The 57025-nt window shown below is 70.7% G+C and carries 54 protein-coding genes and 1 pseudogene (2 of these 55 running past the window's edge); 41 read left to right on the top strand and 14 right to left on the bottom strand.

The window, feature by feature from the left end; all coding sequences use genetic code 11:
* The 8 genes from ACIA8L_RS40580 to ACIA8L_RS40545 all read left to right on the top strand — a co-directional run.
* A protein-coding gene (locus tag ACIA8L_RS40580) for a hypothetical protein (protein WP_395913083.1) crosses the window boundary here: on the top strand, window positions 1–680 show its 3' portion. Its footprint begins 484 nt before the window's first position; the window shows 680 of its 1164 coding nt (coding positions 485–1164); its start codon lies off the left edge, out of view; its stop codon occupies window positions 678–680.
* Between the two features lie 92 nt (window positions 681–772).
* On the top strand, window positions 773–3367 hold the full coding sequence (clpB, locus tag ACIA8L_RS40575; RefSeq protein WP_395913081.1) for an ATP-dependent chaperone ClpB: 2595 nt from the start codon (window positions 773–775) through the stop codon (window positions 3365–3367).
* A gap of 40 nt (window positions 3368–3407) precedes the next feature.
* Window positions 3408–3773 carry a hypothetical protein gene (locus ACIA8L_RS40570; RefSeq protein ID WP_395913079.1) on the top strand — a complete coding sequence of 122 codons (366 nt, stop codon included), beginning with the start codon at window positions 3408–3410 and terminating at the stop codon, window positions 3771–3773.
* A 90-nt stretch (window positions 3774–3863) separates the two neighbouring features.
* The gene (locus ACIA8L_RS40565) at window positions 3864–4571 is read left to right on the top strand and encodes a hypothetical protein (RefSeq protein ID WP_395913078.1); all 708 of its coding nucleotides are present in this window, start codon (window positions 3864–3866) and stop codon (window positions 4569–4571) included.
* 28 nt (window positions 4572–4599) lie between these two features.
* Window positions 4600–5376 (top strand): SDR family NAD(P)-dependent oxidoreductase, encoded by a 777-nt coding sequence (locus ACIA8L_RS40560; RefSeq protein ID WP_395913076.1) that lies wholly within the window; start codon window positions 4600–4602, stop codon window positions 5374–5376.
* Between the two features lie 394 nt (window positions 5377–5770).
* Window positions 5771–6313 (top strand): orotate phosphoribosyltransferase, encoded by a 543-nt coding sequence (pyrE, locus tag ACIA8L_RS40555; protein WP_395913074.1) that lies wholly within the window; start codon window positions 5771–5773, stop codon window positions 6311–6313.
* 57 nt (window positions 6314–6370) lie between these two features.
* On the top strand, window positions 6371–6751 hold the full coding sequence (locus ACIA8L_RS40550; protein ID WP_033359976.1) for a helix-turn-helix transcriptional regulator: 381 nt from the start codon (window positions 6371–6373) through the stop codon (window positions 6749–6751).
* Window positions 6655–7416, top strand: a complete 762-nt coding sequence (locus ACIA8L_RS40545; protein WP_395913071.1) for a class II aldolase/adducin family protein — start codon at window positions 6655–6657, stop codon at window positions 7414–7416. Before ACIA8L_RS40550 ends, ACIA8L_RS40545 begins: the two co-directional genes overlap by 97 nt.
* A gap of 166 nt (window positions 7417–7582) precedes the next feature.
* Here ACIA8L_RS40545 and ACIA8L_RS40540 read toward each other — a convergent pair whose 3' ends face one another.
* Window positions 7583–8356, bottom strand: a complete 774-nt coding sequence (locus ACIA8L_RS40540) for a DedA family protein (protein ID WP_395913069.1) — start codon at window positions 8354–8356, stop codon at window positions 7583–7585.
* A gap of 46 nt (window positions 8357–8402) precedes the next feature.
* On the opposite strand from ACIA8L_RS40540, the gene amrS reads away from it, so the two are divergent.
* The 5 genes from amrS to ACIA8L_RS40515 all read left to right on the top strand — a co-directional run bounded on the left by amrS (window position 8403) and on the right by ACIA8L_RS40515 (window position 12739).
* On the top strand, window positions 8403–9467 hold the full coding sequence (amrS, locus tag ACIA8L_RS40535) for an AmmeMemoRadiSam system radical SAM enzyme (protein ID WP_395913067.1): 1065 nt from the start codon (window positions 8403–8405) through the stop codon (window positions 9465–9467).
* Entirely contained in the window at window positions 9464–10231 is a 768-nt protein-coding gene (gene amrB / locus ACIA8L_RS40530) for an AmmeMemoRadiSam system protein B (protein ID WP_395913065.1), read from the top strand. Before amrS ends, amrB begins: the two co-directional genes overlap by 4 nt.
* A gap of 165 nt (window positions 10232–10396) precedes the next feature.
* Window positions 10397–11284: a phytanoyl-CoA dioxygenase family protein gene (locus ACIA8L_RS40525; RefSeq protein ID WP_395913063.1), complete on the top strand. Its 888-nt coding sequence runs from the start codon at window positions 10397–10399 to the stop codon at window positions 11282–11284.
* Between the two features lie 67 nt (window positions 11285–11351).
* Window positions 11352–11846: a SigE family RNA polymerase sigma factor gene (locus tag ACIA8L_RS40520; protein ID WP_395913061.1), complete on the top strand. Its 495-nt coding sequence runs from the start codon at window positions 11352–11354 to the stop codon at window positions 11844–11846.
* Window positions 11843–12739 (top strand): LCP family protein, encoded by an 897-nt coding sequence (locus ACIA8L_RS40515; protein ID WP_395913059.1) that lies wholly within the window; start codon window positions 11843–11845, stop codon window positions 12737–12739. The genes ACIA8L_RS40520 and ACIA8L_RS40515 overlap by 4 nt, the downstream gene beginning before the upstream one ends.
* Here ACIA8L_RS40515 and ACIA8L_RS40510 read toward each other — a convergent pair.
* Entirely contained in the window at window positions 12723–12935 is a 213-nt protein-coding gene (locus ACIA8L_RS40510) for a hypothetical protein (RefSeq protein WP_395913057.1), read from the bottom strand. The genes ACIA8L_RS40515 and ACIA8L_RS40510 overlap by 17 nt on opposite strands.
* Window positions 12936–13160: 225 nt before the next feature.
* On the opposite strand from ACIA8L_RS40510, the gene fbaA reads away from it, so the two are divergent.
* Complete coding sequence (gene fbaA / locus ACIA8L_RS40505; RefSeq protein WP_395913056.1) at window positions 13161–14186, top strand: class II fructose-bisphosphate aldolase; 1026 nt, start codon at window positions 13161–13163, stop codon at window positions 14184–14186.
* Between the two features lie 66 nt (window positions 14187–14252).
* On the opposite strand, the gene ACIA8L_RS40500 is transcribed toward fbaA, so the two are convergent.
* On the bottom strand, window positions 14253–15407 hold the full coding sequence (locus ACIA8L_RS40500; RefSeq protein ID WP_395913054.1) for a hypothetical protein: 1155 nt from the start codon (window positions 15405–15407) through the stop codon (window positions 14253–14255).
* Between the two features lie 82 nt (window positions 15408–15489).
* Window positions 15490–16710: an LOG family protein gene (locus ACIA8L_RS40495; RefSeq protein WP_395913052.1), complete on the bottom strand. Its 1221-nt coding sequence runs from the start codon at window positions 16708–16710 to the stop codon at window positions 15490–15492.
* Window positions 16711–16896: 186 nt separating this feature from the next.
* Here ACIA8L_RS40495 and ACIA8L_RS40490 point away from each other — a divergent pair, with 186 nt between their 5' ends.
* Window positions 16897–17310, top strand: a complete 414-nt coding sequence (locus ACIA8L_RS40490) for a DUF3151 domain-containing protein (protein WP_395913051.1) — start codon at window positions 16897–16899, stop codon at window positions 17308–17310.
* 43 nt (window positions 17311–17353) lie between these two features.
* Here ACIA8L_RS40490 and ACIA8L_RS40485 read toward each other — a convergent pair whose 3' ends face one another.
* Window positions 17354–19303 (bottom strand): chromosome partitioning protein, encoded by a 1950-nt coding sequence (locus ACIA8L_RS40485; protein ID WP_395913357.1) that lies wholly within the window; start codon window positions 19301–19303, stop codon window positions 17354–17356.
* 1017 nt (window positions 19304–20320) lie between these two features.
* The gene (locus ACIA8L_RS40480; protein WP_395913049.1) at window positions 20321–21217 is read right to left on the bottom strand and encodes a diacylglycerol kinase family protein; all 897 of its coding nucleotides are present in this window, start codon (window positions 21215–21217) and stop codon (window positions 20321–20323) included.
* An 83-nt stretch (window positions 21218–21300) separates the two neighbouring features.
* Between ACIA8L_RS40480 and ACIA8L_RS40475 the strand changes: the two genes are divergently transcribed.
* Window positions 21301–22587: an adenylosuccinate synthase gene (locus ACIA8L_RS40475; RefSeq protein WP_395913047.1), complete on the top strand. Its 1287-nt coding sequence runs from the start codon at window positions 21301–21303 to the stop codon at window positions 22585–22587.
* Window positions 22588–22596: 9 nt separating this feature from the next.
* Entirely contained in the window at window positions 22597–23856 is a 1260-nt protein-coding gene (gene purD / locus ACIA8L_RS40470; protein WP_395913045.1) for a phosphoribosylamine--glycine ligase, read from the top strand.
* Here the strand turns inward: purD and ACIA8L_RS40465 are convergent.
* Window positions 23830–24450 carry a TetR/AcrR family transcriptional regulator gene (locus ACIA8L_RS40465; RefSeq protein WP_395913043.1) on the bottom strand — a complete coding sequence of 207 codons (621 nt, stop codon included), beginning with the start codon at window positions 24448–24450 and terminating at the stop codon, window positions 23830–23832. The two genes, purD and ACIA8L_RS40465, sit on opposite strands and share 27 nt — an antisense overlap.
* A gap of 67 nt (window positions 24451–24517) precedes the next feature.
* Between ACIA8L_RS40465 and ACIA8L_RS40460 the strand changes: the two genes are divergently transcribed.
* Genes ACIA8L_RS40460 through ACIA8L_RS40445 form a run of 4 tightly spaced genes read left to right on the top strand, consistent with a single transcriptional unit; the run spans window position 24518 to window position 29094 of the window.
* Window positions 24518–24973 (top strand): SCP2 sterol-binding domain-containing protein, encoded by a 456-nt coding sequence (locus ACIA8L_RS40460; RefSeq protein ID WP_395913041.1) that lies wholly within the window; start codon window positions 24518–24520, stop codon window positions 24971–24973.
* Window positions 24974–24978: 5 nt separating this feature from the next.
* Window positions 24979–26193 carry an acyl-CoA dehydrogenase family protein gene (locus ACIA8L_RS40455; protein ID WP_395913039.1) on the top strand — a complete coding sequence of 405 codons (1215 nt, stop codon included), beginning with the start codon at window positions 24979–24981 and terminating at the stop codon, window positions 26191–26193.
* 38 nt (window positions 26194–26231) lie between these two features.
* Entirely contained in the window at window positions 26232–27782 is a 1551-nt protein-coding gene (locus tag ACIA8L_RS40450) for an AMP-binding protein (RefSeq protein WP_395913037.1), read from the top strand.
* A gap of 22 nt (window positions 27783–27804) precedes the next feature.
* Window positions 27805–29094 carry a hemolysin family protein gene (locus ACIA8L_RS40445; protein ID WP_395913035.1) on the top strand — a complete coding sequence of 430 codons (1290 nt, stop codon included), beginning with the start codon at window positions 27805–27807 and terminating at the stop codon, window positions 29092–29094.
* Here ACIA8L_RS40445 and ACIA8L_RS40440 read toward each other — a convergent pair.
* From ACIA8L_RS40440 to ACIA8L_RS40425, 4 genes are all read right to left on the bottom strand, one after another.
* Window positions 29076–29861: a hypothetical protein gene (locus ACIA8L_RS40440; RefSeq protein ID WP_395913033.1), complete on the bottom strand. Its 786-nt coding sequence runs from the start codon at window positions 29859–29861 to the stop codon at window positions 29076–29078. The two genes, ACIA8L_RS40445 and ACIA8L_RS40440, sit on opposite strands and share 19 nt — an antisense overlap.
* Complete coding sequence (locus ACIA8L_RS40435) at window positions 29852–30346, bottom strand: SigE family RNA polymerase sigma factor (RefSeq protein ID WP_395913031.1); 495 nt, start codon at window positions 30344–30346, stop codon at window positions 29852–29854. Before ACIA8L_RS40435 ends, ACIA8L_RS40440 begins: the two co-directional genes overlap by 10 nt.
* Before the next feature lie 71 nt (window positions 30347–30417).
* Window positions 30418–31365 carry a rhomboid family intramembrane serine protease gene (locus tag ACIA8L_RS40430; protein WP_395913030.1) on the bottom strand — a complete coding sequence of 316 codons (948 nt, stop codon included), beginning with the start codon at window positions 31363–31365 and terminating at the stop codon, window positions 30418–30420.
* A gap of 85 nt (window positions 31366–31450) precedes the next feature.
* The gene (locus ACIA8L_RS40425; RefSeq protein ID WP_395913028.1) at window positions 31451–31993 is read right to left on the bottom strand and encodes a peptidylprolyl isomerase; all 543 of its coding nucleotides are present in this window, start codon (window positions 31991–31993) and stop codon (window positions 31451–31453) included.
* Between the two features lie 201 nt (window positions 31994–32194).
* Between ACIA8L_RS40425 and ACIA8L_RS40420 the strand changes: the two genes are divergently transcribed.
* Window positions 32195–32848 carry a hypothetical protein gene (locus ACIA8L_RS40420; protein ID WP_395913026.1) on the top strand — a complete coding sequence of 218 codons (654 nt, stop codon included), beginning with the start codon at window positions 32195–32197 and terminating at the stop codon, window positions 32846–32848.
* 61 nt (window positions 32849–32909) lie between these two features.
* Here the strand turns inward: ACIA8L_RS40420 and ACIA8L_RS40415 are convergent, their stop codons facing one another.
* The 3 genes from ACIA8L_RS40415 to ACIA8L_RS40405 form a co-directional block, all read right to left on the bottom strand.
* Window positions 32910–34055: a magnesium and cobalt transport protein CorA gene (locus tag ACIA8L_RS40415; protein ID WP_395913024.1), complete on the bottom strand. Its 1146-nt coding sequence runs from the start codon at window positions 34053–34055 to the stop codon at window positions 32910–32912.
* A gap of 262 nt (window positions 34056–34317) precedes the next feature.
* Window positions 34318–35412, bottom strand: a complete 1095-nt coding sequence (locus ACIA8L_RS40410) for a PLP-dependent aminotransferase family protein (RefSeq protein WP_395913022.1) — start codon at window positions 35410–35412, stop codon at window positions 34318–34320.
* Window positions 35413–35530: 118 nt separating this feature from the next.
* Window positions 35531–35917: a cyclic nucleotide-binding/CBS domain-containing protein gene (locus tag ACIA8L_RS40405; protein WP_395913020.1), complete on the bottom strand. Its 387-nt coding sequence runs from the start codon at window positions 35915–35917 to the stop codon at window positions 35531–35533.
* Between the two features lie 106 nt (window positions 35918–36023).
* Here ACIA8L_RS40405 and ACIA8L_RS40400 point away from each other — a divergent pair, with 106 nt between their 5' ends.
* The 19 genes and pseudogenes from ACIA8L_RS40400 to ACIA8L_RS40310 form a co-directional block, all read left to right on the top strand.
* Window positions 36024–37460, top strand: a complete 1437-nt coding sequence (locus ACIA8L_RS40400) for a GuaB1 family IMP dehydrogenase-related protein (RefSeq protein WP_395913018.1) — start codon at window positions 36024–36026, stop codon at window positions 37458–37460.
* A 109-nt stretch (window positions 37461–37569) separates the two neighbouring features.
* Window positions 37570–38907 carry a hypothetical protein gene (locus ACIA8L_RS40395; protein ID WP_395913016.1) on the top strand — a complete coding sequence of 446 codons (1338 nt, stop codon included), beginning with the start codon at window positions 37570–37572 and terminating at the stop codon, window positions 38905–38907.
* 21 nt (window positions 38908–38928) lie between these two features.
* Window positions 38929–40089, top strand: coding sequence for a glycosyltransferase family 4 protein (locus tag ACIA8L_RS40390; protein WP_395913014.1), 1161 nt, complete (start codon window positions 38929–38931; stop codon window positions 40087–40089).
* Window positions 40090–40210: 121 nt separating this feature from the next.
* Window positions 40211–41134 carry a hypothetical protein gene (locus ACIA8L_RS40385; protein ID WP_395913012.1) on the top strand — a complete coding sequence of 308 codons (924 nt, stop codon included), beginning with the start codon at window positions 40211–40213 and terminating at the stop codon, window positions 41132–41134.
* A gap of 128 nt (window positions 41135–41262) precedes the next feature.
* Window positions 41263–42123, top strand: a complete 861-nt coding sequence (locus tag ACIA8L_RS40380; protein ID WP_395913010.1) for an Fpg/Nei family DNA glycosylase — start codon at window positions 41263–41265, stop codon at window positions 42121–42123.
* Between the two features lie 5 nt (window positions 42124–42128).
* Entirely contained in the window at window positions 42129–43568 is a 1440-nt protein-coding gene (locus ACIA8L_RS40375) for a DUF2142 domain-containing protein (protein ID WP_395913009.1), read from the top strand.
* A gap of 162 nt (window positions 43569–43730) precedes the next feature.
* Complete coding sequence (locus ACIA8L_RS40370) at window positions 43731–45239, top strand: sugar transferase (protein WP_395913007.1); 1509 nt, start codon at window positions 43731–43733, stop codon at window positions 45237–45239.
* Between the two features lie 14 nt (window positions 45240–45253).
* A complete protein-coding gene (locus ACIA8L_RS40365; protein WP_395913005.1) occupies window positions 45254–46438 on the top strand; it encodes a sensor histidine kinase in 1185 nt (394 codons plus the stop codon).
* On the top strand, window positions 46435–47208 hold the full coding sequence (locus ACIA8L_RS40360; RefSeq protein WP_395913003.1) for a LytR/AlgR family response regulator transcription factor: 774 nt from the start codon (window positions 46435–46437) through the stop codon (window positions 47206–47208). Before ACIA8L_RS40365 ends, ACIA8L_RS40360 begins: the two co-directional genes overlap by 4 nt.
* A gap of 66 nt (window positions 47209–47274) precedes the next feature.
* Window positions 47275–47973: a response regulator gene (locus tag ACIA8L_RS40355; protein ID WP_395913001.1), complete on the top strand. Its 699-nt coding sequence runs from the start codon at window positions 47275–47277 to the stop codon at window positions 47971–47973.
* The gene (locus ACIA8L_RS40350; RefSeq protein WP_395913000.1) at window positions 47970–49004 is read left to right on the top strand and encodes an ATP-binding protein; all 1035 of its coding nucleotides are present in this window, start codon (window positions 47970–47972) and stop codon (window positions 49002–49004) included. Before ACIA8L_RS40355 ends, ACIA8L_RS40350 begins: the two co-directional genes overlap by 4 nt.
* A 127-nt stretch (window positions 49005–49131) precedes the next feature.
* Window positions 49132–50814, top strand: a complete 1683-nt coding sequence (locus ACIA8L_RS40345) for a DUF4153 domain-containing protein (RefSeq protein ID WP_395912998.1) — start codon at window positions 49132–49134, stop codon at window positions 50812–50814.
* Window positions 50815–50889: 75 nt separating this feature from the next.
* Entirely contained in the window at window positions 50890–51270 is a 381-nt protein-coding gene (locus tag ACIA8L_RS40340; RefSeq protein ID WP_395912996.1) for a hypothetical protein, read from the top strand.
* On the top strand, window positions 51267–52964 hold the full coding sequence (locus tag ACIA8L_RS40335; RefSeq protein WP_395912994.1) for a cation acetate symporter: 1698 nt from the start codon (window positions 51267–51269) through the stop codon (window positions 52962–52964). The genes ACIA8L_RS40340 and ACIA8L_RS40335 overlap by 4 nt, the downstream gene beginning before the upstream one ends.
* 23 nt (window positions 52965–52987) lie before the next feature.
* Window positions 52988–53767: an ABC transporter ATP-binding protein gene (locus ACIA8L_RS40330; protein WP_395912992.1), complete on the top strand. Its 780-nt coding sequence runs from the start codon at window positions 52988–52990 to the stop codon at window positions 53765–53767.
* Window positions 53758–55497 carry an ABC transporter permease gene (locus tag ACIA8L_RS40325; protein ID WP_395912990.1) on the top strand — a complete coding sequence of 580 codons (1740 nt, stop codon included), beginning with the start codon at window positions 53758–53760 and terminating at the stop codon, window positions 55495–55497. The genes ACIA8L_RS40330 and ACIA8L_RS40325 overlap by 10 nt, the downstream gene beginning before the upstream one ends.
* Window positions 55498–55504: 7 nt before the next feature.
* Window positions 55505–56011, top strand: coding sequence for a flavin reductase family protein (locus ACIA8L_RS40320; protein ID WP_395913355.1), 507 nt, complete (start codon window positions 55505–55507; stop codon window positions 56009–56011).
* A gap of 166 nt (window positions 56012–56177) precedes the next feature.
* Window positions 56178–56552 carry a DUF485 domain-containing protein gene (locus ACIA8L_RS40315; RefSeq protein WP_395912988.1) on the top strand — a complete coding sequence of 125 codons (375 nt, stop codon included), beginning with the start codon at window positions 56178–56180 and terminating at the stop codon, window positions 56550–56552.
* A pseudogene (locus ACIA8L_RS40310) lies at window positions 56545–57025 on the top strand (cation acetate symporter); its annotated part runs 999 nt beyond the window's last position; the annotation flags it as partial. The gene ACIA8L_RS40315 and the pseudogene ACIA8L_RS40310, both read left to right, overlap by 8 nt.

Raw genomic sequence — 57025 nt, 5'->3', positions numbered from 1 at the left:
ACCTGGCCGACCAGCAGTACTCCGTCGGCTGCCAGGACACCGCCGCGACCGGCTGCCCCGACGCCCAGCCCTGGATCGTCGGCGCCGACGGCAACCGCGGCGCGCTGCCGTCGCGGCCGGCCGGGCCGATCGAGTGGACCGGGCTGACCGCGGCCGGGGACGGCACGCTGTGGCTGGCCGGGCGGCCCAAGACCGACACCACCTCCCCCGCGGGCGGCACCGCGATCTTCGTGTGGAGCAGCTCCGACAAGGGCCGCACCTGGAAGGCCCAGGCCAACACCCATACTCCGCAGGCCGGCGCGACGGTCCGCCCGGTGGTGGCCCCCGACGGGTCTGATGTGTGGCTGGTCGGGCCGCAGTTCGCCGCCGAGGCCGTCTTCAACAAGGACGGCTCGGTCGGGGGCTGGACCGAGGCGACCTCGATGCGTGAGGTCTCTCAGGTCTACAACGCCGAGGTGCTGATGAACCGCCGGCTCCTGGTCGCCAGCGGGCAGGGCGTCTGGGTCGTCGACGCGCAGCAGCGGGTCCGCGACACCGGGGCCCGGTTGATCTTCCGGCTCCGGCGGCTCGATGCCACGACGATTCTGGGGTATCCCGCCCAGCAGTCCGGTGACGTGTGGCTCTGCACCGTCGACATGAACGGGTGTGACTGGGCGCACGTGGGAGTCTCAGCGCGATAGTCCGATCACCGTGGGCATTTCTAACTTGAGTGGAATAGACTCAACCTCGTGGGTGTCGTACCTCCTGAAGGACGCACTGGAACGAGGAGTCAATGAACGCCGAACGCCTGACCACCAAGAGTCGCGAGGTCATCAAGGCCGCCGTGGACGCGGCGAGCCAGCGCGGACACGCGACTGTTGAGCCTTGGCACCTGCTGCTGGCGCTGCTGGACACGGGCGGCTCGACCGCCGCCGGCCTGCTGCGCGCCGTGGGTGCCAACCCCGCCGACGTGCGCCGCGCCGCCCTGCACGCCGTGGAGCGGCTGCCCAGTGCCCGCGGCTCGAGCATCGCGGAGCCCAACGTGGCCCGCGAGTTCGCCAACGCGATCGCGGCCGCCGAGCAGATCGCCCGCCCGCTGGGCGACGAATACACCTCGACCGAGCACCTGCTGGCCGGCCTGGCCCGGGTCGGCGGGGCGGTGGCGACGCTGCTGAAGGAGGCCGGTGCCACCGAGGAGACCCTGGTCGCCGCGTTCCCGCAGGTGCGCGGGGGCGACCGCAAGGTGACCACCGCGGACCCGGAGCAGACGTTCCAGGCGCTGGAGAAGTACGGCGTCGACCTGACCCAGTCCGCCCGCGACGGCAAGATCGACCCGGTGATCGGCCGGGACGCCGAGATCCGGCGGGTGATCCAGGTGCTGTCCCGCCGCACCAAGAACAACCCCGTGCTGATCGGTGAGCCCGGCGTCGGCAAGACCGCGATCGTCGAGGGCCTGGCCCAGCGGATCGTGGCCGGTGACGTGCCGGAGTCGCTGCGCGACAAGCGCCTGGTCAGCCTCGACCTCGGGGCGATGGTGGCCGGCGCGCAGTACCGGGGCCAGTTCGAGGAGCGCCTCAAGTCCGTGCTCGAGGAGATCAAGGGCTCCAACGGGCAGGTCATCACGTTCCTCGACGAGCTGCACACGGTCGTCGGCGCCGGCAAGGGCGAGGGCTCGATGGACGCCGGCAACATGCTCAAGCCGATGCTGGCCCGCGGCGAGCTGCGCATGGTCGGCGCGACCACGCTCGACGAATACCGCGAGCACATCGAGAAGGACCCGGCGCTGGAGCGGCGGTTCCAGCCGGTCGTGGTCGGCGAGCCGTCGACCGAGGACACCATCGGCATCCTGCGCGGGCTCAAGGAGCGCTACGAGGTCCACCACGGCGTGCGGATCACCGACGCGGCCCTGGTCGCCGCGGCCGCGCTGTCGGACCGCTACATCACCGACCGCTTCCTGCCGGACAAGGCCATCGACCTCGTCGACGAGGCCGCCTCCCGGCTGCGCATGGAGATCGACTCCCGCCCGACCGAGGTGGACGAGGTCGAGCGCAGCGTCCGCCGCCTCGAGATCGAGGAGATGGCGCTGGCCAAGGAGCCCGACGCGGCCTCGGCCGAGCGCCTGCAGCGGCTGCGGGCCGAGCTGGCCGACCGGCGGGAGCAGCTGACCGCGCTCACCGACCGCTGGCAGAACGAGAAGGCCCACATCCAGAAGATCTCCAACACCAAGGAGCAGCTGGAGCAGCTGCGCGGCGAGGCCGAGCGGGCCGAGCGCGACGGCGACCTGCTGAAGGTCTCGGAGCTGCGCTACGGCGTGATCCCGGGCCTGCAGAAGGAGCTGGAGCAGGCCGAGCACGAGCTCACCACCCTGCAGATCGCGGGCGCGATGCTCAAGGAGGAGGTCTCGGCCGACGACATCGCCGCCGTGGTCGCCTCCTGGACGGGCATCCCGGCCGGCCGCCTCATGGAGGGCGAGACGACCAAGCTGCTGCGCATGGAGGACTCGCTGCGCAGCCGGGTGATCGGGCAGGACGCGGCGATCCAGGCGGTCTCCGACGCGGTGCGCCGGGCCCGGGCCGGCATCGCCGACCCCGACCGGCCGACCGGCAGCTTCCTGTTCCTCGGCCCGACCGGGGTCGGCAAGACCGAGCTGGCCAAGGCCCTCGCGGGGTTCCTGTTCGACGACGAGCGGGCCATGGTCCGCATCGACATGAGTGAGTACAGCGAGAAGCACACCGTCGCCCGGCTGGTCGGTGCGCCGCCCGGCTACGTCGGCTACGAGGAGGGCGGCCAGCTCACCGAGGCGGTGCGGCGCCGGCCCTACACGGTGGTGCTGCTCGACGAGGTCGAGAAGGCCCACCCGGACGTCTTCGACGTGCTGCTGGCGGTCCTCGACGACGGCCGGCTCACCGACGGGCAGGGCCGCACGGTCGACTTCCGCAACGCGATCCTGATCCTCACCTCCAACCTCGGCTCGGACGTGCTCGCCGACGACCCGACGCTCACCGCCGAGCAGCGCCGTGACGCGGTCATCGCCGCCGTGCGGGGCCACTTCAAGCCGGAGTTCGTCAACCGGCTCGACGACATGGTGGTGTTCGACGCGCTGTCGCCGTCCGACCTGCGCTCGATCGTGGAGATCCAGCTCGCCGCGCTGGGCCGCCGCCTGGCCGACCGCCGGCTCACGCTGGAGGTTTCCGAGCCGGCACGTGACTGGCTCGCCAGTCTTGGGTATGACTCGGTATACGGCGCCCGCCCCCTGCGCCGCCTCGTGCAGACGTCCATCGGCGACCAGCTCGCCCGGGCCCTGCTCTCCGGCGGGATCAGGGACGGGGACCGCGTGCTGGTGGACCTGTCCGACGATCAGAAGTCACTACGCGTTCGCGCGGGCTAGAAGCTTTCGGCTGGTTGAGAGCGCCAAGGAGGGTGCCGCGATGTTGTGGAAGAAGCAGGCCTACGACGATGAGTTGCGACTGCTGGCCGATGCCGACACGCTGGCCTTCGGCGGTGTGGGCATCGCCGGCACTCTCCTGCCCGCCACCAAGGCCTACTTCGCCGTCGAGGAGGGTCTCCGATTGCACGGCCGCGACCTGCGGCCGCGGCTGGAGGCTCTGCTCGACAAGGCCACGCCGGCCGGCCGGGTCTACGCGGCCGAGCTGCTCACCCACGCCGACGCGGCGGCCGGCCGCGCGGCCTGGCAGAAGCTCAGTGGCCAGCGCGGCGAGGTCAAGACGTTCACCGGCTGCATCATGGGCAGCACGACCCTGGCGCGATACGCCGAGGAGCGCCTGCACGGTTAGTTTCGGTTTGACAGGATTCGGCAGCGGCTGCGGGATTAGCGTGGCCTCGATACGGTGAGGCCCAGGATTTTCCTGGGAGGAGAGCCACCCGTGTCATTCGCTGTCCCGGCCGGGCCGCGCGCCCGGCCGTCCACCGTCAACCTCGCCTCGATGCTGCTCTTCGCGGCGGCGGCGCTCGAAGTGATCAACGTCGTACTGTCGCTCCTCTACGCGGGCAAGATCGCCTCGGCGACGCAGAAGATCTACGACGATGCCGGTGTGCAGAGCAGCGCCAACGCGACCACCAGCATCGGCTCGACGATCGGGGTCGTGTTCGGCTTCGTCATCATCGTGATCCTGGTCCTGCTCGGCTACTTCGTGAGCCGCGGCAACCAGGTCGCCCGGGTGCTGACCTGGGTCGTCGGCGGTATCGCGCTCTGCTGCGGCATCTTCAGCATCGGCGCGACGCTGTTCACGAAGAGCATCTGGGAGTCGGCCCGCAGCACCAACCCGCAGCTGCCCGACTACAACACCTACCAGGACCGGATCTACGCCGACGTCCCCGGCTGGTATCAGCCCGTCACCACGGTGATCGGCATCCTGATCATCATCGCGGTCGCGGTGCCGATCATCCTGCTGGCGCTGCCGGCCTCGCACCCGTTCTTCCGCAAGCAGGAGCAGCAGTGGGAGCCCCCGGTGCCCGGCGCCGGTGGCTCCGGCGGCTACCCCGGCCAGCCCGGATACGGCCAGCCCGGTCAGCCCGGCCAGCCTGGACACCCGGGTCAGCCCGGTCAGCCCGGCTACGGCCCGCCGCAGTAGCGCACCCGAGTACGGCTAGCCTGCGGCGGTGCCCACTGCACTCATAACCGGCGCCACCGCAGGCATCGGCGCCGCCTTCGCCCGTCAACTCGCCGCGGAGGGCTTCGAGCTCGTGCTCGTCGCCCGCCGCGGCGAACGGCTCTCCGCCCTCGCCGCCGAGCTGTCCGTGCCCGTCGAGGTCATCGTGGCCGACCTGGCCACCGCCGCGGGGTGCGATGCCGCGGCGGCCCGGCTCACGGACCCGGCCCGCCCCGTCGACCTGCTCGTGAACAACGCCGGGCGGTCGCTCAACCGCTCCTTCCTCCGATCCACCGCCGAGTTGGAGGAGGAGCTGCTGCGCCTCAACGTCCACGCCGTGCTGCGCCTGACGCTGGCCGCCCTGCCCGGGATGGTGGAGCGGCGCCGGGGCGAGATCGTGAACGTCTCCTCCGTGTCGGGCTTCGCGGCGACGATGCCGGGCTCGACCTACCCGGCGACCAAAGCCTGGGTCACGAACTTCAGCGAGTCGCAGGCGCAACTCGTGCGCGAGCACGGCGTGCGGGTCATGGCGCTGTGCCCGGGGTACACCCGGACCGAGTTTCATGAAGTGGCCGGCATCGACATGTCGCACTCGCCCGGGTGGGTCTGGCTCGACGCCGGGACCGTGGTGCGGACGGCGCTGCGGGACCTGCGGCGGGGCCGGCTGGTGAGTGTTCCCGGCTGGATCAACCGGCTCGCGGTCTTCGGCATGCGCCACGCGCCGCGCCGGCTGCTCCACCGCATTGCCCGGAGCGCGAGGGGACGCATCGGGCATGAAGAGCAATAACGCCCGTTGAGCCGGTGTAGGCCGTCGATGTGTGCACTCCGACAAGCATTGAATTTGCTGTGTATCGAACATGATTGTGGTCACGTACGTTCGGCTGATGGGCCGAATGGCAACGCTCCCAACGGCTTCCGGGCGGCGAAGACCTGTACGTTCGGCTATATTCGCAGCTCAGAGCCGTGCATCGAACATTGCAACGATCTAATCAGAGCAAGATTCGGGTTAATCGACGGGTGCTCTGGGTGTTGGCATCGTCCGTCACGAGTACCTCTCGCGTCACTCGTGGTGATCGCTGCGATCACCTTCGTATTCACCCTTGTCCCCTTGACGGCCTTAAATTTGGCCGAGAGTGCGGGTCATCGATTCACCGCGGAGGTTTAGCGCGTACGCTTCGGACATGACCGACCGTGACGACCTGCTGAAACTCGTACGTGACCTCGCTGTGGTCAACGGACGGGTCACGCTGTCGTCCGGACAAGTTGCCGACTGGTACGTGGACCTCCGTCGCTTGACGTTGCACCATGCTGGTGCGCCGTTGGTCGGCCGGGTGCTCCTCGATCTGGTCGACGACTGGGAGTTCGACGCCGTGGGAGGGCTGACCCTCGGCGCGGACCCGGTGGCCGCAGCGATGCTGCATGCGGCGGCTGCCCGAGGCGGACGACACCTGGATGCATTCGTCGTCCGTAAGAGTGACAAGGCTCATGGCCTGCAACGCCGGGTCGAAGGACCCGATGTGGCCGGCCGCCGTGTCCTGGCCGTCGAGGACACCTCCACTACAGGTGGAAGTGTGCTCACTGCGGTCGACGCGTTGCGAGAGGCGGGCGCCGATGTAGTCGGTGTAGCCGTTATCGTCGATAGAGGCGCGGAAAAGGCGGTTCGCGCCGCAGGGCTGAGTTATCGCTCAGCATTTTCGTTGGCCGACCTCGGCCGACAGGGCTGAAAAATTGTCGATTCGGACCTGCGCATATGCAGGCGGGTCGATGGTGTTGGTGGAAGGATGGAATACGTGGGAACTGCGCTGGCTGAGATGACCCTGCCCCAGATCTCGCCGCTTGCCGGCGAGCCGATTGACCGTGCCGATGCCGAGCGTCTCGCCGGCGTCCTGAAGGCACTTGCCGACCCGGCCCGACTCCGGCTCCTGAGCCTGATTCAGTCGGCTCCGGACGGCGAGGCCTGTGTTTGTGACCTGACGGCCCCCCTTGGGCTCTCGCAGCCCACGGTGAGCCACCACCTGCGAATCCTGACCGAGGCCGGTCTGCTGGAGCGCGAGAAGCGGGGTGTGTGGGCGTTCTACCGCCTCGTTCCCTCCGCCATCGGCACCATCGCCGATCTTCTGACGCCGCCGCGCAAGCGCGCGACCAAGAAGGCGCCTCGCTAGCAGTGTCAGGTGGCGCCCCTGGGCACTACCTGACCGGGGACCTTCGCGACCAACTCGTCCACGCCGGGCGGGCGGTCGTGCGGGCCGGACTCGTCGTGGGCTCGGGTGGCAACTTTTCCGCCCGGGCGCCAGGCGCCGACGAATGCTGGGTAACCGCGGCCGGAACTTGGCTCGACCGGCTCGACCGCGGTTCATTCGTTCGGGTCCGAATCAGCGACGGCGCGACTCTTGACAACTCTGTCGGGGTCGCGCCGTCATCGGAGCTTGGACTCCACCTGGCGCTGTACCGGGCTCGCCCCGACGCCGGCGCCGTCATGCACCTGCATCCGCAGTCCGTGCTGCTGCTGGACGCACTGGCCGAGCCGATCCGGCTGGCCACCACCGACCACGCCTTCTACGTGCGCGAGGTCGCGACCACACCATTCGTGCCGCCGGGCCGCCCCGAAGTGGGAGAGCTGGCGGCATCGGCATGTGCGGACGGGGTCAACTGCGTCGTGCTGGCCCGGCACGGCTGCGCGGTCATCGCCGACTCGGTCGAACTGGCCCACAAGCGGGCGGTCAATCTGGAAGAGGCGGCGCGGCTGACATACAGCGCGCTGGCCCTGGGCCGCCCATTGCCGGCACTGCCGACGGACTGGCTCCAGGGCCCTGGCGCGACTGCTTAGCCTTAGGTCCTGTTTCAGAAATGAGGCAGGGCTGCGGCGGGCCCAGATCCCGCCTGCGCACACATCGCGAAAGGCCGGATACAACCCCGGTATCCGGCCTTCCACGCTGCGCACGCAGACGAAATCTGGACTCCGCCTCGCTCCTACCCCACTTCTGAAACAGGACCTAGTCCCGCACGCGGTGGTTGCCCGGCGGGATCGTCGGGAACACCTCGGTCGGCGCATTCGCCGGGTCCACCGCCGGACCGGCCTTCTTGCCGCGGCGGCGCTCCTGGAGGCCCTTGAAGATCTCAATGAAGATCGGGATCGCGGAGATCAGCACGATCAGCAGGATCGCCGGCAGCAGGTAGGTGTCGATCTTCTCCGGCGGGATCAGCTTGCGGATCCGGTCGGCCAGCGCCCACCCGGCGAAGATGATGCCGTCGGTCCACAGGATGCCGCCGACCACGTTCCACAGGAAGAACTGGCCCGCGGGCATGCCGACGACCCCGGCCACCGGGTTGAGGAACGTGCGCACGATCGGGATGAAGCGGGCCAGCACGACCGCCCGGGCCGGGCCGAACTTCGCGAAGTAGTGCTCGGCCTTCTCGACGTACTCCCGCTTGAAGATGCGCGAGTTGGGCCGGTCGAACATCCGCCGCCCGTAGCGCGCCCCCAGGTAGTGCCCGAGCTGCGCACCGGCGATGGCGCAGATGGGCGCCCCGATCAGCAGCTGCGTGAGGCTCAGCCGGGTGCCGAGCAGGTCGGTCGCGGCCGACGAGGAGGCGACCCCGGCCAGGAACAGCAGCGAGTCGCCGGGGAAGAAGAAGCCGACCAGCAGCCCGGTCTCGACGAACATGATGATCCAGACGCCGATCACGCCGAACGTGCTCAGCAGCCCCTTCGCGTCGAGAGGGTTGAAGGCGAGCAGATCGCCCACGGCGCGCGTCTTTTCTTCCACGGGTCACCAGGGTACGTGAGGTTTCCGGCCGGACTAAGCTCGGACCATGGCGGTGGTCGCGACCGCACACTGGCACCGGCTCGACGACGGGCGGGTGCAGTGCGACGTGTGCCCGCGCAACTGCCGGCTGCACGAGGGCCAGCGCGGCTTCTGCTTCGTGCGCGAGCGGCAGGACGACCGGATTGTCCTGACCACGTACGGGAAATCCTCGGGTTTCTGCGTCGACCCCATCGAGAAGAAGCCGCTGAACCACTTCCTGCCCGGGTCCGCGGTGCTTTCGTTCGGCACGGCCGGTTGCAACCTCGGATGCCGGTTCTGCCAAAACTGGGACATCTCAAAAAGTCGCGAGATCGACACATTGGGCGCCGCCGCCGGGCCCGAGGAGCTGGCGGCCGCGGCCGAGCGGCTGGGGTGCCGGTCGATCGCGTTCACCTACAACGACCCGGTGATCTTCATGGAATACGCCATGGACGTCGCCGACGCCTGCCGGGCGCGGGGGATCAAGGCGGTCGCGGTGTCGGCCGGCTACATGAACGCGGCGCCGCGGGAGGAGTTCTACCGGCACATCGACGCGGCGAACATCGACCTCAAGGCGTTCAGCGAGCGGTTCTACGAGAAGGTCACGTTCGCGCGCCTGGACAAGGTGCTGGAGACGCTGGAGTACCTGCGCACCACCGACGTCTGGTTCGAGGTGACCACGCTGCTGATCCCGGGGCAGAACGACGGCGACGAGGAGCTGCACAAGCAGTGCGAGTGGCTGCTGGAGCACCTCGGGCCCTCCGTCCCGCTGCACTTCTCCGCGTTCCACCCGGATTTCAAGATGCGCGACGTGCCGGCCACTCCGCCCGAGACGCTGCGGCGGGCCCGGCGGATCGCCCAGGACACCGGACTGCGGTTCGTCTACACGGGCAACGTCCACGACCCCTCCGGTCAGACCACCGCCTGCCCCAACTGCGGCTCCGCGGTCGTGGTGCGGGACTGGTACGACCTCGTCGACTACGGGCTCACCGACGACGGCCGCTGCCGCGGGTGCGGCCACCTGGTGCCGGGTGTGTTCGACGGCCCGGCCGGGACGTGGGGGCGGCGCCGGCTGCCGGTGAGGATCGGATGAGGCCGCCGGCGGTGGCCGGGAGTTTCTACCCCGGCGACCCCACGGAGCTGCGGTCGACGATCGAAGAGCTTTTGGCGGGGGTACAGCCGGAGCCGGACAACGCGTTCGCCTACGTCGTCCCGCACGCCGGTTACCGGTGGTCGGGGCCGACGGCCGCGCACGTCTATGGGCGCCTGGCCGGTCGCGAGGCCGAGCGGCTGATCATCCTGGGGCCCGCGCACCGGGTCCCGCTGCGAGGTGCGGCGGTGCCGGCCGAGTCCATGTGGTCGACGCCGCTGGGTGCTGTGACGATCGACACAGAGGCGGTCGGCGATCTCGTTGCCGGCGGGTTGGCCGTCGCCGATGACCGGCCGCATGCGGATGAGCACGCACTGGAAGTACAACTGCCGCTTCTTCAGGTTTTGGGGTTTTCCAAGGTCTTGCCGGTGTGCATCGGGGTGGCCGCGGTCGAGGAGGTGGCCGCCCTGCTCGCGGTGGCGGCGGTGCCCGGGTCGATCGTGCTGTGCAGCACCGATCTTTCGCACTATCTGACGCAGGAGCAGGCCGAGGCGGCCGACGCCCGGACCGTCGACGCCATCGTGCGGCTCGCGCCCGGTGACATCGGGGAGCGGGCCGCGTGCGGGCGTTATGCGCTGCGCGGCCTGCTGGCCTGGGCCCGAGACCTCGAACTGACCGCCCGCGTGCTGCACCAGGCCACCTCCGGCGACGAAGGTGGCCCCCGCGACCGGGTCGTCGGCTACGTCGCCGCCACCCTGGGAGTGTGACGCTCCGTAGCTGTCAACGGCACACCGACGTCATAACGGTCTATTCCGTTGCGCCCGAATCGGCTAGAAGACCCTGACCGATCGGCCGACCTCCAGTCGAGGGCCCGCCAGCCGTCTTGCAGTTGGAGGCGCTGTGTGGACAGCGCCGGAACTGGAGAACGGGGCATGTCTGCCACGACGACGGCCGGTCCGACGGCCGACACCGGCTGGGTGCCGATGACGAGCGAGCAGCGGGAACAGTTCGACACGGACGGTTACCTCGTGCTGAAGGGCGTGCTGAGCCCGGACGAGGTTCGTCACTACGCGTCGGTGCTGGACAACGCGCACGCCACGCACCCGCGCGCGGCGGACGGCTCGCTGCACCTGCTCAGCGCCGTCACGAGCTGCCCGGAGCTCGCCCCACTGATCGACCACCCGGCGACGTTCCCGCTGGTCTGGTCGATCCTCGGCTGGAACGCGCACATCTACCACTCGCACCTCGATGTGCACCCGACCATCCACGAGCCGAAGCCGGACTTCTGGCACTGGCACCAGGACGGCGGCCGGCAGAACCGCGAGCTGGAGGTCGACCCGCGGCCGCGCCTGTCGGTGAAGCTCGCCTACTGGCTCTCCGACGTCTCCGAGGAGGGCCGCGGCAACCTGACGCTGCTGCCCGGCAGTCACAAGACCAACTGGCTGCCCGGCCCGCCGAAGCGCGACGTGCCGTGGCCCGCCCCGCCGGGCGCGACCCAGGTCAAGGTCGACGCCGGCGACGTGGTCTTCTTCGACCGCCGGATCTGGCACGCCCGCTCGTTCAACTACTCCGAATACACCCGGCGCTGCGTGTTCCTCGGCTACACGTATCGCTGGATCCAGATCCGCGACGAGGTCGCGCGCCTGCCCGAGCAGCCGTGGTGGAACGACCTGAGCCCGGTCCAGCAGCAGTTGCTCGGCGGGGTCGGGGTGGGCGACGGCGACCACCACTGGGGCCACTACCCGGAGACGACGCCGCTCTACATCGCCCTGCGCGACAAGGGCCTGCTTGACCCGTCGTATCCGCCCCTGATTCCCTGACCGCAATGTTCGCCGGTCTCCGATCCGTCTATGGATCGGAGGCCGGCGCGGCGGGAGAAGGTCCAGGTTGACGTTCGAGGAGTTCGTCGAGGCTCGGCTGCAGGCGCTGCTGCGCTATGCGGTCATGCTCACCGGCGACCCGCACACGGCGCAGGACCTCGTCCAGGACACGATGATCCGGGTGCAGCTCAAGTGGCGCCGGATCGCCACGGCCGACCTGCCCGAGCGCTACGTCAAGCGCATGATCACCAACGCCTACGTCGACCTGCACCGCGGCTCGTGGCTGCGCCGGGTCGCGCTGCGGGGCGTGGACCTCGACACCGGCCGGCTGGAGCCCGATCACGCCGACAGCCTGGCCGACCGCGACGAGATGTGGGTCTGGCTCGACCGGCTGCCACGTCAGCAGCGCGCGGCCCTGGTGCTGCGCTACTACGAGGGCCTCTCCGACGGCGAGATCGCCGACGTCATGAGCACCAAGGTCGGCACCGTCCGGTCGTGGATCTCCCGGGCCCTGGCCACGCTGCGCGGCCACGTCACGCCGACGACGGTGGCCGGCTCATGATGGACGACCTGCTGCGGGCCACCTTCGCCCGCCAGGAGGAGCTGGTGCCGGCGGCCACCCCGGAGCTCGGCGAGTCGATCGTGGTCGGGGCCCGGCGGCTGCGGGCGCTGCGGCGCTGGGTGTTCTCCGGCCTGACGTTCCTGTGCTCGATCCTCACCATGCTGCTGATGCCGCTGCTCAACAGCCCCCGCCCGGCCCCGCCGGCGGCCGCCCCACCGCCCGGGCAGCCGCTCAACCTGCTGCTCATCGGCATCGACCGGGGCTCGGGCGAGCCGGCCCGGGTGAACGCCAACGCGATCGTGCTGCTGCACGTCAACCCCGGGGCCCGGACCGCCTACGCCGTGCTGCTCCCCCGCGACCTCATGCTCGACCTGCCGGGCCTCGGCCCCCAGCGTGCCGACGGTGCGTATCTGGTCGGTGGATACCGGCTCGCCGCCGACGCGGTCGCCGGGCTGACCGGCCTGACCCTGGACGGTGGCGCGGTCGTCGACAGCTCGGGCGTGGAGGCGGTCACGCGGGCCGTGGGCGGCGTCGACCTGTGCACGCCCGACTGCCGCCATTACGACGCGCACGAGGCGGTCGTCCGCCTGCGCCTGTCCGTGAGCTCCGGCGACGGCCAGGTGCTGCACCAGTATCTGACCGAGCTCGCCAAGGCCGCCGCCCGGAACCCGGCCGTGCTCGCCGCCCTCAGCCGGGCACTCGAGCTGCACCTCGGACCGATCTCACTGGCCGAGCTGTCCCGGCGGGTCAGCGCCATCGACCCCGCGGGCGTCTCGGCGGTCAAGCTGCCGGTCGGGCCACCCGGCGCCGACGGGCTCTATGACGCGATGCGCAACGGCCGGGTCGGCGCCTGGCTGGACGCCCACCCGCAGTGGTCTAGTACTCGTCGCTGAGGTCGACCTCGCGGTCCTGCTCGATCGCGTCGTACTCGTTGGCGTCCCACGGCCGCGCGTGCGGCGTGTAGGGCCGGTCCGACGGGTTGGCCGGCAGTGCCTGATCGGCCGCGTCCGCCGGTGGGGCCTCCGGATCACGGATGTCCGGGTCGAGACGGTCGTCGAGGGCCAGCAGGTCTTCGTCTGGCTGGGTCATCGCCGCGGCTCCTGTCGCTCGCTTGCTCGGCCGACCTCCACGGTACGCGGTTGGACCCGCCAGGCTCCGGTGCCCCGGCAATTCTCTGACCCGGGTCACCTGGTCACCCGGCGTCGGGCCAGGGCGGCGGCTGCGAGATACTCCGTGCAGGGACAGCGCGGTCCGCGCGGAGCCGTGTCTGTCGGCTCCAAATACCGCACGATCCAACAGCCAAGGAGCGCTCCCATGCCCATCGCCTCGTCCGATGTCTACGCCGAGATGCTCGACCGCGCCAAGAACGGCGCGTTCGCCTACCCGGCGATCAACGTCTCGTCGTCTCAGACGCTCAACGCGGCGATTCGCGGTTTCGCCGAGGCCGAGAGCGACGGCATCATCCAGGTCTCGACCGGTGGCGCGGAGTACGTCTCCGGCCCGACCGTCAAGGACATGATCACCGGCTCCGTCGCGCTGGCCGCCTTCGCGCACGAGGTCGCGAAGAAGTACTCGGTCAACATCGCGCTGCACACCGACCACTGCCCGAAGGACAAGCTCGACAAGTTCGTCCGCCCGCTGCTGGACATCTCGACCGAGCGGGTCGCCAAGGGCGAGGAGCCGCTGTTCCAGTCGCACATGTGGGACGGCTCGGCCGTGCCGCTGGGTGAGAACCTCGACATCGCCGAGGAGCTGCTGGCCAAGACGGCCGCGGCCAAGGTGGTCCTGGAGATCGAGGTCGGCGTCGTGGGCGGCGAGGAGGACGGCGTCGTCGGCGCGATCGACGAGAAGCTGTACACCACCGTCGAAGACGGCCTCGCGATGGTCGAGAAGCTCGGCCTGGGCGAGAAGGGCCGCTACATGGCCGCCCTGACCTTCGGCAACGTGCACGGCGTCTACAAGCCCGGCAACGTCAAGCTGCGCCCGGAGATCCTCAAGACGATCCAGGACGCGGTCGGCGCGAAGTACGGCAAGGAGAAGCCGCTGTCGCTGGTCTTCCACGGCGGCTCGGGCTCGCTGCTCTCGGAGATCCGCGAGGCGCTCGACTACGGCGTGGTCAAGATGAACATCGACACCGACACGCAGTACGCGTTCACCCGCCCGGTCGCCGCCCACATGTTCAGCAACTACGACGGCGTGCTGAAGATCGACGGCGAGGTCGGCAACAAGAAGGCCTACGACCCGCGGGCCTGGGGCAAGGCCGGCGAGGCCGGTCTCGCCGCGCGCGTGGTCGAGGCCTGCGAGCACCTGCGCTCGACGGGCACCACGCTCTCGAAGTAACGCCCTCGTTCTTGGGACAAGCAAAGGCCCGGCTGACACTCCAGCCGGGCCTTTTGGCGTGCGCGCCTACTCGTTGAGGAAGTTGAAGTAGCCGCCCGGGGTGACCGGGCCGACGACCGGCGAGCCCGAGACGGTCTGGTCGACGATCGTCACCGGGCAGGAGCCGGCGAACACGCCGGTGCCGAGGCCGTTGGCGTCGTCGCTGACGTCCGGGGTCGTGACGGTGATGCCGGTGCCGGCGGTGTTGACCGCGGTCACCGTGCCCGCCTTGCCGCAGAAGTTCACCGCCCAGGTGGCCGAGCCGCCCTGCCAGTGCGTCACGTCCTTGTCGGGGAGGGCGGAGGTCGTGAGGACGGTGCTGGTCGCGCCCTTCGACCGGCCCGAGGTCACGCTCAGCGAGGTGACCGTCGGCACCGCGACGACGCTGGCGCCGGTGTCGCTGGCCGCGAACGTCTTGCTGACGCCACCCTGGGTGATGGTCAGGCTGGCGTCGTTGGAGGACATCCCGACGCCGGTCTTGAACGTCATGAAGTTGCCGGCCGCCGGCGCGGAGGTCGCGGTGGCGGAGACGAGAACCGGGGCGCTGCCCGAGTCGTCGTAGACCTTGAGGTCGGTGACGGCCTTGCCGCCGAACGTGACCGCGAGGCCCTGTGCGGTGCGCGGGTCGAACGCGTAGGTGCTGGCGGCCTTGACCCGGACGGTCTGGCCGCCGGCGGCGAGCACCCGCTGCACCTGGTCGGTGGTGTTGAGCAGCGCGCTGTTCTCGGTGATGACCGGCTTGCTGGCGGCGGCCGCGATCGCCGGCGGGGTGATGAAGAAGAGCCCGCCGGTCTTCGTCAGCGTGTTGCCGCCGGCGAAGTTGATGACGATGTTGTCACCGGCGGTCACGGTCGTGGCGGCGCAGCCGGCGGTCGGCGTTTTGACGGCGATCGTGGTCGGGCTGGTGACGATGTACGTCGGGACGGCGAGACAGTCCGGGCCGAGGTCGACGCTGGTGACCAGCGCCTCGGAGAGCGTCTGGCCGGTGACGGTGAGCGTCAGCACCTGCTTGGCGGTGGCGGCGGCGAGCTTGCCGGTCGTCGGCGTGGTGATCGCGATGGTGCCGCTCAGCGCGGCGCCGTACGCCACGTGGGGCAGGCCACCGACGATGATGGCAGTGCCGGCGGCGGTGCTCAGGGCGAGCTTTACGGCTCGTTTTCGCCAGAATCGTTGCTGCGGCATGGGGTCTGGTTTCCTCTCTGCAACCTATTGCTGACCCAACGTAACAGCAGCGTCACTTTGTGTAATGGCGAAACGCACTCACCTAGGCCGTAAGAATTTCCGCCGCCTCCGCCACGTCGTCCGTGATGTGCAGCAGCGCGCGCAGGTCCCCCACCGGCGAGACGGCCAGGAGCGGCTCCAGCAACCCCCGGATCGGCAGCCGCTCGGTCCAGTGCGCCACGTCCAGGAAGACGAACGGGCCGCTGACACCGTCGGTGGCGTAGAACGTCTTGGTCGCGGCCTGGAACACCTCCTGCACGGTGCCGGCCATGCCGGGCGCGAAGACGATGCCGCCGCGGGACAGCCGCAGGATCGTGTCCTCACGGATCGCGTTGGAGAAGTACTTCGCGATCTTGGCCGCGAACAGGTTGGCCGGCTCGTGGCCGTAGAGCCAGGTCGGGATGGCCAGGCCGCCGCGCTTGGCCCAGGTGACCGGGTCGACCGCGGCCTGGTCGGCCGGCTCGGCCGAGTCGGGCGTCGGTGGGACCGGGCGGCCGTAGCGCTTCCGGACTTCCAAAGCCTTCTGGGTGTACGGCTGGTGGTCCTTGAAATCAGGCGCCCCCGCCAGCGCGTCGATCGCCTCGACCACGGTCTCGAGGGGGTGCTCGGCCAGGAACGCGCCCAGGTTGGCCGCCTCCATCACGCCGGGCCCGCCACCGGTCACCACCAGGCGGTCGGCCCGGGCCAGACGCCAGGCGAGCTCGGCGGCGTTGCGATACTCCACCGCGCCCCGCCGCGCCGCATGCCCGCCCATGATGCCGATCGCCGCGGCCGGCCCGCGCGCGCCGATCCACCCGGCGGTCACGTTGGCCAGAGCGTTGTCGATGCCGGAGTCGTGCATGCGCTGGGCGACGGCCTCGCGGATCTCCGGTGTAGCACCGCCGGTGGCCCGGAAGTGCTGGTAGACCGCGGTGTCGAACATGCCGTCGAAGCCGTCGGAGGCGAAGCCGGCCGCCAGGTCCTCGGGCGTGTACAGCTGGCTCGGGTGCGTCGGGTATGGGATGCCGGCGAACTCGGGCACCACGACGGCCCGGCGCACCAGCAGATCCACGACGTGCTCGAGCGCGGCGAAGTGACAGCCGATGAACAGCGAGTCGGCGACATCGATCTCGGACAGGTCGACGGCGGCCAGGTCCAGGCCCTGAACGATCTTGCCGGCGATGGACCCTCGGCTCAGGTGAAACCGGAGCTCTTCGGGTGACTCGATCTCGTCCGGCGAGTGGTCGTGCAGGGCGACGACGTCCGGCGGTGGCGGGGTTGGCACAGCTCATATCCTGCCAAACCCGATCAAACGGCGATGGCCCGATCCTGGGGACCGAGCCACCGCGAACCGGGTCCTGGGGAGGCTCCGGACCTTCAGTTGTAGTCCTACCGCGACCGGCGTCACACCGTCCGTGCGCTCGGCACGGCCTCAACCGTTCAGCCAGGCCGTCTCTGGTTGAATTGCGGCATGCAGAACCTCCTGCCCGGGCCTGAGCCCACCTTGCTGCCCGCCGAGACCGACGCCGCCGACCTGCTGGCCAAGGCCGACTCCGAAGGGGCCGTGAAGGCGGTCGCCGCGCAGTTCCCGTCCTACAGTGCCGCGTGGGCGCGCCTGGCCGAGCTGGCCTTGAGCGCGGGCGAGCCGGTGACCGCCTACGCGTATGCCCGGACCGGCTATCACCGCGGGCTCGACCAGCTGCGCCGCAACGGGTGGCGGGGCGTCGGGCCGGTGCCGTGGGCGCACGAGCCCAACCAGGGCTTCCTGCGGGCGCTGCACGCGCTCGGGCTCGCCGCCGGCCAGATCGGCGAGACCGAGGAGGCCGAGCGCTGCGCGACGTTCCTCCGCGACAGCGACCCGGCCGCGGTCTCTGCTCTGTCCTAGGCTTGGCGGCCTTCTTATCGGAGGCCCTCTACCGGCCTTCTTGTCAGAGACCCTCTGATACGGCCGCGGCGACCTTGAGCCAGGCGTCGCGGCTGGCGGCCGAGAGGCCCGCGTAGCGGATCGGCTCCCCCGAGTCGATGAACCGCTCGTAGGGCACGATCATCACGGTCCGGGTCCGGGCCGCGAAGTGCTTGGTGATGGCCGGCACGTGGACGTATCGCTTGCTCGGCGGCATCGACACGACCGTCACCGCCTGCCGCACCAGCCGCTGCCGGCCGTGCTGCTCGAGGTGGTCGAGCATGCGCGAGGCGGTCTCGGCCGAGTCGTTACGCGCCGACATCGTGACCACCAGCTGGTCGGTGGCGTCGATGGCGGCCTGCCAGTTCTCGGCCCGCACATTGTTGCCGGTGTCAACGAAGATGAGCTTGTAGAACCGGCTGACGACGTCCCGCAGCTCCCCGAACGCGTCGGCCGTCAACATCTCGCCGGCGGTCGCGGACTCGTCGGACGCGAGCACGTCGAACATGCCCTCGCCCTGCGCCCGGACGTACTGCGACAGGTCGCCGATCCGCCCCTGCGCCCCCTGAAAATCTCGGAGGTTGTGCAGCAGGTCGCGCACGGTCCGGTTGTGGAAGTCCTGCTGGGCCCGCATCCCCAGGGTGCCCTGGGTCTCGTTGTTGTCCCAGGCCAGCACGTAGCCGCCGCGCTTCTGCCCGAACGTCATCGCGAGCAGCAGCACCGCCACCGTCTTGCCGGCGCCACCCTTGGGGTTGACCACGGTGACCTGCCGAAGCCCGCCGAAGTTGCGGCGGACCATCTCGACCTCGTGCCGGAACTCGAGCTCCCGCTTGCCCGGCGACACCGAGACGAGCCCCAGCGTGCTCTTGGCGATCGCCCCCCGCAGCCCCTGCGAGGCCACCGGGTCGACCGGCTTGGCCTCCCGCCGCTTGGCGAACTCCTCCGCCGTCGGTGTGGTCCCGTCATGCCAGTTCTCCTGCGGCATGGGCGGCAGCGGCGGAACCGCGGGATTCCGGGCCCCGGGCTCGGCATACCCGACCGCCGCCCCGTACGCACCCGGCGGCACCGACCCGGGCGGGAACTGGCCGGGCGGGAACTGCGCAGGCGGCGGCCCTTGCAGCCCGGCCGGCGGGACCTGCCCGTGTGGCGGCTGTTGTCCGTAAGGCGGCTGCTGCCCGGTCGGTGGCACCTGCCCAGCCGGGAACTGGCCGGGCGGCGGCATCTGCCCAGGCGGCATCTGTCCGGGCGGGAACTGGCCCGGCGCGGGCACTTGGCCGGGCGCGAACTGACCGGGTGGCATTTGTCCTGCGGGTGGCATTTGTCCGAACGGCGATCCCGGCGGCGGACCCTGGTACGGCCCGGACGGTGGTCCCGGCACCGCATCGAGCCGCGAGTCCGGCTGCGGCGGCGCTGAGGGCGCATCGGCCGGCTGGTCCTGCTCCTCCGGTTCGGCGTCCCTCGGCGGTCGCGGGGACGATCCGAACGGGTGGTTCAGAGGGCCCTGTGGCGGCACGGTGGGGAGTGCCTGCGTCGGGGGAGCCGGCGGCAGCGGACCGTCCGGGGTCGGCAGCGGCTGCAACGGAGGCAGCGGCGGTCCAGCGTTAGGCGCACCGGGAAGGCCGGCGATTGGCGGTCCGGACATTGGCGCGCCAGGAGGGCCGGGCAGCGGCGGACCGGGAGGGCCGGACATGGGCGCACCGGGAAGGCCCGGCAGCGGCGCACCGGACATGGGCGCACCAGGGGGGCCCGACATGGGCGCACCGGGAAGGCCCGGCAGCGGTGGTCCGGACATGGGCGCACTGGGAGGGCCGGGCAGCGGCGGACCGGGCACGGGGCCAGGACCGGGTGGCGGCGGCATCGGTCCAGTGCCGGGTGGAGGACCGGTCACCGGCCACGGACCCGGCGGCGGCATCGAACCCGGCGCCGGCGCCACAGAACCCGGTGGAGGAGGCGTGGAACCAGGTGGGGGCGGCATTGAGCCCGGGAGAGGTGGCAGCGCACCCGGAGGCGGCGGTGTGGAACCGGCGGGTGGGGGCACGGAGCCCGGAGGCGGCGGCAGCGAGCCCGGCAATGGAGGCCGCGCGCCCGGGGGCACGGGAACCGAGCCGGGCGGGGGAGGCATTGCACCAGGCGGAGGCGGCATCGCACCGGCCGGTGGAGGTGTCGAGCCTGGGAGAGGCGGCAGCGCACCCGGAGGTGGGGGCATCGAGCCGGGCGGCGGTGGCATCGAGCCGGGCGGCGGGCCGAACGCGGACGGTGGCAGCGAGCCTGGCGGCGTGGCGAACGGGCCCGAAGGCGGGGCCGAGAACGGGCCGGGTGCCGGTGGACCCGAGAACGGTGCGGGCGGGCCGGGTACGACGCCGGAGCCGGGTGCCGGTGATGCCGAGACCGGACCGGAGCCGGAGGTCGGGGCGCCGGAGATCGGAGTGGAGGCGCCGGAGGTCGGGATGCCGGAGACCGGAGAGGTGGAGATCGGAGGACCGGAGACCGGGCCGGAGGATGTGGAGGCCGGGCCAGGGGCGCCGGCGATTGAGGCCGGTGGGCCGGAGACCGGGGGGCGAGGGGTGAAGGGGCTCTCGCCGAAGGGGCCGCCGACCGGGATGCCGCCCGACACCGGGATGCCGTTGCCGCCGGTGACCGGGATGCCGCCGCCGGCCGGGGAGGAGATCGGTTCGCCGGCCGGTGGGGTGTGCGGGATCGGGCGGCCGTGTTGGAGGCTGCCGTCCTCGTCGTCGGTCGGCGGTGGGGTGTCGCGGATCGGGGGCCAGGCCAGTGGGTCGACGCTGCCGGGCGGTTGGGACCAGGGCGAGTCGGGTGCCGGGCCACCGGCCTTGTGGGCGCGTTCTCCACGCCGTCCGTCGGTGCTGTCGTCCGGCGGCCAGACCATGTCGTTCACGATGTGTGCCTTCCCTCCCCGCGGTGCCCTACCACCGTATGCGACGAGTTCGACCTACGACACCGCTGAGCGGCCGGGCCAAGATTACGAAAAGCCCTACGGCACGTATACAGCCCATGCGCCGCGCTCCATCCACCACGATCGCTTGTGTGTGAGGGTTCCCTCCACGCCGTCGTCGACGAACGGGAGCTCGGCGCGGGGGGAGATGGCGACCGCGCGGCCGTGGGCGCGGCGGACCTGGATCTCCACGCGGGGGCGGCGGAACAGGCGGCGAGCGGCCACGGGGACGGCCACGGCGACGTCCAGCAGACCGTCGTCCATCGATGGCGCGGTGACCAGGGGCAGGCCGTCGACGGTCGCGTAGCGCTCGGCGTTGGCGACGACCGACATGAGCACCGGCTCGGTGCCGTCGGCGAGGACGTAGTCGTCGACCTCGACCCGGGCCAGGTAGGTGCCGGCCCCGCCCTGGGCCTTGACCCCGCCGAGCAGCGCGCCGTCGAGCGTGACCGAGCCGCCGTCGTTGCGGAGCAGGTCGAGGCGGCGGACGTGGCCGCCGATGACGGCCGCCGCGACGTCGGCCGGTGCGCGGGGCAGGCCGAGGCGGGTGGCCAGGTCGGTGGCGTCCGGGCCGAGCGGGAGGATGCCGATGGGCGGCAGGTCGGGGATGGTCCGGTCGCCCGCCAGGTCGGACGGGCGCTTGCTCGGGGCCGGGGCGTGCATCCGGACCAGGCGGCGCATCACCGCGCGCAACTGGGCGTCGGCGGCCGTGGCGACGATCACACGGGCGTCGGGCAGAGCCCGAAGTGCCTCGTCGATCTCCTTGTCGTTGTGGGCCACAACGGTCCGGACGTCACCGACCGGGGCGGCCGAGGCGGCCGAAGCCGTGCGCAGGGCATCGCGGCAGGAGAGAATGGGGGTACGCGTGCCGCACGCGCCGCCATCGCAGCCGCACTGCGCGTCTTCGCCCAGAGTGAGCAGCACGATGTCGACCACCGTTGTCAGCCTGCCTTTCCGAAGGTTGTTAGCCTGGCACCCTGGGCGAACGCGGGTCGCCCGACCTTGGAGGGCGAGCAGACATGCCAGCGATCGTGCTCATCGGCGCTCAGTGGGGCGACGAGGGCAAGGGCAAGGTTACCGACATGATTGGCGGCGGCGTGGATTACGTCGTGCGCTACTCCGGCGGCAATAACGCGGGTCACACCGTGGTGACCCCGGACGGACAGAAGTTTGCCCTGCACCTTATGCCGTCGGGCGCACTGTGGCCGAACGCGGCCATCGTGATCGGCAACGGGGTCGTGATCGACCCGAAGGTGCTGCTCATCGAGATCGACGGGCTGGCCGAGCGGGGCGTCGACGTCTCCCGGCTCATGATCTCCGGCGACGCGCACCTGATCATGCCGCACCACCGGGCGCTGGACCGGGTCGTCGAGCGCTACCTCGGCTCGTCGCGGATCGGCACCACCGGGCGTGGCATCGGGCCGGCCTACGGTGACAAGGTCTCGCGGATGGGCATCCGCGTCCAGGACCTGTTGGACCCGGGCATCCTGCAGAAGAAGCTCGAGATCGTCCTGCGCGAACGCAACCAGGTGCTCGTGAAGGTGTACAACCGCAAAGAGATCGCTGTTGACGCGGTGGTGGAGGAGTACCTCACCTACGCCGAGCGGATGCGGCCCTACATCACCGACACCCGCCAGGTCCTGTGGAAGGGGCTCGAGGAGGGCCGCACGGTCCTGCTCGAAGGCGCGCAGGCGACCATGCTCGACATGGATCACGGCACGTATCCGTTCGTGACGTCGTCCAACCCGACCGTCGGCGGTGCGTGCGTCGGCTCGGGCATCCCGCCGACCGCGATCACCCAGGTGATCGGCGTGACCAAGGCGTACACGACCCGGGTCGGCTCCGGGCCGTTCCCGACCGAGCTGTTCGACGAGAACGGCGTGCACCTGCGCAAGATCGGCCGGGAGTACGGCACCACGACCGGCCGCGAGCGGCGGACCGGCTGGTATGACGCGGTCGTCGCGAAGTACTCGACCCGCCTCAACGGCATCACCGACCTGGTCGTCACCAAGCTCGACGTGCTGTCGGGCCTCGAGACCGTGCCGCTGTGCGTGGCCTACGAGGTCGACGGCAAGCGCACCGACGACATGCCGATGACGCAGACCGAGTTCCACCACGCGACCCCGGTCTACGAGGAGCTGCCGGGCTGGTGGGAGGACATCTCCCAGGCCCGCACCTTCGAGGAGCTCCCGGTCAACGCCCGCCGTTACATCGAGCGGATCGAGGAGCTGGCCGGCACCCGCGTGTCCATCATCGGAGTGGGACCGGGCCGGGACGAGAACGTGGTGCGGCACCAGCTCATCTAGTCTGTCCCGGTGCGCGTACTCCTCATCGGAACGGGCGGCCGCGAGCACGCGCTCGCCGCCGCCCTGGCCGCCGACCCGGCCGTGACCTCGCTCGTCAGCGCTCCCGGCAGTCCGGGCCTGGCTGAGCTGGGAGAACTGGCCGACGTCGACCCGCTGGACCCGGCCGCCGTGGCCGCGCTGGCCGTGGAGCAGGGCGCCGACCTGGTCGTTGTCGGCCCGGAGGCGCCGCTGGTGGCCGGGGTCGCCGACGCGGTCCGGGCCAAGGGCATCGCCTGCTTCGGCCCGTCGCAGGCGGCGGCCCAGCTCGAGGGCTCGAAGGCATTCGCCAAAGACGTCATGCAGGCGGCGGGCGTTCCAACTGCAAGATCCTTCGTTTGTACTGTGCCCGAAGAGGCAGCCGCGGCGCTCGACGAGTTCGGCCCGCCGTATGTGGTCAAGGACGACGGGCTCGCCGCGGGCAAGGGCGTCGTCGTCACCGAGGACCGGGCCGAAGCCCTCGCGCACGCGGCGGCCTGCGGGCGCGTGGTCGTGGAGGAGTACCTCGCGGGCCCTGAAGTCTCGCTCTTCGTGGTGACGGACGGGGCGGCGGCGGTACCCCTGCAGCCCGCACAGGACTTCAAGCGCATCTTCGACGGCGACGCGGGCCCGAACACCGGCGGCATGGGTGCCTACTCGCCGCTGCCCTGGGCCCCGCCCGAACTGGTCGACCAGGTGATGGCCACCGTGGTCCAGCCGACGCTGGCCGAGATGCGCAGGCGCGACACCCCGTTCAGCGGCACCCTGTATGTCGGCCTGGCCCTGACCGCGGACGGCCCGAAGGTCATCGAGTTCAACTGTCGCTTCGGCGACCCCGAGACCCAGGCCGTCCTGGCCCGCCTGGAGACCCCGCTGGCCGGCGTCCTGCACGCCGCCGCCGTCGGCCGTCTGGCCGAGGACCCGCCGCTGGCCTGGCGCTCGAAGTCGGCCGTGACCGTGGTGCTGGCCAGCGCCGGCTATCCGGAGTCGTCGCACAAAGGCGACGTCATCACGGGCGCCGACAACGTGCCCGGCGTCGCACACTCCGGCACCGCCCGCCGGGAGGACGGCGCCCTGGTCACCGCGGGTGGCCGGGTCCTGGCCTGCACCGCGCTGGGTGCGACGCTGCCGGAGGCCCGGGAGGCGGCCTACGCGCTGGTGCGCAGCATCCACTTCGACGGCGCCCAGTTCCGCACCGACATCGCCCAGGCCGCGGCCGAGGGTCGGCTAGGCCTTCCAGGCGCGGCCCTGTAGCAGGCCGTCGGCGCCGATCCAGACGAAGTTCATCATGCGGGTCGCGGTGCGGTCGGGGTCCTCGTCGGTGTGGTCGGCCAGCCAGTCGGCCAGGGACTCGGCCGCGCCGCAGTAGGCGAAGGCCATCGCCAGGAAGTCGTCCGGTGCCACCGAGCGGCCGGGCTCGGCCTGCGCCCAGGCGGCCTCCAGGAGGCCGGCGACGATCTCGACGATCCGGGTGCGCATGCCGTCGAGTTCGGCCGCGAAGGCCGGCTCGCTGCGGGCCTGGCGGTAGAGGACCTGCCAGCCATCGCGGTGCTTGCCGACGAAGGCGAAGAAGGCGCGCAGCCCGTTCCACAGCTGCTCGTCGGGTTGGGCGGTGGGGACCACGCCGGCCGCGACCGCCTCCATCAGGCGGGTGGCCTCGCGCTGCAGGCAGGTCAGGAACAGCTCGTCCTTCGGGCCCAGATATGCGTAGACCATCGGCTTGGAGATGCCGGCGACCTCCGCGATCTCGTCCATTGAGGCCGCGTGGAAGCCGCGCTTCGCGAAGACTTTCACTGCGGCGTCGAGCATTTGCTGCTCGCGGACGACGCGGGGGAGGCGTTTCAGCATCTTGCCACCTTACCTACTCGTGCGTAAGGTTACGCGTGAGTAGCTTAAAACCTCTGAAGGGACAGCCATGTCCGAGCTTGACGCCCTGGGCGACTTCAACAACATCGACCCGAAGCAGTTCGCCGCTTACGTGAAGAGCGCCTCGGACTCGCAGCTGGCCGAGATCATGAGCAGCCCGCAGCGCAAGACGATCCTGGACACGATCTTCTCCCGGTTCCCCGAGCTGTTCCGGGCCGACCGCGCCGGCTCGACCAACGCGATCATCCACTGGAACATCACCGGCGCGCCCGACGGCGGCGCCGACTCCTACGAACTGGTCATCGCTAACGGCGCCTGCACGCTCTCGCCGAGCCCCGACCAGGAGCCGAAGCTCGCGATCACGGTCGGACCGGTCGACTTCCTCAAGGTCGTCTCCGGTGTCGGTAACCCCATGATGATGTTCATGACCGGCAAGCTCAAGGCCAAGGGTGACCTTGGCCTGGCCGCCAACATCGCCAACCTCTTCGACATCCCCAAGGCCTGATCGCCATGCCCGAGTTCTCGCTCGACCTCAACGAGGACCAGCGGGATCTCCGCGACTGGGTGCACGGCTTCGCGGCTGAAGTCGTGCGCCCGGCCGCCGCGGAGTGGGACAGCCGCGAGGAGACCCCCTGGCCGGTGATCCAGGAGGCGGCGAAGATCGGCCTCTACGGCTTCGAGTTCCTCGCCAACGCCTGGGCCGACCCGTCCGGGCTGTCGCTCTGCCTCGCCAACGAGGAGCTCTTCTGGGGCGACGCCGGCATCGGCATGGCCATCTTCGGCACCAGCCTGGCCGTCGCGGCGATCTTCGGCAGCGGCACGCCCGATCAGATGGCGGAGTGGGTGCCGCAGTGCTTCGGCGACGCCGACGACCCCAAGGTGGCCGCGTTCTGCACCACCGAGCCCGAGGCCGGCTCCGACGTCGGCGCGATGCGCACCCGGGCCCGCTACGACCAGGCCGCGGACGAGTGGGTGATCAGCGGCCAGAAGGCTTACGCGACCAACGGCGGCATCGCCAACGTGCACGTGGTGACGGCCAGCGTCGAGCCCGAGCTGGGCTCGCGGGGCCAGGCCGGCTTCATCGTGCCGCCCGGCACCAAGGGCCTCGACGGCTCGAAGAAGCTCAAGAAGCTGGGCCTGCGCGCCTCGCACACGGCCGACGTGTTCCTGGACGAGGTCCGCGTCCCCGGCGACAACGTCCTCGGCGGCCGCGAGGCCCTCGAGGAGCGGCTGGCCCGGGCCCGCGAAGGCCGCAAGTCGCAGGGTCAGGCCGCGATGCGCACGTTCGAGCTGTCCCGCCCGGCCGTCGGTGCGCAGGCGCTCGGGGTCGCCCGGGCCGCCTACGAATACTCGCTGGACTACGCGAAGAGCCGCGTGCAGTTCGGCCGGCCGATCATCGAGAACCAGGCCATCGCGTTCGCCCTGGCCGACATGCGCATGGAGCTCGACGCGGCCCGGCTGCTGGTGTGGCGGGCGGCCTGGATGGGGCGCAACAGCCGCGTCTTCGAGGCCGGCGAGGGCTCGATGAGCAAGCTCAAGGCCGGCGAGGTGGCGGTGGCGGTCACCGAGAAGGCGGTCCAGATCCTCGGCGGCGCGGGCTTCCTGCGCGAGCACCCGGTCGAGCGCTGGTATCGCGACGCCAAGATCTACACCATCTTCGAGGGCACCAGCGAGATCCAGCGCCTGGTGATCTCGCGCGCGATCTCCGGAATTTACGTCCGCTGATTTCGCACAAACCTGGTTTTGAGGGATAAATTGCGCCTATGGATGCCGGATTCGTGCTGCGAACACTGGCCCGCCGCAAGGTGCTCAACCCCGCCGCCCCCACCCGCGTGGTGCGCCAGCTGAACGCACTGCGCCGGTGGGGCTTCGGCCTCTACGGCGAGATGCGCTCGGCCGCCGCCCGCGATCCCCAGCGCGTCGCCATCATCGATGAACGCCGCCAGGTCACCTACGGCGAGCTGGAAGTCCGCGTCCGCCGGCTGGCCAACGCCCTGCGCGTCGAGCTCGGCGTGCGGCCGGGCGACCACATCGGGCTGCTCTGCGAAAACTCGGCGACCATGATCGAGCTGATGATGGCCGTCGTCGCGCTCGGCGGGCAGGCCGTGATGGTCAACACCGGCCTCGGCAACGCCCAGGTCGAGGCCGTGGCGCACGATCAGGGGCTGCAGCTGCTGCTCCATGACGAAGCGTTTTTGGGAATGCTGGCGGCGGTACCCCCAAATCTCCCGCGTTTGTCAACGGAGCGGCTCGAGGAGCTCATCGGCCGCGCCCCCTCCGCTGAGCTCGCGCCGCCCGACCGGCCCGGCTCGATCGTCGTGCTGACCAGCGGCACGACCGGCGCGCCCAAAGGGGCCAAGCGCCGCAACCCGGCCGGCCTCGCCCCGCTGGCCTCGGTCGTCTCCCGCATCCCGCTCAACGCCGGCGACCGGATGTTCGTGGCCGCGCCGCTGTTCCACACGTGGGGCCTGGCCGCGCTGCAGATCTGCCTCGCGCTGCGCGGCACTATCGTGCTGACCCGCCGCTTCACCCCGGCGACCGCGCTCGCCGCCATCAACACGCACGGCTGCACCTCGCTGTTCGCGGTGCCGGTCATGCTGCAGCGGGTGCTGGAGGTGCCGCCTGTGCGGACGCCGACGCTGCAGGTCGTCGCCGTCTCCGGCTCGGCGCTGACCGGGCCCCTGGCGACGCGCTTCATGGATGTCTACGGCGACATCCTCTACAACCTCTACGGCTCCACCGAGGCGTCGTGGGCCTCGATCGCCGTCCCGGCCGAGCTGCGGGCCGCCCCGGGCACCGCCGGCCGCCCGCCGCACGGCACCCGCCTGGCCATCCTGTCCGCAGCCGGCGCGCCGCAGCCCACCGGCGCCGTCGGGCGGATCTTCGTCGGCAACGACATGCTTTTCGAGGGCTACACCAACGGCACCGGCCGCGAGTACTACGGCGACCTCATCGCCACCGGTGACCTCGGCCACCTCGACGCGGGCGGGCTGATCTTCGTCGACGGCCGCGAGGACGACATGGTCATCTCCGGCGGCGAGAACGTCTACCCGGCCGCCGTCGAGGACGTCATCGCCGAGCTGCCGCAGGTGCGCGAGGTGGCCGTGGCCGGCGTGCCGGACGTGGAGTTCGGCCAGCGGCTGGCCGCGTGGATCGCGCTGCACCCCGGTGAGGTGGTCGACGCCGACGCCGTCCGCGAGTACGTCCGGCACCGGCTGGCCCGCTTCTCAGTACCCCGGGACGTGTATTTCGTCGCCGGACTCCCCCGCAACGCCACCGGCAAGATCATGCACCGCCAGCTTTTTCCCAGCTAGATCGGTTACCGTTGGCCGTCCAATGGACAACGTCTGGTTCGAACTGACCCTCGTCCTCCTGCTGACTCTGCTCAACGCCGCGTTCGCCGGCAGCGAGATGGCTCTCATCTCACTGCGTGAAGGGCAGCTGCGCCGGCTGGAGCGCCGCGACGGCGCCGGCCGGGCCCTCGCCCGCCTCGCCCGCGACCCGAACCGCTTCCTCTCCACCATCCAGATCGGCATCACGCTGGCCGGGTTCCTGGCCTCGGCCACGGCCGCGGTGTCCCTGGCCGAGCCGGTCGAGCCGCTGCTGGGCTTCCTCGGCGGAGCCGCCGCCCCGGTCTCGATCGTCCTGGTCACCCTGGCCCTCACCTTCGTCACCCTGGTCATCGGCGAGCTCGCCCCGAAGCGGATCGCCATGCAGCGGGCCGAGGGGTGGGCGATGGTCGTGGCGCGGCCGCTGCGCATCCTCTCGGCACTGCTGCGGCCGGCCAACTGGGTGCTCACCTCGGCCAGTGACCTCGTCGTGCGCGCGGCCGGGGCCGACCCGCGCCGCCGCCAGGACGAGATCGGGCCCGAAGAGCTGCGCGACCTGGTCGCGTCCCAGAGCACCTTCACCCGCCAGCAGCGCGAGATCATCTCCGGCGCGGTCGAGATCGCGGCGCGGAGTCTGCGGGCTGTACTGGTACCACGGCCGATGGTCTTCGCACTGCAAGCTTCGACGCCCGTGGCACAGGCGGCCGCCGAACTGGCCGCGTCCGGGCATGCCCGCGCCCCCGTCATCGAGAACGGCGACCTGGACAGCGCCACCGGGATCGTGCACTGGGCCGATCTCGTGCGGGCGGCGCACTCCACACCTAGCGGCAACGTCCGCGATGTCATGCGCCCGGCCCTGCTGCTGCCGGAGTCGCTCCCGGTCGCCGACGCGCTGGCGCGGTTCAAGGCCGAGCGGCAGGAGCTGGCGCTGGTCGTCGACGAGCGCGGCGCCATCGACGGCATCGTGACCCTCACCGACACCGTCGCCGAGGTGGTCGGCGCCCTGCCCGGCCCGGCCGCCGGTTCGCCCGTGCGCCGCAACGCCGACGGCAGCGTGCTGCTGCCGGGCACGTTCCCGATCCACGACCTGGACGACGTGCGCATCCCGCTGGAGCTCGCGGCCGACGCGCCGTTCACGACCGTGGCCGGGCTGGTGCTGGCCCGGCTGGGCAAGCTGCCGACCGGCCCGGGCGAGACGGTGACCGTCCAGGACTGGCGGTTCACCGTCTCGCAGGTCCGGGGCCGAGCCATCACCGCGGTCACGGCCGAGCGGGTGGCTCAGAACCAGGTCGGGTAGAGCGTCGTCTCCGTCGCATTGGCCGACTTGATCAGCGAGTCCACGGTGATCGGCCGGTAGCCGGGCTCGTCGGTCAGCACCTCCATGGCGACCTCGGTGCCGTCGGCCTTGTACGCCTCGATCTTGCGCTCGTCGGTGATGTGCACGGTCAGGCCGTTCACCGTCTGCGTCCGGCATCCGGCCGCGCACGGGTGCTTGGCCGCCCAGCCGGCCTGGTCGTCCGGGCTGGCGACGAGCCGCACGATGAGCGTGAAGTGGTGACCGTCCTTGTTGTAGTCGCGGCCGCCGACGAAGCCCATGGCCACGTTCGTGTCGCGCACGAACCGCGGGGTCGGGAAGTCCCAGAGGACCTCGTCCGGCACGTTGGCGCCGAACGTCGCCGCCAGGAACGAGGCCATCTCGTCGCACGACTTTGGCATGGGCCGGCGGGGCGGGGCACCGTGCCCCGAGACGGAGCAGGGGGACTGGACCGGCGGCAGCGAGCCCAGCTGGGACGGCAGGATGATGGGCCCCGGGTTGTCCACGCGGGGCGGGATCGACCGCGGCGACGACCCTGGTGACGCGGCGACCACCGGTGGGGCCAGGTTGTCGCCGAAGTACCGGGGCATCAGCGTCACGCCGAGGGCCAGTACGGTGATTCCGGCGGCCACGCCGGCCAGGCGCAGGCCGTGGGCGCGGCGGCGTTCGCCGGCGATGAGGCGGTCGACGTCGATCGTGGTGGGTGGCGGGGTGTCGCTCGCCTCGTACATCGCGTCTTTCAGGTCCACAACGCTTCTCCCTCGCTGAGGTCGGCCCGCAGCGACTCCAGCGCCCGGGCCGTCTGGCTCTTCACGGTCCCCTCGCTGCACCCCATCGCCTCCGCGGTCTCCTCGACGGAGAGGTCGCAGAAGTACCGCAGGACCAGGACGGCCCGGCGGCGCGGGGGCAGCGCGGCCAGCAGGGAGAGCACGGCGAGCCGGCGGTCGGCGTCGGGCCCCGGAGCCGTCGCGGACTCCGGCAGGACCTCGGTGGCCGTCTCCCGGCGCCAGGGCCGGCGCCGTTCGTCGAGCCAGGCCCGCATGAGCATCCGGCGGACATAGGCGTCCAGGTGCTCGATGCCGTTCGCCCGGCGCCAGTGCCGGTAGAGCTTGACCAGCACCGTGGACACGAGATCGTCGGCGGTGTGCCAGTCGCCGCACAGCAGAAACGCGGTGCGGCGCAGGCGATCGAGGTTGCCGCCGACGTACTCGCGGTAGGACTGCTCCGGCGTCATCCGTTCCCTCCCTGTGGATACGTGGAGGAAACGGAGCCATCGCCGCCCGGGGTTGCCTGAGTTTTCGCCTTTTACGCGGCCGTGCCGACCGCCGGGACATTGGCCAGGCCGACGCCGAGCAGGATGCCGAGTAGGAGCAGGGTGCCCAGCACCGTCGCGACCTGGATCGGGGTGCGCTGCTTCGGCGGTGCGTAGGCGAAGCCGGCGGCCACGATCGCGCCGGTGATCAGGCCGCCGACATGGGCCTGCCAGGAGATGTACCCGCTGAAGCTGAACGTCACCACGAGGTTGAAGATCAGCACCGGGATGATGCTGGCCACGCTCAGCTTCATCTTGCGCAGGACGACGATCAGCGCGGAGAACATGCCGAAGATCGCGCCGGACGCGCCGGCGCTGGGCACGTTCGGGGCGGATAGGAGGAAGACGAGCACGCCGCCGCCGAGGCCGCACAGCAGGTAGAGAGCCAGGAACCGGACCCGCCCCAGCGCCGCCTCCAGCGGGCGGCCGAGGATCCACAGGGCCCACATGTTCATCGCCAGGTGCAGCAGCCCGTAGTGCAGGAACATGGCGGTGAACAGCTGATACCAGTCCCCGTCGGCGACACTGTCGCCGGCCAGCCGGACGCCGGAGCCGCGGGCGGTGAAATACGGGACCTCGGCCCCGAAATCGTGCAGCGGGGTGGAGCCGCCCAGCAGGCCACCGAGGCCACCGCCGCCGAGCCCGTCGGCCGCCTGCCGGCCCGCGCTGATGATGCCGATGATGAACACCAGCACGTTGATCACGATGAGGGTGATCGTCACCGTGCCGGCCGCCCCGGCCTGGCTGCCGCCGAACGCGGTGCGGGCCTGCCGCTGGGTCTTGCCACCCTCCCGGACGCACTCCGGGCACTGGAACCCGACCGACGCCTCGGTCATGCAGTCGGGGCAGATCGGCCGGTCACATCGCGTGCACCGCACGTAGGTCTCGCGGTCGGTGTGCCGGTAGCAGACGGGGACCACGTTCGCCGGCGGCTGAGTCATGCTGACAAGGTTAGCCAGGACTCACCCGCAGCCGGGGGACCGGAGCAGGCCGGCCCCCGGTGCTGCGGTTTCAGCTGGTGGTGCGTCAGCTGTTGGTGCGCTCGATGGAGACCTTCTCGATCACCACGTCGCTCACCGGGCGGTCGTTGGCGCCGACCCGGGTGGTGGCGATCTGGTCGACGACCTTGCGGGACTCGTCGTCGGCGACCTCGCCGAAGATGGTGTGCTTGCCGTTGAGGTGCGGGGTCGGTCCGACGGTCACGAAGAACTGCGAACCGTTGGTGCCCTGCCCGAAGCGGGTGCCGGCGTTGGCCATGGCCAGCAGGTAGGGCCGGTCGAAGCGCAGCTCCGGGTGGATCTCGTCGTTGAACGTGTAGCCCGGGCCGCCGGTGCCGGTGCCCGTCGGGTCACCGCCCTGGATCATGAAGCCCGAGATCACGCGGTGGAAGATGACGCCGTCGTAGTACGGGCCGCTGCCGGGCTGGCCGTTGCGCGGGTCCGTGTATTCCGCGGTGCCCTCGGCGAGCTCCACGAAGTTGCGCACGGTCTTCGGCGCCTTGGTGGGGAACAGCTCGATCCGGATGGCGCCGACATTCGTGTGCAGTGTCGCGAACAGTTGCTCGGCCACCAGTTCTCCCTTTCCTTGGTGACATTCCGTCATCACGGTATCCGACGCGGATTCTTCCGGTTCCGGGTGTGTCGGCCGCCGGATCGGGGCACGATGGCGGCAGCGGTCCTCACCGCGAGGTTCTCCCTGCTCCCGGGTGTGTCGTCGGGCGGATCGGGGTAACCGGGGATGGACGGGATATCGCCTCGGGAGGTGGAGCAAGTGTTCGGACGTCGTCAGGTGCAGTCGCACACCCGGCTCATGCAGGACGAGCTCGGGCAGAGCTTTGATCACCTGCGGATGGCCGCGGCGCACGCCGCCGATGGTGCTTCGGGCGCCTTGGCGCCGCGCGTCGACGCTGCCCGCAAAGCGGTGAAGCCGCGGCTCGACAGCGGCCTCAACCGGGCCATGGGCGGCATGGAGTCGGTCATGGTGATCGCTCGCGAGCGCGGCCAGCAGGCCCAGAAACAGGCCAAGAAGACGAGCAAGCGAGCGAGCAAGAAGGCCGACAAGATGGGGCGCAAGGCCACCAGCAAGCTGATGCGCAACGAACCCAAGACCTCGCGCCGCCTGCCGCTGGCGATCGGTGGCCTGGTCGTGGCCGGTGCCGCGGTCGGCGCTGCGGCCGCTTACATGCGCCGCCGCCGCAACGAGCAGAGCTGGGACGAGTACGGCTCGACCCGCACGACCAGCGACACCGGGTCGATGCTCGACGCGGCGAAGAACCAGATGGACGCCGGCGTCGACAAGGCCCGCACCATGGGTGAGGCGGCCAAGGACCGGGCGTCGGACCTGATCGGGCACAAGAGCACGAACAGCGGCCCGAGCGGCAGCGGGGAGTACGACAAGTCCCCGATGCCGAACAGCCGCCCGTAACCGCTCGCTCGATCGCGCAGGTGGACCGTCCCCAGCCACGGGGGACGGTCCACCTGCGTCTTCACAGCCAGCCGCTCCTTCGGAAGCCCCAGAAGAGGGCGCCGCTGCCGGCGACCATCAGGGCCATCACCCCGGGGTAGCCGAAGACCCAGTGCGTCTCGGGCATGAAGTCGAAGTTCATGCCGTAGATGCCCGCGATCGACGTGATCAGGGCGGCGATACCGGCCCAGGCCGCGATCTTGCGCATGTCATTGTTCTGGTCGACGCTGACCTGCGCCAGCCGGGCCGCGAGCACCGAGTTGATGACGTCGTCGAGGTACAGCACCTGCTCCACCGCCCGCGCGAGGTTGTCGGCGACGTCGCGGTAGTACCGCTGAATCTCCTCCGGCACGTCGGCGAGCTGCCCGGTGACCAGGCCGTTCATCGGCCGCTGGAGTGGCAGCACGGCCCGTTTGAACTCCATCAGCTCCCGTTTGAGCTGGTAGATGCGCTGAATGCGGTCGGAGGTACGCCGGCCCCGGTTGCCCTGCGGGCTGAACACCTGATCCTCGACCGCGGCCACGTCCTCCTCGATGCCCTGTGCGACGTCGACGAGCGTGTCGACGACGCTGTCGGCCACCGCGTATGCGACCGCCCACGGACCTCGGGCCAGCACCTCCTGCCGCCGCTCGAGCCCCGAGCGGACGGGGGCGAGCCGGCTGGCGTCGCCGTGGCGGACGGTGATGATGAAGTGCTCGCCGATGAACATCAGCACGTCGCCGGTCTCGACCACCTCGCTGGTGTCGGTCAGCTCGTCGTGTTCGACATAGCGGGCGGTGCGCATGGTCAGGAACGTCATCTCGCCGTATCGCTCGACCTTGGGCCGCTGCCGGGACTGCACGGCGTCCTCGACCGCCAGTTCGTGCAGCTGGAACGTCTCGGCGATGGCCGCCATCTCGGCCGCCTGCGGCTCCTTGAGCCCGATCCACACGAAGCCGCGGTGCCGCCGCGCGGCGTGCAGGGCCTCGGCGTAGTCACGGTTTTCGGGCTGGCGGACGCCGTCGATGTAGAGCGCGCAGTCGACTATCGCGCTGTGCTCGGGCGGCGCGAGCCCGGGCTTGGCGGGGGGAGCGGTCGCGGAGCTGTTGAGTATCCGCGACATCGCCCGCACCGGCCGGGACAGCGCGCGTTGCAGCGGACCGGAGCTGGTGTGCTGTTCGTCGGCCATCTCGACCTCCCGGAGTGGGACGGGGGCCGGTCCGCGCACGCCGCCGATGTTGGCACCGGGCGGACCGACCGCAGGTGGGGGGTGGGGGCGCGGTCGGCCCACCCGGTGCCGTTGGGGGGCGGGGGGTGATGCCTTTGCGGCGCGGCTCAAAAGCGCGCCGGGCTGGATTTTGATCCATCCGATACCGCCTGCGGAACCACCCCCACCATCACGGTTTGGTGTCAGGTTCCTTGGAACGTGTATTTATACCTTGTTTGCGGTCTCACGCAGGCTTGCGAACCGCTTCGATCGCAGCGGCCAGGCGCTGGACGCCCTCGTCGACCTCGTCGGTCAGCACCGCCGAGAACGCCAGCCGGACCGAGTGCCGGCCGCCGTCGAGCAGGAAGTCGCTGCCCTTGACGATGGCCACATTGAAGTCCCGCTGCGCGACCGTCTCCAGCTCGGTGGTGTCGACGTCGTCGGGCAGCTCGACCCAGAGGAAGTAGCCGCCGTCGGGCTCCACGAACGTGGCGTCGGGGATGTGCTTGCGCAGCCCCTCGGCCAGCAGCCGGGCCCGCTCGCCGAGCGTCGCCGAGACCTTCGCGATCGAGCGCTCGATGTCGCCGTTCACGCAGAACTGGTGCGTGATCGCCTGGGCCACCATGCTCGGCGAGATGTAGATCGTCGTCGCCGTCTTGGCGATGCCGGCGATCGTCGCCTTCGGTCCGACCAGGTAGCCGACCCGCAGACCGGGCGCGATGGTCTTGGTGAAGGAGCTCGCGTGCACGACAACGCCGGCGGTGTCCTGGGACAGCATCGTCGGCAGCTTCTCGCCCCGCCAGCGGATGTCGGCGTACGGGTCGTCCTCGAAGATCGTGAACCCGTACTCCTGGGCCAGCGCCAGCAGCGCCGCCCGCTTTTCCGCCGACAGGGTGACACCGGCCGGGTTCTGGAAGTTGGGGATGATGTGCGCCAGGACCGGGCGGACCCCGCTCTCCAGCAGCGCGCGCAGCTCGCCGACGTCGATGCCGTCGGCCTCCAGCGTCACCGGGTGGACCTCGGCGCCGAGGTTGCGCAGGTTCAGCAGCGTGCGGTCGTAGGTCGGCTTCTCGACGATCACGGCGTCGCCCGGCTTCACCAGGTGCGCGAAGAGCAGGGCGTCGGCCTGCATCGAGCCGTTGGTGACGATGACCTGGTCGGCCTCCACGTCGTGCTTCCCGGCGATCCACGCGCGCAGCTTCGGGTAGCCGACGGACGTGCCGTAGGCCGTGATGCCGGCCGGGTCCGCCTCGAAGGCGCGGACGGCGGCGGACTTGAGCCCGTCGACGTCGATGATGTCGAGACTCGGCGCGCCACGGGCGAAAGAAATCAGCTGCATGCCCCGCAGCCTACGCACGGCCGCGATGGCCGTTCAGCCGAGTTACCGCCGTCCACCCGGGCCTGAGGACCAGGGTTTCCGGCGTTCTTGCGACCGAACGGCCCGCGGGCGCGAAGAACTACGCCGGGATCGAGGATTGAACCCAGACTCGCATGATGTCGCGGACGGATATGACGCCCAACACATCATCGCCGTCGAGCACGACCAGGTGACGGAAGCCGCCGCGGACCATCGCGGCGGCGGCCTGTTCGATCGTCCACGCGGGGCCCGCGTAGACGACGTCCCAGGTGATGTGGTCGGCGGTCCGCTCGACGTCGGGGTCGAGGTCGGTGCCGATCGCGTTGAGAATGTCCCGCTCGGTGATGATCCCGACCCCGGCACCGTCGGGGTCGAGGACGATCGCCGAGCCGACTTTCCGCCGGGCCATGAGCCCGGCCGCCTGGCGCAGTGTGTGGTCGGGGCCGAGTTGGACGACGGCCGTGGACATCGCTTCGTGTACCTGCACGGTGATCACTCCTCGCAAGGGCACGGTTACGGGACATGCTCCCGGTATGCCCGCGATGTCACAAGACCTGCTCACCCCTGGGAAGGGGGAGATAAAGTTGCCCAACGTGCGGTTTCTCAACGAGCAGACACCCGGGCCCGACCTGACCTACGACGACGTCTTCATGGTGCCGAGCCGCTCGGCCGTGGAGTCGCGCATGCAGGTCGACCTGACCACGCGCGACGGCAGCGGCACGACGATCCCGATCGTGGTGTCCAACATGACGGCGGTGGCCGGGCGCCGGATGGCCGAGACGGTGGCCCGCCGCGGCGCCCTGGCGATCATTCCCCAGGACATCCCGATCGACGTGGTCGGCGAGGCGGTGTCCTGGGTCAAGCAGCGCCACCTCGTGCACGACACCCCGATCACGCTCGGCCCGACCGAGACCGTGTCGCTCGCGCTGGACCTGCTGCCGAAGCGGGCTCACGGCGCGGTGATCGTGGTCGAGGACGGCCGCCCGGTCGGCGTGGTCACCGAGGCCGACTGCGCCGACGTCGACCGCTTCAGCCAGCTGCGCCACGTCATGTCGAGCAACCTGCTCACGCTGCCCGACGACGTGACGCCGGAGGAGGCGTTCAACCGCCTCGCCGCCGGCCACCACCGGCTGGCCCCGGTCATCGACGCGGCCGGGCGGCTGGTCGGCATCCTCACCCGCCACGCCGCCCTGCGGGCCACCCTCTACGCGCCCGCGGTCGACGCGGGCGGCCGGCTGCGCGTCGGCGCCGCGATCGGCATCACCGGCGACGCGGCCGGGCGGGCCGACAAGCTCCTCGCGGCCGGCGTCGACGTGCTCGTGGTCGACACCGCGCACGGCCACCAGGAGCGGATGATCAGCACGCTGCGGTCGGTCCGGGCGCTCGACCCGGGCGTCCCCGTCGTCGCCGGCAACGTCGTCACCCGGGCGGGGACGGCCGACCTGCTGAGCGCGGGCGCCGACATCGTCAAGGTGGGCGTCGGCCCGGGCGCGATGTGCACGACCCGGATGATGACCGGCGTCGGCCGGCCGCAGTTCTCCGCGGTGCTCGAGTGCGCCGACGAGGCCCGGCGCCACGGCGGCCACGTGTGGGCCGACGGCGGCGTTCGCCACCCGCGCGATGTGGCCCTGGCTCTGGCCGCCGGCGCGTCGAACGTGATGATCGGCTCCTGGCTGGCCGGCACCCACGAGTCACCGGGCGACCCGCGCCGCGACGCCGACGGCCGGCTGTACAAGGAGAACTTCGGCATGGCCTCGGCCCGCGCGGTCAGCCGCCGCACCGCCGACGACAGCGCCTACGAGCGGGCCCGCAAGGCCCTGTTCGAGGAGGGGATCTCCTCGTCCCGGATGTACCTCGACCCGCGCCGCCCGGGTGTCGAGGACATCCTCGACGCGATCGTCGCCGGCGTGCGCAGCGCGTGTACCTACGCCGGTGCGGCCGATCTCACCGAGTTCGCCGAGCGCGCTACCGTCGGTGTGCAGAGTGCCGCCGGCTACGCAGAAGGCCAGCCACTCGACGTGAGCTGGTGAGATGTCCAAAAAGCCGTTCCTGAGATTTCCCTTAAAGACCGGATAGTGCCGTCACTCGCAGGTCACGTAAGGTGCGTGTCGTGAACCTCGCTCGCGACCCCGCCGGCTTGTGACCGAACGGCCGCTGCTGCGCCGCATGCAAGGTTTGCGCGGCGCGTCACGCTTCGTCGGCGCGGGACTGCTCGACCAGGTCGTCATCGCCGCGGCCAACTCGGCGAACACGCTCCTGGGTGGCATCCTGCTGCCCAAGGAGCAGTTCGGCGCGCTCGCGCTGGCCCTGGCGGTCGGGTATTTCGCGATGTACCTCAACCGGGCGATCGTCGGCGACGTCCTGCTCGCCCTGGCCTCCCGCTACGACGGCGAGCCCCGCATCCGCCTGGCCCGCAACGGCCTGGCGACGGCCCTGTGCTCCGGCCTCATCACCACCGTCGTGTTCGTGGTGCTGTGGGCGGCGTGGCCGAATCGCGGCGAGATCGACCTGCACGACCTCATCTGGCTGGCCCCGTTCATGGTGCCGATCATGCTGCACGACACCGCCCGCTGCGACTACCTGGCCGACCGCCGCCCGGACAAGGCCCTCGGCATCGACATCGTGTGGGCCGGCACCCAGGCCGTCATGGTCGCCATCATGATCATCACGCACACCTCCAGCGCGGGCGGCCTGCTCACCGTCTGGGGCCTCGGCGCGACCGCGGGCGTCACGGTGTATCTGCTGCGCGAGCGGCGGCTGCCGTGGCAGGGCCGCCCCATGGCCTGGCTGACCGAGACCCGCCACCTGTCGAGCTGGTTCACCATCACCGCGATCGTCGCCCAGATCCAGGTCCTGGCCATCAGCTTCGTCGTCGCCGGCCGCCTGTCCAAGGTCGACCTGGGCAACCTGCGCTTTGTGCAGACGGTGCAGCTGCAGCCGGTACAAAATCTGATCACGGCTGTGCAAAGCCTGCTCGTGCCGCGCGCCTCCCGCAACGCCGCCGCCGCCGCGAAGCCGGGCCCCGAGGGCGTGGAGGCGGCCGCCGCCCTGCGCCGCCAGACCCGGACGCTGGCCACCGCCTTCGCCGTCCTGGGCGCCCTGATGGTCCTCATCATCTGGCCGGTCGTCTCGTTCGTGCTCGTGCACACCCACAAGTTCTCCGAGGCCGCCCCGCTGGCGCTGCCGATCGCCCTGCAGGGCGCCGTCTACCTGCTGCAGGTGCCGTTCACGGCGGCGATGCGGGGCATGCACCGGGCCCGGATGTTGTTCCTGCAGTACGTCGTGTTCGCCGTCGTCTCGCTCAGCGGCCTGACCCTGGGCGCCGAATACGGCGGGCTGCACGGCGCCGCGTGGGGCCTGCTGACCGGCTCCACGGCCGGCCTGGTCTGCATGGTGATCCTCTACCTGTACGCGCTGCGCTGGGTCGGCCCGCCCGCACCGGCCCCCGTCCAGCCCGAGGTTCCGGAGAAGGTGTAGCTGGATAGGCTGCTCCTCACTATGAAGGTCGTCGTCGCGCACAACCGGTATGCATCGGGCCAACCCTCCGGCGAGAACGTGATCGTCGACGCCGAGATCGCGCAGCTCGGCGCGGCCGGGGTCACCGTGCTGCCGTTCCTGCGCAGCTCCGACGAGATCGGCACGTTCTCCAAGGCCCAGAAGGTGCTGCTGCCCCTGGCCCCGATCCGCGGCGGCGACTCCCAGAAGGCCCTGGCCGAGCTGCTGGAGCGCGAGAAGCCGGACGTGTTCCATCTGCACAATCCGTATCCGCTGCTGTCACCGACGGTCGTGAAGACGGCCCACGCGCACGGCGTCCCGGTCGTGCACACCGTCCACAACTACCGGCAGGTGTGCGCCCCCGGCCTGTACTTCCGCGACGGCCACATCTGCACGGAGTGCCGCGGCAAGACCTTCCCGACACCGGCCGTCGTGCACACGTGCTACCGCGGCTCGAAGGCCCAGTCCGCGGTGATGGCGGCCACGTTGGCGTACCACCGCAGCACTTGGAAGCAGGTCGATCGTTTCATCGCCCTCACCGACCGCATCGCGGCCCACCTGATCGACTTCGGCATCCCCGCCGACCGGATCACCGTGAAGCCGAACGGCATCCCCGACCAGGGCGCGGCGCCGACGGCCGGCGACGGGTTCCTCTTCGCCGGCCGTCTAAGCCCCGAAAAAGGCCTGGCATTGGTACTGGACGCTTGGTCACAACACCAGGACGGCGCTCTGGGCCCACTGCGGATCGCCGGCGACGGTGAACTGCGCCCACTGGCCGAGCAGGCCGCGGCGACCCGCACGGACGTCACCTACCTGGGCCCGCTCGACAACGCCGGTGTCCGCGCCGAGATCGCCCGGGCGGCGTGCGTGATCGCGGCCTCCACCTGGCACGACGTGCTGCCGACGATCATCCTGGAGGCCTTGTCCGGCGGCCGTCCGGTGCTGGTGACCGACCGCGGCGGCATGCCGTATCTGGCCGGCGACGCCGGCTGGGTGGTCGAACCGTCACCGACCGCGATGGCCGAGGGCTTGGTGAAGGCACACGCGGGAGCAGCCGCGCTGGCTCCGGTGGCCAGGTCCCGCTTCGAGACGGAGTTCTCGCCGGACGTGCTGACCAAGCGCTTGATCGAGATCTACCGTACCGTCGCCAGCTCCCCACAGTGAGCCGTTCTGCTCCGAGCCACATCCACACGGCGAAAACTCCGGCTCAAGCCAGCGGACGCTCCACCAGCCGCCGGACCTAAAGCATTGGACGCTGTTCCCGCGAAGCGCCGATGCTTGATAGGTGGTGGATGTCAGTGGCGAGTGGATTTCTAAGCCTGCGGACTTCGACGTGGCGAAGGCCGAGGAGGCTGGACGTAGGGCGGAGGCGTGGTTCGAGAGTCTCAACGCCATCGACGCTTTGCGAGCCGATCTTGTGCGCGACCGGCCGGATCTACGCCCGACTGAAATCAGTTACTGCATTGCGAACATCGTCATCCAGAAATTCCTTGGGGATGCTTGGTGGGGCGAGCATCTAGCAGGAGGAACAACTGGCCAGGCAATCTATCTGCGGAGCCACCGGTCATATCGCGGAGCTCCGGGCGAGCACGTGCAGCGTGTGGTTTCGCTTGGCCGCCGAGTGTTCGAGTTTCAAGACATGCCCTGGTTCGGCGATCTTGTCGCAAACCTGCAGCGGCGGGACCTGCATGGGGCTGTGTTCGAAGCCGAAGTGCTGCACATGCTGACGTCGATTCCGTTGGAATTCCGCTTGCGAGCGCCGGTCGGCGAGAAGGGCCGCGACTACGACATCGGCGTTGACTTGGGCGGTACCGAGTGGGCCATCGAGGTCAAAAGCCGTGCGGACGACAGCGACTATCGCGCCGGCGCACTGATGAAAACTTTGGAGGGTGCCCGGCGCCAGTTGCCCGGTGACGGGATCGGCACGACGTTTGTGCGAGTCCCTTATGCGTGGACCAAGAGCGGGTTGTACCGCCGCCAGTCCGCTGACGAGATCACTGACCACCTCCGCCAGACCAGCCGAGTCCACGCCGTTGTACTCGTGTGGGATCACTGGACCGAGACTGCATTCAGCGGGCTTCACTGGCAGCGTCGGACCCGAGTGTTTCTTGACGAACGGGCTGATCTCCGCGTGACGAAGTTCCTCAGGACTTACGACCGGCTCTGGTCCGGAGACGTCGACCTCCTCAGCATCGCCGCGCCATTTTGATGCCGGCCCAGGGCGGTGGCGGGCGCACTCGGACGGCCCGCAGCTGTCGGCGTGGATCGTGCGGGGGTGCGGGTGGAGGCGAAGCCTTCCCCGCCGCGAGCTTGCGAGCTTGGAAGTAGCCTGTACGGGTGCCCGAGCTTCCCGAGGTCGAGGCGCTCGCCGCGTTTCTGCGGGAGCGTGCCGCCGGCCACACCATTGACCGGATCGAAGTGTCGTCGCTGAGTGCGTTGAAGACGTTCGACCCGCCGATCACCGCCGCGACCGGGCAGACGCTGACCGGGGCCTCGCGGCACGGCAAGTTCCTGGACATCCACGTCGGGACCGATCTGCATCTGGTCGTCCACCTGGCGCGGGCCGGCTGGCTGCACTACCGGGACGCGTTCAACGCCAAGACGCCGCTCAAGCCCGGCTCGGGGCCGATCGCGGTGCGGGTGCGGCTGGACGACGAGTCCGGGTTCGACCTTACCGAGGCGGGGACGAAGAAGAGCCTGGCCGCCTACTTCGTGACCGATCCGCGGCTGGTGCCGGGGATCGGGCGGCTCGGGCCGGACGCGCTCGCGGTCAGCGCCGACGAGTTCGCGGAGGCCATGCGGTCGCGGCGGGGACAGATCAAGGGGGTGCTGACCGATCAGACGATTCTGGCCGGGGTCGGCAACGCCTACTCCGACGAGATCCTGCACGCCGCCAAGCTCTCCCCGTTCGCGCTCACCAACAAGATCACGGATGACGTGATGGAGCGGCTGCACGCGGCCATGCGGGCGGTGTTGACCAGCGCCGTCGAGCGGTCGGTGGGGCAGAAGGCGGCCACGCTCAAGTCGGAGAAGCGCTCGGGGCTGGCCGTGCACGCGCGGACCGGGCTGCCCTGCCCCGTGTGTGGTGACACGGTGCGGGAGGTGTCGTTCGCGGACACGTCGCTGCAGTATTGCCCCACGTGCCAGACCGGCGGCAAGCCCTTGGCGGACCGGCGGCTGTCGAAGCTCGTACGCTGACCGGCGTGCGTCGAGCGTTCCTTCTGGCCTTTGCCGCCTTCTTCCTCCTCGGTGCGGCCTGGGCCCTGGCCCTGCCGGTGAACGGGACCTACGACGAGAAGCAGCACCTCGTCCGGGCCTATGCGGTGTGGACGGGGCAGTGGCTGCCCCACGAGCGGGCCAAGGACGCGAGCGGGATCGAGACCAACGCGTTCACCGGGCCGCGCAGCCTGCTGCCCGAGAACGCCGACTGCACCTTCATCGACAAGCCGCTGTACCACCCGGCGTCCTGCCTGGTGACGAACGGTGACCGGACCGACACGCCGGTGCCGAGTGCGGCCGCCCGCTACAGCCCGGTCTACTACCTGCTGGCCGGCCTGCCGCTGCGGATCAGCCCCGACGGGACCGGTCTCATCTGGGCCCGGCTGCTGTCGGCCGCGCTCTCAGCGGCCCTGCTGGCGGCGGCGGTGGCGATCGCGCCGGGCCGGCTGGAGCGGCTGGCGATCGTGCTTGTCACCACGCCGATGGTGGCGAACCTGGCCGGCGCGATAAACCCCAACGGGCTGGAGATCAGTGCGGCCGTCCTGCTGTTCGTGGCGCTCCTGCATCGCCGGTGGGCACTGGCCGGGGTGGGTGCCCTGCTGCTGTTCACGGTCCGGGACCTGGGACCGTTCTTCGCCCTGGCCGCCATCGCCATCGCACTCTTCGTGACCAGGGAAAACGTAAAAACCCTGCGCAATCGGGCATTCCTGATCCCGGCCGCGGCCGGCGCGGTATTCGCCGGGCTCTGGGCCGCCGTCGCGTCCCGCGGCAGCGACCTCGACTCGAGCCGGCCCATCCCGCCGACGAGTTCCGGTGCCATCCTCGACGACATCGTGCACGGCCGCGCCGAGTTCTGGGCCCGCCAGATCATCGGCCAGTTCAACTACGGCGAGACGACGATCTCCATCGCCGTGATCGCGCTGTGGTACCTCCTGTGCGCCGCCCTCGTCCTGCCCGCCCTGTGGCTCGGCGACCGGCGGCTGCGGATCGGCATCGGGGCGGCCTTCCTCGGCAGCGCGGCGCTGCTCGTGGCGCTGGAGCTGTACTTCGCGCCGAAGGTGGGCCAGTTCGCCCACGGGCGCTATGTGATGCCGTTGGGCGTGGGCGTGATCCTGCTCGCCCCGCTCGCCGCCGGTTACTCAGGGTGGCTGGCGGCAGCACCGGTGCGCGGCTGGCTCCTGGTGGCGTGCGCGGCTCTTACAGTACCGATGCAGCTCTATGCTTTGGCTCGGGTCATGACCCGGTTCCAACGCGGAATTTCCGCGGGGCTCAACCCGTTCGGCGGGGTCTGGGCTCCGCCACTGGGCAGCGCCGTGCCGCTTCTGTGTGCTTTGGTGGGTGCTGTGCTACTCGGGGTGATTGTCACGCGGAGTTCTGTCCGCCCTACGCCAGTGCTCTCGACAGCGAATACGTTCAGCAACTAGTGTCGGCCGGTCGTCATCGGTTGCCCCGGCCGCCGTGGGACACTTTGCAACATGCTTCCGGTGCTGTATTTCCGATAACCGGCCGAGCAGAGCAGTAGAGGACGCGCAGAGGTGACCACTAGTCTCCAACGTCCGGCCACCCCGCCGAGCCGGAGATCGACCTTGGGCGAACTCGACAGTTTCGAGATTCTTCCCGATCATGCGGTGGTACCACTGGGCCCGAACGGCGTACCGCGGTCGGGCTGGCAGCGGACCAAGCGAGCCTCCCGCTGGCACCGGCCCTACGCGGCGATCCTCATCCTGCTCGACATGGGCGGCGTCGCACTGTCGTCCCTGATCGCGCACTCCACCCTGCAAAACGCCAACGTCGGCTTCGAGGACCAGCCGGGCCTGTTCGGCCTGATCGCTTACGTCCTGCTGCCCGCGGTCTGGCTGCTCGTGCTTTGGGGCCACGGCGCCTACGACCGCCGCTACCTCGGCACCGGCACCGACGAGTTCAAGCGGGTCGTGCGCGCCTCCTGGACCGTTGTCGCGATCGTCGCCTTCGCCGCGTTCGCGTTCAAGATCCAGCTGTCCCGGTTCTCGGTCGGCGCCGCGCTGGTCGGCGGCCTCGTGTTCGTGCTCGTGGTGCGATACATCGCGCGCCGGGCCCTGGCCCTGGCCCGCACCAAGTTCCACCTGGCGACCCACCGCATGCTGCTCATCGGCACGCTGCAGGAGGCGCTGGAGGTCTACTCGGCCATCGCCCGCGACCCCGCGGCCGGGCTGGTGCCGGTCGGCATCCACCTGACCGAGGGCTACGCGCCGCACCCGAGCACCGTCACACCGGTGCCCGTGCACGCCGGCCGCGACATCCTCTCCCTGGTCCGCGAGCTCAACGCCGACACGATCGCGGTCTGCGGCTCGGCCAGCGCCGAGCCGGTCGAGCTGCGCCGGCTGGCCTGGCAGCTCGAGGGCACCGGCATCGACCTCGCCGTCGCGCCCCAGCTGACCGACATCGCCGGCCCGCGCGTGCACATCCGCCCGATCGAGGGCATTCCGCTGCTCTACGTCGAGGAGCCGAAGCTTTCCGGCCTCGGCTGGCTGTTCAAGAACATCCTCGACCGCGTCCTGGCCCTGCTCGGCCTGCTGCTCTGCCTGCCGCTCTTCCCGTTCATCGCACTGGCGATCAAGATGTCGGACCCCGGCCCGATCTTCTTCCGCCAGCCGCGCATCGGCCGCGAGGGCAAGATGTTCAGGGTCTGGAAGCTGCGGACCATGTATGTCGACGCCGAGGAGCGCCAGGCGCTGCTGGACGACCAGAACGAGAGCGACGGACTGCTCTTCAAAATCAAGAACGACCCGCGCGTGTTCAAGGTCGGCCGCTGGCTGCGGGCCTCCTCGATCGACGAGCTGCCCCAGCTGATCAACGTGCTGATGGGCGAGATGTCGGTGGTCGGGCCGCGGCCCCTGCCGGCCGAGGACGGCGACTTCCTCGGCGACGTGCGCCGCCGCCTGCTGGTCCGCCCGGGCATCACCGGCCTGTGGCAGGTCTCCGGCCGCAGCGATCTGAGCTGGGACGACGCCGTCCGCCTGGACCTCTACTACGTCGACAACTGGTCGCTCGTGCTCGACCTGCACACGATGTGGCGCACGGTCTGGGTCGTGGTCTTCCGCAAGGGCGCCTACTAAACAACGATTGGCCCGTGGGTGCCAACCTCGCCGCCGGGCTGATCGTCGTCGTGCTGATGTGCGCGCTCGGCGGGGCCGTCTACGCCGTCATCCGCTACCGCGGGCGCCGGGCCATCGCGACCGCCGCCCAGCGCGCCACCTATGACGTGCTGCACATCGCCGAACTGGCCGCCGAACCGCTGCGCAACGGCCTCACCGAAGCCGCCGCCGGCAAGGCCATCCGCCACCTGGGCACGCTGACCGGAGCCGCCGGGATCATGGTCACCGACGCGAAGCGCGTGCTCGCGTTCGACGGCATCGGTGAGCACCATCGCGACCATGCGGCGGCCGCGGCGGTCAAGGCGGTCGCCGCGGGCCGGCCAACCGTGCTCGGCGGGCGGGACCTACCCTGCGATCTCGTCGACTGTCCTATTCGAGGGGCTGTGGTGGTACCGCTCGCACAGCGTGAAGGCGCCCTCGTCGCCCTGTCCGACGGGCCGCCGGCACCGGGGCTGGTGCAGGCGACGGCCGAGACCGCCCGGTGGATCGGCACCCAGCTCGCCCTGGCCGAGCTCGACACCTCCCGGGCCCGCCTGGCCCGGGCCGAGGTCCGGGCGCTGCGGGCGCAGATCAGCCCGCACTTCATCTACAACGCCCTGACCGCCATCGCGAGCTTCGTGCGCACCGACCCGGAGCTGGCCCGCGAGCTCATCCTGGAGTTCGCGGAGTTCACGCGATACAGCTTCCGCGCGCACGGCGAGTTCACCACGTTGGCCGAGGAGCTCCGCTCGATCGACCGATACCTCACCATCGAACGGGCCCGCTTCGGTGAGCGGCTCCAGGTGCGGCTGCAGATCGCGCCCGAGGTGCTGCCGGTGACGCTGCCGTTCCTGTGCCTGCAGCCGCTGGTCGAGAACGCCGTGCGGCACGGGCTGTCGCGCAAGCCGGGCATGGGCACGGTCAGCATCGTCGCCCGCGACGCCGGCGCCGAGTGCCACATCACCGTCGAGGACGACGGGGTGGGCATGGACCCGGCCGCCCTGCTCAGCGCCGATGACACCACCGACGCCGGCCAGCACGTGGGCTTGCGCAACGTCGACGATCGGCTACGTTCGGTCTTCGGTGACGGGTTCGGCGTCGTGGTCGAGACCGCGCCCGACGCCGGCACCAAGGTCAGCATGCGCGTGCCGAAATTCCACCCGGGGGTGACTTCGCATTGACCTCGTCGCTCAATGAGAACGGTTTCTTGCGCGTGCTGGCGGTGGACGATGAGGTGCCGGCGCTCGACGAGCTCGCATACCTGCTCCGCGCCGACCCCCGCGTAGGCCGCCTGCACTGCGCCGGCGACGCCACCGAGGCCCTGCGCGTCCTGCGCGACTCCGACATCGACGCCGTGTTCCTCGACATCCGCATGCCCGGCCTGGACGGCATGGAACTGGCCCGCATCCTCGCCCGCTTCGCCCGCCCACCGGCGATCGTGTTCGTCACCGCCTACGACGACCGCGCCGCCGAGGCCTTCGACCTGGGCGTGGCCGACTACGTCCGCAAACCGGTCCGCGCCGACCGGATCGCCGAGTCCATCCGCCGCGTCCTCGCCACCCGCCTGGTCCCCACCCACCCCGCCGTAGCCGCCCGCCGCGACCGCCAGGACGACCCGACGATCCCGGTCGAGCTGGCCGGCACCACCCGGATGCTGCCCCGCTCCTCGGTCCGCTGGGTCGAAGCACAGGGCGACTACGCCCGCCTGCACACCGCCGACGCCTCCCACCTGGTCCGGGTCTCCCTGGCCACGCTGGCCGAGCGCTGGGCGGATGCCGGCTTTGTCAGAATCCACCGGTCCTACCTCGTGCAACTCCGCCTGATCACCGAGCTGCGCATGACCAACACCGGCTACGTGGTCCTGATCGACGACCACGAGCTGCCGGTCTCCCGCCGTCACACTCGGGAACTGAAGGATCGCCTGGTGCGAGCGGCCAAGTCCTGGACCTGAGGGTCTACACAACTTCTGCACATTGCCGACTGAGGGCCTGCACTTCGCGGGCCTACGCTCCTTCATGTGAACACAGTTGGGGAGCGGCGCCGGGTGCTTGTCGTGGATGACGAGCGGATGATCGCGGAGTCGATCGCGGTGCGGCTTCGGGCCGAGGGGTTCTCCGTCGATACCGCGCATGACGGGCCCGCGGCGGTGGCGGCGGCTCGGCTCATGCGGCCTGACCTGGTTGTGCTCGACGTCATGTTGCCCGGGTTCGACGGGCTTGAGGTGTGCCGGCGGATCCAGGCCGAGCGGCCCGTGGCGGTGCTCATGCTCACCGCTCGCGACGACGAGAATGACCTGCTCGTCGGGCTGGCGGTGGGGGCTGACGACTACCTGACCAAGCCGTTCTCGATGCGGGAGCTGGCGGCCCGGGTGCATGTGCTGCTGCGGCGGCTGGAGCGGCTCGCGCAGGTGCAGCCGGACCCCAACCAGACGTCGATCGTGCTCGGGGACCTCGAGATCAACCGGGCGCAGCGGCGGGTCACCCGGGCCGGGGTCGAGGCGCACCTGACGCCGACCGAGTTCGACCTGCTCGTCAACCTGGCCAGCCGGCCGCGGACCGTGCTGCCCCGCGAGCGGCTCCTGGCCGAGGTGTGGGGGTGGGCGGACGCCTCCGGCACCCGCACGGTCGACAGCCACATCAAGGCCCTGCGCCGAAAGCTCGGCGCCGACCTGATCCGCACGGTGCACGGCGTCGGCTATGCCCTGGAGTCCGCATGATGGCACAAAGCATGAAGAAGATCGCCGATCTCCTGCCGCGGCCGCTCGACCCGCTGCGGTCGATCAAGCTCAAGCTGGCCGTGCTGCTGCTCGCGTCGGCCTGTGCCGGGCTCGGGGTGTTCTGGATCGGCATCGGGTGGATTCCGCCCAACACGACCTACATCGCGCTGACCGCCGGCCTGCTCACCTCCCAGGTCCTGGCCCACGGGGTGACCCGGCCGCTGCGCGAGATGACCACCGCCGCCCGGGCGATGGCCCGCGGTGACTACTCCACCCGGGTCCGGGCCACATCGAAGGACGAGGTCGGCCAGCTCGCGGTCGCCTTCAACCAGATGGTGGGCGAGCTCGCCGCGGCCGACCAGCAGCGCCGCGAGCTCATCGCGAACGTCTCGCACGAGCTGCGCACGCCGATCTCCGCGCTGCAGGCGATGCTCGAGAACATCGTCGACGGTGTGGCCGAACCGGACCCGGCGACGCTGCGCACCGCGCTGGCCCAGACCGAGCGCCTCGGCCGGCTCGTCACCGAGCTGCTGGACATTTCGCGTCTGGATGCGGGGGTGGTACCGCTCGATCGTGAGCTCTTCCACCTCGAGGACCTCCTGCACGAGGTCGTCGCCGAGGCCGAGGTGAAGGCGACCGCGACCGGGCACAAAGTCGAATACCTCTCCTGCTCGTTCCCGGAGAACGCCCTGGTCAAGGCCGACCGGGCGCGACTGCACCACGTCTTGTCCAACCTCGTCGACAACGCCACCCGGCACAGCCCCGACGGCGGGACGGTCACCATCCTCGGCCGCCGCGAGCCCGGCCGGGTCATGATCGAGGTCGCCGACGAGGGGCCGGGCATCCCGCACGAGGAGCGGGAGCGGGTGTTCGAGCGGTTCACCCGCGGCGCCCGGCCGTCCGGGGGTGGCACGGGTCTCGGCCTGGCCATCGCCCAGTGGCTGACGCAGCTGCACGACGGCTCGATCGCGGTCGTCGAGCAGCCGGACGACCTTCCGGGCTGCCGCATCCGGGTCACGCTGCCCGCCTGACCTTCGGACCGCAGGCGTCCTTTCCCACGTAGGCCGGCATCGGCGCCGGTCGTAGTCATCCGCATGCCCGTGACCGGCCTCAGGCCGGCCGCGTGGACCCCTTTTGCCCCGATTCAGGAGCCGAGCCATGCCCGAGGCCCCGGAACAGTCCCAGCCCCCGACCGCACCGCCGACGCCGCCGAGCGGACCGCCGACGCCGCCGAGCGGACCGCCGAGACCGGGGGCCCTCGCGGTGGCCGCGCCGCCGGGGCCGCGCCCGGGGAGTCCGAACCCGTTCCCCGGGCCGCCGCCGCCGATCAACCCGGCCCTGCGCAGCCCCTTCCAGCTCGGGCCGGCGGCGCCGACGCTGTGGCAGCGGGCCTGGCCCCTGCTCAGCCCGGCGGCGAGCACCACCGCCCTCGGGGGCGCCCTGAGTGCGGCCCTGGTCGCGGCGGCCGCGCTGCCGGTGGACCGGCCCGGGCTCGGCTGGCCGATCGCCGGCCTCGGCCTGCTCGTGCCGCTCGCGCTGCTGCTGGCCCGCAAGCCGGGAGCGACGGCCGGAGCGCGGATCGAGGGCGTGCTGTGGTGCGGGGCGGCGATGGCGCTGCTCTCCGTAGGGTTCTTCCGGGCCGCCGGCTGGCTGTTCGCGCTGTGCGCGCTGACCGCGTTCGGGGCCACGGCGATGGCGGTCGGCCGGCACGGGCGCGTCCCGGCGATCCTCCAGGCGCCGTTCACGCTGGTCTTCGCGGCGTTCCGGGCCGTGCCGTGGTCGGCCGCGGGGCTGACCCGGCCGGCCAAGCGGGCCACGACCACGGTGCGGGCCAACAACGGGGTGCGGCTGCTGGGCTCCATCGGGATCGGGGTCGCGCTGCTCATCGTGTTCGGCGCGCTGTTCGCCAGTGCCGATGCCGGGTTCGCCCGCCTGGTCGACGCGATCACGCCGACCATCGATGCCGGCACGATCGCGCGCTGGACGCTCGTCGCGGTCGCCGCCGCCGGGCTGTCGCTGGGCGGCGCGTTCCTGGTCGCCAACCCGGCCGAGATCGGCGAGGGCGAGCCGCGGGTGAAGCACGTGCGCCGGGTCGAGTGGCTGGTGCCGGTCGGCGCGCTGCTCCTGCTGTTCGTGGTGTTCGTCGGGGTGCAGCTGGCCGTGCTGTTCGGCGACCGGGACTACGTGATGCGCACGGTGGGGCTCACTTTCGCGGAGTACGCCCGCAAAGGCTTCTGGCAGTTGCTCGTCATCACCTTGCTCACCCTCTGCGTCATGGGCGTGACGGTCCGCAAGGCACTGCCCGGGGATCGCGGGCTCCTGCGGATCGTGCTCGGGCTGCTCGCGCTCTGCTCGCTGGTCGTGGTCGGCTCGGCGCTGTGGCGGATGAACGTGTACGAGCAGGCCTATGGCTTCACCCGGCTGCGGGTCTTCGTCAGCGCCGTCGAACTGTGGCTGGGCGGGCTCTTCGTGCTGGTCATGCTGGCCGGAGCGATCCCCGCGCGGCGGTGGCTGGGGCGGGCCGGGGTCGCGCTGTGGGTGGCGACGCTGCTCGGGCTCGCGGTGCTCAACCCGGACCGGTTCATCGCCGCGCACAACGTCGAGCGGGCCGACCGCAACAACGCCGACATCTGGTATTTGCGCTCGCTGTCGGCCGACGCCGTGCCCGAGCTGGACAAGCTGCCGGCCGGGGCGCGGGAGTGCGCGCTGTCCGGCATCGCCGACGAGCTTGCGGACCACCCCGACGATTGGCGGGAGTGGAACCTGGCCCGGTCCCGCGCGCGTCAGATCGTTTCGGGACCGACCGAACCGAGCTACTACCCCTGCTATCGGCGGTACTAGAGCGCCGGGGCCGACATTCATACGGGGGATGTCGGCCCTTGCGCTGGTTTCACCGGCGTTGCGAGACTGCGGTCCATGGAGCCGCCAACTCCGCGTGTCCGGGTCGTGCTCGGCGACGTCGCACGCGCGCCGATCCACCCCGCCGGGGCTCGCGCTGAGCTCGAAGAGCAGAGCCCGGTCGGCGCGGCCCTGGCCCGCGGGCTGGTGCGGGCGCAGCTGTCGATAGCGGTCCGGCTCTCGGCCGTCGTCGCGGTCGGGCTCGGCGGGCTGCCGCTGCTGTTCGCGGTCGTGCCGGCCGTCGCGAAGGCCGAGCTCTTCGGGGTGTCGCTGCCCTGGCTGCTGCTCGGCGTGCTGGCCTACCCGTTCCTGTACCTCGTCGGCGCCGTCTACGTGCACCAGGCCGAGCGCAACGAGCAGGAGTTCGTCGCCCTGGTCGAGGACCGCGGCCAGAAGTGAGCTCCTACTCGATCGCCGCGGTCCTGCTGGTGACGCTCGCGACCGTGGCCATCGGGCTCTACGGCCTCCGCTTCGCCCGCACCACGTCGGACTTCCTGGTCGCGTCGCGGATGGTCAGCCCGACCTGGAACGCGGCCGCGATCAGCGGGGAGTACCTCTCGGCGGCCAGCTTCCTCGGTGTCGCCGGGCTGGTCCTCAAGCACGGCGTCGACCTGCTCTGGTATCCGGTCGGGTTCGCGGCCGGCTACCTCGCGCTGCTGCTCTTCGTGGCCGCGCCGCTGCGCCGCTCCGGTGCGTTCACGCTGCCGGACTTCTGCGAGGTCCGGCTCCGCTCGAAGCGGCTGCGCAAGCTCGCGACCGCGTTCGTGATGTTCATCGGCTGGCTGTATCTGGTGCCCCAGCTGCAGGGGGCCGGCCTCACCCTGCAGACCGTGACCGGCGCCCCCTACGCGCTCGGCGCCCTGCTGGTCGGGGTCGTGGTCACGCTGAACGTCGCCCTCGGCGGGATGCGCTCCATTACTTTCGTGCAGGCGTTTCAGTACTGGCTGAAACTGACCGCCCTCGCCGTGCCGTTCGTGTTCCTGCTCATGCAGTGGCAGCACGACGGCCGCCCCGCGCTCACGGCACCGGACGGGCCCCGCTTCCCGGCCGTGACAAGTGTCGGCATCGAGCACGAGACCCGGCTCACGATCACCGAGCCGACCACGGTCGACGGGCACGGGCTCGTCGATGGCGTGCTCGTCAGCGGGGCCCTGCTGCTCACGCCGGGTGACCATACCGTGGCTGAAGGGGCCGTTCTGGTGTTCGACCGGGCGGCGGCCGTACCAAAGGTGGCGGTTGTATCGGCGGACTCTCCGGCCGAGTGGCTGCGGCCGGGTGACAACGCACAGGATCTGTTCGGCACCTACTCGCTGATCCTCGCCACGTTCCTGGGCACGATGGGCCTGCCGCACGTCCTCGTCCGCTTCTATACGAACGCCGACGGCGCCGCGGCCCGTCGGACCACGCTCGTCGTGCTCGGCCTGGTCGGCATGTTCTACCTGACCCCGACGCTCTACGGCGCCCTCGGCCGCGTCTACACGCCGCAGCTGCTGATGACCGGCAACACCGACGCGGTCGTGCTCCTGCTGCCCTCGGCCGCGCTCGGCGGGGACGTCACCGGCCGACTCCTCAGCGCGCTGGTGGCGGCCGGCGCGTTCGCCGCGTTCCTCTCCGCCTCCTCCGGCCTGCTCACCAGCGTGGCCGGGGTGCTGTCGACGGACGTGCTCGGCCACGGCTCGGTCCGCGACTTCCGCCGCTCGGCGCTGCTGGCCGGGATCGTGCCGCTGCTGCTCGCCCTCTTCGTGGCCAGCCTGGACGTGTCCCAGGTCGTCGGGCTGGCGTTCGCCGTGGCCGCTTCGAGCTTCTGCCCGCTGCTGGTGCTGGGCATCTGGTGGCGGGGCCTGACGTCGCTCGGTGCCGCCGCCGGGATCGTGGTGGGCGGCGGGGCGGCCGCGAGCGCGGTGCTGCTGACCGTGCTGGGCGGCCCGCTGGACGGCTGGGCCGGCGTCCTCACGGCTCAACCGGCCGCCTGGACCGTGCCTTTAGCCTTTCTGGTCATGATTCTGGTCTCCCTGCTGACAAGGCACCGTTTGCCCGCCGGCCTCGGAGCGATCATGCTTCGCCTGCACGCGCCCGATGCGCTGCGTCTGTAGGCCGGGTGGCGGGGGTGGACAGCGTGACTTACGTTCAGAACGTGACGAGCGGGCCGAATTCGGCTCTCGCACTGCGGGGGCTCACGAAGCGTTTCGATGACAAGGTCGCGGTCGCCGGAGTCGACCTCGACGTGCCGGTGGGGTCGTTCTACGGGCTGCTGGGACCGAACGGCGCCGGCAAGACCACCTCGCTCTCGATGGCCGTGGGGCTGCTGCGCCCGGACGCCGGGAACGCCTACGTGCTCGGCCACGACGTGTGGTCGGACCCGGTCGAGGCCAAGCGGCGGCTGGGTGCGCTGCCCGATTCGGCCCGGATGTTCGACCGGCTCTCCGGCAGTGAGCTGCTGGCCTACACCGGGCTGCTGCGCGGCCTGCCGCCGGATGTCGTCGACAGCCGGGCCGCGGAGCTGCTCGACGTGCTTGGCCTGGCCGACGCCGGGCGCACCCTGGTCGTCGACTACTCGGCCGGCATGAAGAAGAAGATCGGCCTGGCCTGCGCGATGCTGCACGCGCCGCGGCTGCTGGTGCTCGACGAGCCGTTCGAGGCGGTCGACCCGGTCTCCGGTGCCCTGATCCGCGACATCCTCATCCGCTACGTGCGCAACGGCGGGACGGTCATCTTCTCCAGCCACGTCATGGCCGTCGTGGAGAAGCTCTGCACCCACATCGCGATCCTGGCCGACGGGCAGATCAAGATCGTCGGGACCACCGAGGAGGTCCGCGGCGGCCGAGAACTCGAGGACGTCTTCGTCGACGTGGTCGGCGGCCGCGTCGCCACGGGCGCGGAGCTGTCGTGGCTGTAAGCGGGCATATCCCTCAGCAGCGGACATCGCCGGAGGGACCGGTCGCGACCGGGCCGCGGATCTCCTACTTCGTCCGGCTCAAGCTGCGGATCCTGCGCAACTCGCTGCGGCCCGGCAACGCGCACCCGACGGAGTCGGCGGCCAAGCGGTTCGGGCGGCACGGCCGGCTGATCCTGTTCATCCTGGGCGCGCTGTTCGGGCTGTGGGCCGCGTTCGGTGGCTTCGCCGCGTTCGCCGCGGCCAGTTTCGCGAACGACACCCTGCGCCCGACGGTGTCCGCGTTCGCCGGGGCCGCGCTGATCCTCGCCTGGATCTTCGTGCCGCTGCTGTTCTTCGGCGTCGACGAAACGCTCGACCCGGCCCGCTTCGCGCTCCTGCCGATCCCGCGCCGCACGCTGATCGGCGGCATGCTCGCGGCCGCGTTCGTCGGCATCCCGCCGACCGTCACGCTGCTGGCCACCCTCGGCTCGGTGCTCGGCGCCGCATTCGACGGCGGGGTGGGCGCCGCGATCGTCGCGGTGCTCGGCGCGGCCGTCGGCCTCGGCGTGGCGGTCGCCGCGAGCCGGGCCGTGACCAGCGCGTTTGCCCGGATGCTGCGCTCGCGCCGGGTCCGCGACCTGGCCGCGCTGCTCATCGCCCTGCTGGGCATCTCCTGCAACCCGATCTTCCAGCTGGTCTTCGCGCTCGTCCAGCGCGGCGAGTCCCCGCAGGCCACCCGCATCGGCGAGGTGCTGTCGTGGACCCCGCTGGCCGCGCCCTACGTCGCCTACGTCGACGCGATCGAAGGCAATTGGCTGCTCGTGCCGGCCCGGCTGCTCATCGGGGTGGCCGGGATCGTCCTGCTGCTGTGGTGGTGGAGCCGGACCATCGAGTCGGCGATGATCGGCAATGCCAGCGGCCCCGGCCCCGCCCGCCGCGCCACCAGCGGTGAGGCTCCGGTCCAGGCGTTCATCCCGCGCCTGGTGCGGTTCCTGCCGGCCAACCGGTTCACCGCGCTGCTGTCCCGGGAGATCCGATACTGGCTGCGCGACCCCCGCCGCCGGGCCGGCCTCATCTCGGTGCTGGCCGCGTCGGTGGTCATCCCGTTCGCGTTCACCTTCGGCCTCCACAACGGCCCGGCCCAGGGTGGCGGCCCCTCATTCGGGTCCGGCGCGCTGGTGTTCTCGCTGCTGTTCGCGGGCGGGTTCGTCGGGCTGGCGCTGGTCAACCAGTTCGGCAACGACGGCACGGCGTATGCCCTGCACATGCTGACCGCCGTCCCGGGCCAGGTCGAGCTGGCGGCCCGAGCGGTGGCCGTTGGCATTCTGACCTTTCCATTACTGCTCGTGGGTACCGTCGTCGCCTCGATCATTTCCGGGCACGCCGCTTCGCTGCCGGCTGCCCTGGGCGTCGGCCTCGGCTCCTTCGGCATCTCGGTCGGCATGGCCGGCATCACCTCGGTCATCGCGCCCTACGCGATGCCCGAGACCAACAACCCGTTCGCGATGAACAGCGGCCGGGGCGGGGGCAAGGCGCTGCTGTCGTTCGTGTGTATGTTCGCCACCTGGCTCCTGGCCGCACCGATCGCCGCGGCCTCCACCCTGCTGCCCGACGGTCTCACCTGGATCCTGCTGCCGATCGGGCTGGCCTGGGGCTTCGCGTTCGCCTGGCTCGGCACCCGGCTGGCCGGCAACCTGCTGCAGCGGCGCGCCCCGGAGGTGCTGGCCGCGGTGACGCCGAAGCGGGCCTGACAATGTCCTGGTGAGCATCCACGCCTCGGACCCGTTCGCCACGCCGGATGAGCAGAAGTCGCCGGTGCGCCGGCTGCGCGGGCGACTCCCGGCCGCGGTGGCCCTGTGGACCGCGTCCGCGCCGGCGCCGCAGGGCCTGACCGTCTCCTCGATGCTGGTCGTCGACGGCGAGCCCGGGCGCGTGCTGGGCCTGATCGACGACGAGAGCGACCTGTGGACGGCGCTTTCGTCGAGCGGGCGCTTCGCGGTGAGCCTGCTGCTGAGCGACGACCGGCAGCTGGCCGACCGGTTCGCCGGGCTGATGCCCGCGCCGGGCGGGCTGTTCGCGACGGGGGAGTGGGAGCCGACGGACTACGGCCCGGTGCCGGCCGGGCGCACGTGGGCCGGCTGCAAGCTGCTGTCGTCGGCGGAAAAGGGCTGGTCACTGCTGGTCGAGGCGGAGATCGAGCGGATCGAGTTCGCCGCCGAGGCCGCCGAGCCGCTCATCCACGAGCGCGGCCGCTACCGCCGTTGATCATTTTCGATACCACCGGTTAACGGTGTGACGGCTGTCACTGGGCGCAGTGGCGGTGCCGTTCGGCGCAGGGGAGTACCAAAGCAGCAAAAGATCTTCAATGCCGAGGGCCGGGTTCCTAGCGTGCGCGGTTACCCGCACCCCTAACGGCAGGTGGTGATCAACCATGAGCACCGAGACCCCGGCCCCGGCGGAGACCGGCGGCGAGAACCGCTACGTCGCCGTCGCCCGCACGCCGGAGTTCGACGCCTTGCGCAGTGCGCTGCGCAAGTTCGTCTTTCCCGTGTCCATCGCGTTCCTGGTCTGGTACGCGCTCTACGTACTGCTTTCCGCCTACGCCCGCGACTTCATGAGCACCAAGGTCGTCGGGCACATCAACGTCGCCCTGATCTTCGGTCTGCTGCAGTTCGTGTCCACGTTCCTGATCGCCTGGCTCTACGCGCGGTATGCCGACCGCAAGGTCGACCCGCTCGCCGACGACCTGCGAGCCAAGATCGAGGGCGCTCCGGCCGCGGATCTGAAGGGAGACGAAGATGCCTGAGACGATCCTGGCCGCGACGTCGGTGACGACCCAGCGGACGCTGACGCTGACGCTGTTCATCGTCCTCGTCGGCGTCACGCTCGGCATCACCATCTGGGCCAGCCGGCAGAACCGCACCGCCGCGGACTTCTACGCCGGCGGCCGCTCGTTCAGCGGCTTCCAGAACGGCTTGGCGATCGGCGGCGACTACATGTCGGCCGCGAGCTTCCTCGGCATCGCCGGCATCATCGCGCTCAACGGCTACGACGGCTTCCTGTACAGCATCGGCTTCCTCGTCGCCTGGCTGGTCGCGCTGCTGCTGGTGGCCGAGCTGATGCGAAACTCCGGCCGCTACACGATGGCCGACGTGCTCGCGTTCCGCATGCGGCAGGCGCCGGTGCGCACGGCCGGCAGCATCTCGACCATCATCGTGTCGATCTTCTACCTGCTGGCGCAGATGGTCGGCGCGGGCGCGCTCGTGGCGCTGCTGCTCG

Origin of the sequence: Dactylosporangium sp. NPDC051541 (genome assembly GCF_044454505.1) — a bacterium.
Classification (GTDB): domain Bacteria; phylum Actinomycetota; class Actinomycetes; order Mycobacteriales; family Micromonosporaceae; genus Dactylosporangium.
This window is presented reverse-complemented; position numbering and strand designations above follow the sequence as displayed.

Coding starts and splice junctions, on each gene's coding strand:
- clpB (WP_395913081.1), top strand. CDS start 773: ATGAACGCCGAACGCCTGACCACCAAGAGTCGCGAGGTCATCAAGGCC.
- ACIA8L_RS40570 (WP_395913079.1), top strand. CDS start 3,408: ATGTTGTGGAAGAAGCAGGCCTACGACGATGAGTTGCGACTGCTGGCC.
- pyrE (WP_395913074.1), top strand. CDS start 5,771: ATGACCGACCGTGACGACCTGCTGAAACTCGTACGTGACCTCGCTGTG.
- ACIA8L_RS40550 (WP_033359976.1), top strand. CDS start 6,371: ATGGAATACGTGGGAACTGCGCTGGCTGAGATGACCCTGCCCCAGATC.
- amrS (WP_395913067.1), top strand. CDS start 8,403: ATGGCGGTGGTCGCGACCGCACACTGGCACCGGCTCGACGACGGGCGG.
- amrB (WP_395913065.1), top strand. CDS start 9,464: ATGAGGCCGCCGGCGGTGGCCGGGAGTTTCTACCCCGGCGACCCCACG.
- ACIA8L_RS40525 (WP_395913063.1), top strand. CDS start 10,397: ATGTCTGCCACGACGACGGCCGGTCCGACGGCCGACACCGGCTGGGTG.
- ACIA8L_RS40515 (WP_395913059.1), top strand. CDS start 11,843: ATGATGGACGACCTGCTGCGGGCCACCTTCGCCCGCCAGGAGGAGCTG.
- ACIA8L_RS40510 (WP_395913057.1), bottom strand. CDS start 12,935: ATGACCCAGCCAGACGAAGACCTGCTGGCCCTCGACGACCGTCTCGAC.
- fbaA (WP_395913056.1), top strand. CDS start 13,161: ATGCCCATCGCCTCGTCCGATGTCTACGCCGAGATGCTCGACCGCGCC.
- ACIA8L_RS40500 (WP_395913054.1), bottom strand. CDS start 15,407: ATGCCGCAGCAACGATTCTGGCGAAAACGAGCCGTAAAGCTCGCCCTG.
- ACIA8L_RS40490 (WP_395913051.1), top strand. CDS start 16,897: ATGCAGAACCTCCTGCCCGGGCCTGAGCCCACCTTGCTGCCCGCCGAG.
- ACIA8L_RS40485 (WP_395913357.1), bottom strand. CDS start 19,303: ATGCCGCCCCCACCTGGTTCCACGCCTCCTCCACCGGGTTCTGTGGCG.
- ACIA8L_RS40475 (WP_395913047.1), top strand. CDS start 21,301: ATGCCAGCGATCGTGCTCATCGGCGCTCAGTGGGGCGACGAGGGCAAG.
- ACIA8L_RS40465 (WP_395913043.1), bottom strand. CDS start 24,450: ATGCTGAAACGCCTCCCCCGCGTCGTCCGCGAGCAGCAAATGCTCGAC.
- ACIA8L_RS40460 (WP_395913041.1), top strand. CDS start 24,518: ATGTCCGAGCTTGACGCCCTGGGCGACTTCAACAACATCGACCCGAAG.
- ACIA8L_RS40455 (WP_395913039.1), top strand. CDS start 24,979: ATGCCCGAGTTCTCGCTCGACCTCAACGAGGACCAGCGGGATCTCCGC.
- ACIA8L_RS40450 (WP_395913037.1), top strand. CDS start 26,232: ATGGATGCCGGATTCGTGCTGCGAACACTGGCCCGCCGCAAGGTGCTC.
- ACIA8L_RS40445 (WP_395913035.1), top strand. CDS start 27,805: ATGGACAACGTCTGGTTCGAACTGACCCTCGTCCTCCTGCTGACTCTG.
- ACIA8L_RS40435 (WP_395913031.1), bottom strand. CDS start 30,346: ATGACGCCGGAGCAGTCCTACCGCGAGTACGTCGGCGGCAACCTCGAT.
- ACIA8L_RS40430 (WP_395913030.1), bottom strand. CDS start 31,365: ATGACTCAGCCGCCGGCGAACGTGGTCCCCGTCTGCTACCGGCACACC.
- ACIA8L_RS40415 (WP_395913024.1), bottom strand. CDS start 34,055: ATGGCCGACGAACAGCACACCAGCTCCGGTCCGCTGCAACGCGCGCTG.
- ACIA8L_RS40410 (WP_395913022.1), bottom strand. CDS start 35,412: ATGCAGCTGATTTCTTTCGCCCGTGGCGCGCCGAGTCTCGACATCATC.
- ACIA8L_RS40390 (WP_395913014.1), top strand. CDS start 38,929: ATGAAGGTCGTCGTCGCGCACAACCGGTATGCATCGGGCCAACCCTCC.
- ACIA8L_RS40350 (WP_395913000.1), top strand. CDS start 47,970: ATGATGGCACAAAGCATGAAGAAGATCGCCGATCTCCTGCCGCGGCCG.
- ACIA8L_RS40345 (WP_395912998.1), top strand. CDS start 49,132: ATGCCCGAGGCCCCGGAACAGTCCCAGCCCCCGACCGCACCGCCGACG.
- ACIA8L_RS40340 (WP_395912996.1), top strand. CDS start 50,890: ATGGAGCCGCCAACTCCGCGTGTCCGGGTCGTGCTCGGCGACGTCGCA.
- ACIA8L_RS40315 (WP_395912988.1), top strand. CDS start 56,178: ATGAGCACCGAGACCCCGGCCCCGGCGGAGACCGGCGGCGAGAACCGC.